Below are 56783 nucleotides of genomic sequence, written 5' to 3'. Positions count from 1 at the left end.
CAAGCGCATCGCCTTCGTTACCGCCGGCATGGGCGGATTGGGAACCGCCGTCTGCCAACGCCTGGCTCGGGATGGCTTCACCGTCATCGCCGGCTGTGGCCCGGACTCGTCGCTCAAGACCGACTGGCTCGCACAGCAACGCAAGCTGGGCTTCGACTTCATCGCCGCCGAAGGCAACGTGGCCGACTGGGAATCCACCCGGGCGGCCTTCGCCAAGATTCGCGACGAGGTCGGCTCCGTCGATGTGCTGGTCAACAACGCCGGTACTGCCTGCAACGTGGTGTTCCGCGACATGCAACCGGGCGACTGGCAGACCGTCATCGATACCAATCTCAACTCGCTGTTCAACGTCACCCGGCAGGTGATCGACGGCATGACCTCCCGCGGCTGGGGCCGGATCATCAACATCTCGTCGGTCAACGCCCAGCTCGGCCAGGTCGGCCAGGTCAACTATTCCACCGCCAAGTCGGCGATCCGCGGCTTCACCCGTGCCCTGGCCCGTGAGCTGGCAGCCCGCGGCGTCACGGTCAATACCGTCTCGCCGGGTTACATCGCCACGCCCCGGCTCAAGGCGCTCACCCGGACCGAGCAGATGGATCGCATCGTTCATGAAATCCCGATGCGCCGCCTGGGTACGCCGGAAGAGATCGCCTCCATGTGCTCCTGGCTGGCGTCGGACGAATCGGCCTTCGCCACCGGCGCGGACTTCTCCCTCAATGGCGGCCTTCACATGAGCTGATCGCTACTCCGCCACCGAACACAACGACAACCACAACAAAAGTTGTATTTTGGAAACAGGAGATACAGATGCTCTCTCTGCTCGGCTATGGAATGATCGTGACCTTCATGGCGCTGATCATGACCAAGCGGCTGCCGCCCTTGGTGGCCTTGACCATCATCCCCATCATCTTCGCCATCATCGGCGGCTTCGCGCCGGAGATGGGCCCGATGATGATCGATGGCCTGCGCAAGGTTGCGCCCACTGCCATCATGGTGATGTTCGCCATCCTCTATTTCGGCCTGATGTTCGATACCGGGCTGTTCGATCCCATCATTCGCACCTTCATCAAGCTGATCAAGGGCGATCCGGCCAAGGCGGTGCTCTTCGCCACCCTGCTGGCCGGCATGGTGTCCCTGGATGGCGACGGTTCCACCACCTACATGATCACCCTGACCGCCATGCTGCCGCTGTTCCGCCGTTTGCGGCTGAATCCGCTGATCCTGCCCTGCGTGGTCATCCTCGCTGCCAGTGTCACCAACCTGCTGCCCTGGAGCGGCCCCATGGCGCGGGTCGCCGCCGCACTGCAGGTGGAAACCAGCCAGCTGTTCATCCCGCTGATCCCGCCGATGATCGTGAGCTTCATCGGGGTACTGGCGCTGGCGTTCTGGCTGGGGCTGCAGGAGCGCCGCCGCCTAGGCCTGCTGACGGCGCCGGGCGGTAATCCCCTACGCGCCACGGGTATGGATGAAGACATGGGTGATCTGCTCACCCTGAGCGATGAAAACGCCGAATTGCGCCGGCCCAAGCTGTTCTGGTTCAACGCCCTTCTGACCCTGGCGCTGATGACCTGCCTGGTGATCGAACTGCTGCCGCTGCCGATCCTGTTCATGGTCGCGTTCTGCATCGCCCTGACCATCAACTACCGGCAGATGGACGAACAGCGGCGGCGTATTTCGGCCCACGCACCCGCAGCCCTGACGCAGATCTCGATCTTCATCGCCGCCGGCATCTTCGCCGGCATCCTTTCCGGGACCGGCATGGTCAAGGCGATGTCCGGCTCGCTGCTCTGGGCCCTGCCGGAAAGCTGGGGCAACTACCTGGCGCCCATCACCGCGCTGCTGAGCATCCCCGGTACCTTCTTCATGTCCAACGACGCCTTCTACTATGGCGTACTGCCGGTGCTGGCCCACGCGGCCGAGGCCTATGGCATCGGTGCGGCAGAGATCGGCAGGGCTTCGCTGATCGGGCAGCCCGTGCACCTGCTCAGTCCGCTGGTGGCCTCTACCTATCTGCTGGTGGGCCTGGCCGGGGTGGAATTCAGCGACCACCAGAAATACACCATGAAATGGGCGTTCGCCCTGAGCTTTCTGCTCATGGCGGTCTCCATGGCCCTCGGCCTGTTCCCGCTCTACTCGGCCCGCTGACGGCCCCGGCGACGGTGTGTCCGGCGCCGTCGCCCGCTCCGGATGGCCATGGTTATGGTAACGTCAGGGCGATACGCCAGACCCGGCTGGCCAGCCTCTTCCGTACCTGCGCTCCGGTAACCGTCGTCCAGAAGACTCCCGATGAAAAAAGACCTCGCCGAACAACTCGCCCCGCGCATCATCGATCTTGCCCGTGCCCGCTCGATGAAAGCCGGTGATCCGTTGCGCGAAGAGGCCTTCGCCAAGGAACTGGGCGTTTCCCGCTCACCGGTGCGCCGCGGTTTTGCCCTTCTCGAAGAACTGGGCCTGGCGCGCAAGGAGCCCAATCGCGGCTTCTTCCTGACCCGTAATGCCAGCACCATCGAGCAGGCGGCCCTGCCCAGCGAGGACGATCCCTACGAGGAGCTCTATCTGCGGGTGGTGGACGACATGCTGCGGGGCGATATCCGCAGCAGCTTCTTCGAGGCCGAGTTGCTGCGCCGCTACCAGATTCCCCGCGGCCAGTTGCTCAAGGTGCTCAATCGCCTAGCCAGCGAGGCCATGATCGAACGCCGCCCTGGCCAGGGGTGGGAGATCAATACCTTCCTGCATGACAGCGAAGCCCATATCCAGAGCTATCGCTTCCGCATGGCCATCGAGCCCTTCGCCCTGCGCGAGCCGGGCTACCGCATCGACAAGCGCGCCTTCGCCCAGGCGCGCCAGTGGCAGCAACGATTGCTGGACGGCGAGCTCTTCACCCTGTCCCGCGCGCAGCTGTTCGAGATCGGCTCCAGCTTCCACGAATTGCTGGTGCGCTGCTCGGGCAACGTCTTCCTGCTCGAAGCCATCCGCCGGCAGAATCAGTTGCGCCGCTTCATGGCCTATCGCTCCAACGTCGAACGCTCGCGGCAGATCGGCCAGAGCCAGGAACACCTGCACATCCTCGACCTGCTCGAAGGCGGCAGTCGTGAAGAGGCGGCGCTGTTCCTGCACCAGCATCTCGACGTGGTCAGCCGGCTCAAGGCGGCTCAGGATCGCCAGCTCGAAGCCGCCGAAGAAGACGCGGCAAAGCAGCCCGCCTGATCTACCCACCTGCCTGAACCCTCCACTTCCCCTGCCCGCCCGTCCTCCGCACGGGCGCTGAGCGCCCGCGTTCGCACGCGACGAATCGCACCGCATTTTTTGTCCTGCGCCATTGCACGAATTGTTTTTAGGTGACATAAAGTACAAAGCGTTCTGGCCAGGCGTTGACCCTTGCCGACTTAGCCACCAGACCGACTTCCCCACAGAATCTACAAGGAGAAAACAATGCGTATTCTGGTCCTGCCCTGCGATGGTATCGGTCCCGAAATCATCCAGGCGTCCATGTCCGTGCTGGATGTCGCCAACGAGAAATTCGGCCTGGGACTGACCTTCGATTACGACGACGTCGGCTTCACCAGCCTGGAGAAGCACGGCATCACGCTGCGCGACGAGACCCTGGAAAAGGCCAAGACCTACGATGGCGTGATCCTCGGCACCCAGTCCCATGCCGACTACCCGGCGCCCGAAAAAGGCGGTCGCAACGTCTCCGCTGGCTTTCGTATCGGTCTCGATCTCTATGCCAACGTGCGCCCGGCGCGCACCAGACCCTTCCTCGCCTCCAACATGAAGGAAGGCAAGAGCATGGACCTGGTGATCATGCGCGAGGCCACCGAGGGCTTCTATCCGGATCGCAACATGAGCCGCGGCTGGGGCGAGGTGATGCCCTCACCGGACATGGCGCTGTCGACCCGCAAGATCACTCGCCACTGCAGCGAGCGCATCGCCCGCCAGGCCTTTGAACTGGCCATGAAACGGCGCCGCAAGGTCACCGCCATCCACAAGGCCAACAGCTTCCACATGACCGACGGCCTTTTCCTGGAATGCGTGCGCAACGTGGCCAAGGAATTCCCCGAGGTGCAGCTGGACGACCTGCTGGTGGACGCCTCCACCGCGCACCTGGTGCGCAACCCCGAGCGCTTCGACGTGCTGGTGGCCACCAATTTCTATGGCGACATCATCAGCGACCTGGCCAGCGAACTCTCCGGCAGCCTGGGCCTGGCCGGCTCGATCATGGCCAGCAACATCCACTGCTGCGCCCAGGCCCAGCACGGCTCGGCACCGGACATCGCCGGCCAGGACAAGGCCAATCCGGTGTCGATGATCCTGTCCATCGGCATGATGCTGCACTGGATGGGCGAGCACCGCGGCAACGCCAAGCTGCAGGAAGCGGCCGCGGCGATCGACCAGGCGGTGGACAAGGTGCTGGAAGATCCGGCCAAGCGGACGGCCGACCTGGGCGGCAGCCTGGGCTGCGCCGCCTTCGGCCAGGCGGTGGCCCAGGTCCTGCGCGGCTAAGGCCATACCCGCGTCTCCCGGGGCGTGCGCGCCCCGGTCATCCCGGATAACAACAAGGAGAACCACCATGGCCACGCCGCTCCTGGGCTGCATCGCCGACGACTTCACCGGCGGTACCGACCTCGCCAGCACCCTGGTGGCCCAGGGCATGCGCACCGTTCAGGTACTGGGCGTACCGGACCGTCCGCTGCCCAGCGACGCCGATGCCGTGGTGGTCGCCCTCAAGACCCGTACCCTGCCCGCTGCCGAAGCGGTCGCCCAGTCCCTGGCGGCCCTGGCCTATCTGCGCGAGCTGGGATGTCGGCAATTCTTCTTCAAGTATTGTTCCACCTTCGATTCCACCGCGGCCGGCAACATCGGACCGGTCGCCGATGCCCTGGCCGAGGCCCTCGGTGCGCGCCTGAGCATCGCCTGCCCCGCCTTCCCCGAAAACGGTCGAACCCTCTACCTCGGCCAGCTGTTCGTCGGCGACCAGCCCCTGGCCGAGTCGGGCATGCGCCACCATCCGCTGACACCCATGACCGACAGCAATCTGGTGCGGGTGCTGCAGGCGCAGACGTCCCATTCCGTGGGCCTGCTGCGCCTGCCCCAGGTGCGCCAGGGCAGCGCAGCCATTGCCACCGCCCTGGCCGACCTCCAGGCGCAGGGCGTCCGCCATGTCATCGTCGACGCCATCGACAACGCCGATCTGCATGCCATAGGCGCAGCCGTGGCGGATCATCCTCTCGTCACCGGCGGTTCCGGCGTGGCTCTGGGGCTGCCGGCCAACTTCCGTCGCCGGGGTCTGCTGGCCGCCCATGCCGAAGCGTCAGCCCTACCGGCTGCGCCCGGTCTGGCTGCCGTGCTGTCGGGCAGCTGTTCCACCGCGACCCGTGGCCAGGTGGCCCTCTGGCTAGAGCACCGGCCTGGCTTTCGCCTCGATCCGCTGGCCCTGGCCGCAGGCGAGGATCAGGTCGGCGCTGCCCTGGAGTGGGCCGCAGCGCGACTGCCTTCCGAGCCAGTACTCATCTATGGCAGCGCCGATCCCGCGGAGGTGCGCAAGGCCCAGGCCCAGCTGGGCGTGGAGCGCGCCGGCCAACTGGTGGAAGACGCCCTGGCCCGCATCGCCCAGGGCCTGCACGAAGTCGGTGTGACCCGGCTGGTAGTGGCTGGCGGCGAAACCTCGGGCGCAGTGGTCAAGGCGCTTGCCATTGACAGTCTGCGCATCGGTGCGCCCATCGCCCCGGGCGTACCCTGGACGCTGGGCAGCGGCGCCCGGGGGGCCATCGCCCTGGCGCTCAAATCCGGCAATTTCGGCACGCCGGACTTCTTCGAACGGGCCCTGGCCGTCGCCCCCTGACCCTTGCAAGGATCGCCCATGAGCGGCTCTGCGCCACGCTACGATCTGGTCAGCCTGAACGTCTTCCGGGCGGTGGCCCAGGAGCGCAACGTCACCCGCGCCGCGCGGCTCTGCCATCTGGCCGTATCCGCCGTGAGCAAGAGAATCAGCGAACTGGAAGACCAGGTCGGGGTGCCATTGTTCATCCGGCACGCCCGTGGCATGGGACTCACCCCGGCCGGCGAGACTATGCTGCACTATGTGGAGCGGGTGCATGGCGATCTGCGACTCATGCAGCTGGAGCTCAACGAGCACGGCAGCGGCGCCACCGGCCATATCCGCCTGCAAGCCATCACCTCGGCGCTGACCAACCACCTGACTCCCGATCTCGCCAGCTTCATGGGCCTCTATCCGCGGGTCGATTTCGACATCGAGGAGCGGGTGGGTGGCAGCATCGTCCAGGCGGTCGCGGAAGGCCGGGCGGACGTGGGCATCGTCGCGGCCGATACCGCCGCCCTGGACCTGGAGACCTTCGCCTATCGCCGCGAGCGACTGGTGGTGATCGCCGCTGCGGATCACCCCCTGGCCGGGCGTGACCGGGTAAGCTTCGCCGAGACCCTGGACCACGAATTCATCGGCCCCCACGTGGAAAGCTCGATGAACGCCCTGCTCTCGCGCCAGGCGGCGCTGCTCCAGCGCGGCATCCGTCAACGCGTGCGCATCAGCAGCTTCGAGGCCATGTGCCGGCTGGCGGCGATTCGCCTGGGCCTGTGCGTACTGCCCGAGTCCATCGTGCGGCCCTATCTCAAGCCGATGAAACTGGTGGCCCTGGAACTGGACGAAGCCTGGGCCAGTCGCGCCATCGTCGTAGTGGTGCGGCGCTATAGCGCGCTGTCACCGGTAGCCAAGGCCTTCGTCGGTCATCTGCGCCCCTGAACCCTGCAACCGGATCCCTGTACAACGCCATGTCGACTTCCCGCTTCGCCCCTCGCCCCTGGTGGCCCACCCCCTTCGTCGGCCTGCTCGGCGGCTGGCTCGCCAGCCTGGTGCACTGGCCGTTGCCGTGGATCACCGGCGCCCTGATCGCCGTAACCCTCTGCCGCTGCCTGGGCTGGCGCATCACTGCCATTCCCCACGGCCGCCCCGCGGGGCAATGGCTGATCGCCACGGCCATTGGGCTGCACTTCACCCCGGCGGTACTGACCGAGGTCGTCAGGCACCTGCCGCTGATGGCCTTGGCAGCGGTTGCCACGCTACTGCTGGCGCTGGTGGGTATCACCGCCGTGCAGCGCCTGGGCACGGAACGCAAGACCGCCTTCTTCGCCTTCATGCCAGCCAACTTCGCCGAGATGATCAATCTGGCCGAACGCCATGGCGCCGATGCGCCCAAGGTCGCCGCCGCCCATACCCTGCGGCTGGTGATCATCGTGCTGGTGGTGCCGCCCGCCATGCTCTGGGGCGTGCCGGGTATCGCCCAGGCCGCCCATGTCCCACCGCCGCCGGACTGGCGCTGGCTGGCACCGCTGCTGGCTGCTGGGCTGGTGGCGGCCCTGGCCTGGAAGCGCCGCGGCTGGCCCAATCCCTGGATGTTCGGCCCCCTGGCCCTGTGCTGCCTGGTCACCGCCTCCAGCGGCCTGGTCACCAGCCTGCCGCCGACGCTGAGCCACCTGGCCCAGATGCTCATCGGCGTCACCCTGGGGTGCCACTTCGACCGCGCCTTCTTTCGCCGCTCGCCGCGCTTTCTGCTGCTGGCAACCCTCTACACCCTGCTCTGCCTGGCCGCCACCTTCCTGATCGCCTGGCTGCTGGCCCAGGTATTCGCCCTGCCCTTCACCACCCTGGGCCTGGGCATGACACCGGGCAGCACCACCGAGATGTACCTGACGGCGGAGGCCCTGGGGCTGGGTGTGGGCACCGTTACCGCCATGCAGATTCTGCGTCTGGTGGTGGTGATGGCAGTGGCCGAGCCGCTGTATCGGCGCTGGTGCGCACGCTCGGTTGAGCCGGTGACCAGGGAATCGCCCTAGCGCCCGCTGCAACGTCGTAGCGCGGTCGGACGCGTGGCGAGCGGCAAGGAGAGGGGCTGCGGCCTTGCCCGCAGCCCGGCCCGGATGCTGTCAGCTGCCCAGTGCCGGTCCCACTCGTGCCTCGGACTGACCGCTGGCGGCCAGCTCGCGGGCGACGAAGCCGTTGCGGATCTGCTCGTCGAGAAAATCCCGGACGAAGGCCGCACCAGCGCTACGCCCCTTGGGCACGGCCATGGCCTGACGGATCTCGGTGAAGCTGTCGGCCAGCACCCGGTAGCCGGCGTGAGCCCGGGCATAGGCCTCCAGCGGTTGGCGCACGCCGGCGGCGGCGTCCAGGCCCTGGTCGACGAACCAGTCCACGGCGGCTGCCGAGGTCGGCGCCCGCACCAGCTCGGCCTGGGTCAGGGTACGGCTCAGGTAGAGGTCGTAGGCGGCGCCCTGCCCCACGGCGATACGGCGGCCAGCCCGGTCCAGCTCGGCGACGCCCTGAGCGGGATCGGCGTCCCGCAGCAGATAGGTGCCCTCGATGATGACGTAGGGATGGCTGAAGTCGATCTGCGCCGCCCGTACCGGCTCGATGGCCAGGAAGGCCAGGTCCCAGGCGTCGTCTTCGAGGGCGGCGAAGACCTTGCCGGCGGCGTCGTAGGTGCTGAACTGCACGGGCACGCCCAGACGCTCGGCCAGGGCGTGGGCCAGGGCCGCGGAGACCCCGGCCGGCTGGCCATCGGCGCCACGCTGCGCCAGCACCGGATTACCGTAGTTGATCGCCGTCCGTAGCGCGCCCTGGGGGGCGAGGTCCGCGAGTACCGCTGAGCTGGGGGTCATGGGAGAACTCCTTGGAGGTCAGGTGGTAGCCGCAGCGGCGCGGGTATCGTCGTCGCCACGGTCGAGACGGATCAGCAGGGTCATGATGAAGGCGATCGCCAGCAGCGCACTGAGAAACAGCAGGCCCGCCGAGGCGCTCTGGGTATTGCCCTTCACCATGCCGATCATGAAGGGTCCGACAAAGCCGCCCAGGTTGCCAATGGAATTGATCACGGCGATGGATACCGCGGCCGTGGAGCGGCTGAGAAACAGCGTCGGTAGCGCCCAGAACGGCGACTTGAAGCTGTACAGACCGGCCAGCGCCAGGCTGATCAAGCCGATCGCCAGGTAGGGATCGCGCACCAGTCCGGCCCCCACCAGCGCCACCGCCGCGACCGCCAGCGGTAAGGCCGAGTGCAGACGCCGTTCGCCGTGGCGATCCGAACGTCGCGACCAGGCGATCATCACCAGGGTGGCGACGATGTAGGGAATGGTGGCGATCAGACCGATCTGGGTATGGCTCAGCGCGGAGGAGAAGCCCTTGATGATCTGCGGCATCCAGTAACCCACACCCAGGCTGCCGCACTGGTAGACGAAGTAGATGAAGGCCAGGTAGAGCACCTTGGGATTGCTCATGGCCTTGAGCGCGCCGAAATGCCTGACGTCCTTGCGCGCCTGGCGATCTCGCTCCAGCTCGGCGAGCAGCCAGACCTTTTCTTCATCTGCCAGCCAGCGTGCCTGTTCGGGCCGATCGGTGAGGTAGAGATAGCACAGCACTCCGAGGAACACCGCCGGGATGCCTTCGAGAAACAGCATCCAGCGCCAACCGCTCCAGCCCAACCAGTGGACGTTGTCCATGATCCAGGTCGAGAGCGGCGCGCCGATGACGTAGGACACCGGGATCGCCGCGGTGAAGAGTGCCACCGTGGTGGCCAGTTCGCGTGAGCGGAACCAGTAGGTCAGGTAGACGATGATTCCGGGAAAGAAACCCGCCTCGGCCACCCCCAGCAGAAAGCGCAGGATATAGAGGTGCATGGCGGTCTGGGCGAAGGCCGTGGCCGCGGCGATCACCCCCCAGGTGAGCAGGATGCGCGCGATCCACACCCGCGCGCCAAAGCGTTCGAGCAGGAGGTTGCTCGGCACCTCGAACAGGAAGTAGCCGATGAAGAAGATACCCGAGACGAAGCCGAACACTTCGCTGGACAGCGCCAGCTCGGCGTTCATCTGCAACGCCGCGTAGCCGATGTTGGCCCGATCCAGATAGGAGACGATGTAGAGCAGGAAGACGAAGGGGATGATGCGCCAGGTCACCTTGCGGATGACGGCCTGGTCCCGGCTCACGGGGGTGGTGTTCATGATGGCCTCACAGGGCCGCAACGGGGCGGCCGATCTTGTTGTTATGGGATGCGGCGACGATCTTCAGCGGCTGAAGATCAGGCACACCGGGCTGCCGCAGCGCACCGCCGTGCCGGTGGGTTCGAGGATTCCCCGGGTCTCGTCGACCAGGAAGGTGACGATGCTGTCGCTGTCTTCGTTGAGGGCGAACAGCTGGCGGCCATCCGGCGCCAGGGCGAAGGCGCGTGGCGTGCGGCCACCGCTCGCCAGGCTGCCGAGCGGCGTGGGCAGCCCGCTCCGGGGATCCAGCGTGAAGACCATCAGGCTGTCGTGACCGCGATTGGAGGTGTAGAGCAGACGCCCGCTGCGATCCAGTTCGATGGCCGCTGCCCGGCTATTGCCGGTGAAGCTGGCCGGCAGCGTCGAGTGGATGGCCAGGGGTTCGAGGACACCGGAACGGGCAGCGAAGGCATAGGTGGTGAGGGTCGAATCCAGCTCGTTGACCACATAGGCCCGCGGCAGGTGCGGATGGCAGACCAGATGCCGCGGCCCCGCGCCTTCGCGGGTCGCCACCTCGGCCACTGGCACCAGGCGTCCGTCGTGAAAGGCGAAGCTGAAGATCCGGTCCAGTCCCTTGTCCGGCACCAGCACGAAGCGGCCACTGGGGTCGAAGGGATTGCAGTGGGGCTTGGCATGGGGCTGTTCCTGGCGGTGCGGCCCGGGTTCGCCCTGCAGCTCCAGCAGCTGGACCAGCGGCTCCAACCGGCCATCCAGGGTCACCGGCAGTACCGCGAGACTGCGACCGAGGTGATTGCTCACCACCAGATGGCGATCGTCCGGCGCCAGCGCCAGGTGCACGGGATTGCGACCGCCGCTGGCTTGCCGGTTGAGCAGGGTTAGGCAACCGCTCTGGCGGTCGACGGCGAAGGCGCTGACCGCCTGTTCGTCGCCATGCACCGTATAGAGACGGTCACCCGCCCGATTGAGGGTCAGGTAGGACGGATTGATCAGGTCGCCGACCACCTGGACGAGTTCCAGCGCGCCTGCGGGCGTGACCCGGTAAACGCTGATCCCCTCCCCGCGGGCCTGGCGGGCACGGGTGGTTCGGCTGCCGACATAGGCGTACATAGGGCTCTCCTGGCACCGGCTGGAAGGGTCCGACGTCCGCGCCAAGGCGAACGTCCGACCTGCTTGCGCCACCTTAGGCAACCCGCTGCCCAGCGAAAATTGACCTTTGGCCAACGCAGCGTTCGCGCCTGGCGAACGCTCGCCAGGTGGCTGTTTCAGCGTTCGCTGTAGGGCACGCCGCCGCGCGCCTTGTCTTCCGGCTCGGCCTCGACGATCTGCACGATGACGCGGTCGGCAGCCACCCCGAAGCTATCCACCACCGCCTCGGTGATGCGCTTCATCAGCAACTTCTTCTGTTCGGCACTACGGCCCTTGACGGCGTGAACGATGATTTCCGGCATGGATGTCTCCTAGGACTGGGTACGGTGTTCCGCGGCGATCGGGCGCGTCTCACCCGTCTCTACCAGGGTGCGGGTGGCGTCGGCCGAGCCATAGATCCAGAGAATCTTCATGGGCTCGGTCGCCGAGGCATTGCGAAAGCGATGGGGTACTCCAGCGGGGATATAGGTGACGTCCTGGGGTGCGATGGTGAATTCCTGGCCATCGATATCGAAGATCGCCCGGCCCTCCACCAGCATCACGCTCTCTTCACAGTTGTGGAAATGGAAGGGAATCTGCGCTCCACCCTGGAATTCGGTGTAGCCGTTGATGAAGGTGCGCGCGCCCAGGCCCGCGGTCACCAGCGGCGTGGTGGCGGCGCCACCGCCGCGGTCGTGCTTGGCGATGGCCTCGGGTTTGAGTAGCCAGGCAGCGGAATCGGTCTTGATCATGAAAGTCTCCTTGGGTCAGGCCTGAGCGCCCTGCCAGACGGTCTTGACGTTGGTGAATTCACGAATGCCCCACTCGCCCAGTTCGCGGCCATACCCGGACTGCTTGATACCGCCGAAGGGCACCCGTGGATCGGAAGCCACTAGCGCATTGATGAACACCGCGCCCGCTTCGAGGCGCCGGGCGAGCCGCTGGGCTTTCGCCAGATCACGGGTCCAGAGGGCAGCGCCCAGGCCGAATTCGCTGGCGTTGGCGACGCGGATCGCCTCGTCCTCGTCGGCGACCCGGATGATCGCGGCCACTGGCCCGAAGGTCTCCTCGCGGGCCACGGTCATCTCCGGGGTCACCTGGTCGAGCACGGTGGGTGGATAGAAGAAGCCCGGCCCTGGAAGGGGCGTACCGCCCAGTACCAGGCGTGCACCTTCGGCAAGACTGAGCGTCACCTGGCGCTGCAGATCCTCGCGCAGACCGGCGCGGGCCAGCGGACCGATCTGGGTGGCACGCTCAAGCGGATCGCCCAGCCGCAGGCTGGCGGCAGCGGTGGCGAAGGCCTCGGTGAAGGCATCGGCCACTGCCTCGGCGACGATGAAGCGCTTGGCGGAAATGCAGCTCTGACCGGCGTTGCCGAAGCGCGCCTTGACCGCGGTCTGCGCGGCCAGGGCCACGTCGGCATCGGCCAGTACGATGAAGGGGTCCGAGCCGCCCAGTTCCAGCACCTGCTTCTTCATCAGTGCGCCGGCCTGGCTGGCCACCTGCTGGCCGACCGCGGTGGAGCCGGTCAAGGTGACGGCGGCGATGCGCGGATCGGCCAGCACTCCGGCCACTTCCCGCGCTTCGATCAGCAGCGTTGCCACCAAGCCAGTGGGCAGGTCGGCCTCGGCGAACGCCTGCTCCAACGCCAGGGCGCAGCCCGGCACGTTGCTGGCGTGCTTGAGGATGGCGCCATTGCCGGCGGCCAGCGCCGGTGCGGCGAAGCGGACGAACTGCCAGAACGGATAGTTCCAGGGCATCACCGCGAGCACCACGCCCAGCGGATCGTAGACCACTCGGCTGTCGGCGGCAGCGCTGGCCACAGGAGTATCGGCGAGAAAGCCAGGTGCCTGCTCGGCGTAGAACTCGCAGGTGAGCGCGGATTTCTCGATCTCCGCCTCGGCTTCCACCAGCGGCTTGCCCATCTCGCTGACGATGAGTCGCGCATAGGTGTCGCGCCCGGCGCGCAGGACGGCGGCCAGGCGCACCAGGGCCGCGCAGCGCTCCGCCAGGGGACGCTCAGCCCAGCACCGCTGCGCAGCAGCGGCCTGGGCCAGGCGCGCTTCGACCTGGGCCGGCGTGTGGGTGTAGTAGGTCGCGATGGCAGCCCCGGTGGCGGGGTTGATGACTTCGATCATGAACGAACTCCATATGTTTTTTATTATAACGAAAGACAATCGTTGTGACGACTTTGAACAGTGCAGCCATTGCCTTCAGCAAATCCAACCAGAGGAGACGGCTACAAAATCATCACTCGGTACTTTGTAATTACGTTATACCAAAGGGGTAAGGTGAGCAAGAGGTAGTCGACCTTGTAGGCCCTGGCGTAATGGGCACAGCGTCGATGGAGCCTCGTCCGACGTGCGAGCGCTCAGCACCCGGCACCCGGCGTAAGGAGCCGTGGTTCAAGCAGGCATCCTCGACCGGAGCGGCCTGACTTAGCGGGGCAAGTCACAAGCCCCGGCGTTGCTCGCCCGGTCCTGCGTGAACGTCTGATCAGCCCGGCTGGTTCACGGCGACGTCGGGGCCCAGACCTCCACGGCGCTGGCGTCCACGGCAGTGGGTAGCAGCTTGGCCGCGTGGAAGGCATCGGCGATGCGCTGCTGCTCGCCGAGGGCGGCGCGGCTGACCGGCTGGACATCGTAGGTGCGGCGGCCGTTGGCCAGCTCGACGGTCGCCTCGTCCAGGCGACCCCACTGCGGACCGAGGATGCGTGCCGCCGCGGCAGGGTGTTGCTTCACCCACTGGCCGGTGCGCTGCAATTCGGCGAAGACCAGGGCCAACACCTCGGGATGGGCCTGGGCATAGGGGGTGGCGGCCAGGTAATAGCGCTGGTAGCTGGCCAGGCCTTCGCCCGAGGCGAGGATGCGGACGTGCTGCTGGCGCTGGGCGCTGGCGACGAAGGGCTCCCAGGTGACCCAGGCGTCCACCTTGCCATTCTCCAGGGCGGTGCGACCGTCGGCCGGAGTGAGATAGGCCGGCTGGATGTCGGCGAAGGTCAGCCCTGCTTTTTGCAGGGCGGCGATCAGCAGGTAGTGGCTACCGGCGGCCTTGGTCACGGCGATGCGCTTGCCCTTGAGATCGGCGAGGGTCTGCAGCGGCGAGCCCTCCGGGACCAGGATGGCCTGGGCCTGGGGCGACGGCGTTTCCCGGGCGAAATAGGTGAGTTTGGCACCCGCGGCCTGGGCGAACACCGGCACGGTGTCGGCGACGTCGGCGGAGAGATCCACGTTGCCCACGTTGAGCGCTTCCAGCAGCGGCAGGCCGCTGGAGAATTCGTGCCAGCTGAGGATGACGCCCTGGGCCGCCAGGTCGCGTTGCAAGGTGCCCTGTTCCTTGAGCAGTACCAGCAGGGTGGAGGATTTCTGGTAACCGATACGCAGGCTGGTATCGGCCTGGACCGCGCTGGCGAGGCCCAGCAGACCCAGCACGAGCAGGCCCCGGCGGAGAAGACCTGCGCGAAACGAAAAGCGGATAGCAGCCATGAATGCCTCAGCGGGCGGCGAATGGATGCCGGCCACAGTAAGGAATAAGCAAAGGTCATTTTAATACCGATTTGGAATTTGGTTAGAGGCGAGCCCCACGCCGCGAACGTCTTAACGTTATTCCGAAAAGCTATTTAGAGCCCTGTATATCTTGAAGCTAAGGTATAACCACCGGACCACCGGATCTCTCCTTTCGCCTTGAACCCGAGGATCCCATGGCCATGCTCCGGACTCTTCTCCCCTCGGGGGCGCCCAGCCCATGACCGCCCCCGCCAAGCAGGTGCTGCTCAACGCCTTCAACATGAACACCGTGGGCCACATCAACCACGGTCTCTGGACCCATCCGCGCGACACCTCCAGCCGCTACCATACCCTCGGCTACTGGACCGAGCTGGCGCAGTTGCTGGAACGCGGGCTGTTCGACGGGCTGTTCATCGCCGACATCCTGGGCGTCTACGACGTCTATGGCGGCAATGTCGACCTGACCCTGCGCGAATCCATCCAGTTGCCGGTCAACGATCCCTTCCTGCTGGTCTCGGCCATGGCCGCCAGCACCCGGCACCTGGGTTTCGGCCTCACCGCCAACCTCACCTACGAGCCGCCCTACCCCTTCGCCCGCCGCCTTTCCACCCTGGATCACCTGAGCGAAGGCCGCGTCGGCTGGAACATCGTCACCGGCTACCTGGACAGCGCCGCCCGCGCCATGGGCCTGGACCGGCAGATCGCCCACGACCGCCGCTACGACCAGGCCGACGAATACCTGGAAGTGCTCTACAAGCTGCTCGAAGGCAGCTGGGCCGACGATGCCGTGGTCCGTGACCGCGTCCAACGGATCTATGCCCGTCCCGAGCGGGTACGCAAGGTCGTGCACCACGGCGAATTCTTCGACGTCGAGGGCTATCACCTCTGCGAGCCCTCGCGGCAACGCACCCCGGTGCTGTTCCAGGCCGGCTCCTCGGATCGCGGGCTGGCCTTTGCCGGGCGCCATGCCGAGTGCGTGTTCATCTCCGGGCAGGACCAGGCCGCCACTCGCGCCCAGGTCGAGCGCGTCCGCGGCGCGGCAGTGGCCGCCGGCCGCCGCGCGGATGACGTCAAGCTGTTCATGGGCCTTACGGTAATCGTCGCCCCCACCGCCGCCGAAGCCCGCGACAAGCACGCCGAATACCTGACTTATGCCAGCGCCGAGGCCGGCGTCGCCCACCATGCCGCCTCCGTGGGCATCGACCTGGCCGCCTATGGCCTGGACGAACCCATCCGCCCGCAACGGACCGAGGCCATCGAGTCGGCGCTCAAGCGCCTGGTCGCCAAGGACGCCGGCTGGACCCGCCGCAAGCTGCTGGAGCAGCACGCCCTCGGTGGCCGCTACACCGCCCTGGTCGGCGATCCCGGGCAGGTGGCCGATGCCCTGCTCGGCTGGATCGACGAAACCGGGCTGGACGGCTTCAACCTGGCGCGCACCGTCACCCCCGAGTGCTACGGCGACTTCATCGATCTGGTGATCCCGGAGTTGCAGAGCCGGGGTCGCTACAAGACCGCCTACGCCGAAGGCAGCTTCAGACACAAGCTGTTCGGCCGTGGCGACCATCTCGACACCCGCCATTTCGGCAGCCGTTTCCGCCAGGACTGACCCTTCAAGGACGCCCCATGACCCGCCTCAAGCCCCTGCTCTTCGCCCTCGGCCTTTGCAGCACCGCAGCCCTGGCCGCGCCTCTCAAGATCGGCACTACCGCCGCCTTCGCCCCGCCACTGGAAGTGGCGGTGCAGGAAGCCAAGGCCGCCGGGGTGGACGTGGAGATCGTCGAATTCAGCGACTGGATCGCCCCCAACACCAGCCTCGCCAACCACGACATCGACGCCAACTACTACCAGCACATCCCCTTCCTGGAAAACGCCAAGCGCACCGCGGGCTATGACCTAGTGCCGGTGGCGCCGGGGATCATCAACAACGTCGGGCTCTATTCGAAGAAGTACCGCACCCTGGCGGAAGTACCCAAGGGCGCGCGGGTGGCCATCGCCAACGATGCCATCAACGGCGGCCGTGGCCTGTTGCTGCTGGAGAAGGCCGGCTTCATCACCTTGAGGCCCGGCGTCGGCTACCACGCCACCCTGGCGGACATCACCGGCAATCCGCGCGATATCCAGATCGTCGAACTGGAGGCCGTGCAGCTGGCCCGCTCGCTGGACGACGTTGACGTGGCCCAGGGCTATCCGCACTACCTGCGCCTGGCCAAGACCATAGATCCCAACCAGGCCCTGCTCTTCGATGGCCTCGACCACCCCGAATACGTCATCCAGTTCGTCGCCCGCCCGGACAACAAGGACGATCCGCGCCTGGCCAAGCTGATCGACCTCTACCAGCATTCGCCCAAGGTCCGCGCCGCCCTGGACCAGGCCCACGGCAGCCTCTACCAGCCGGGCTGGAAGGACTGATCCCCATCCCGTTTACTCAACGAGAACGGCACCTGGACAACGTCAGAGTTTTTCCACGACGAAGGCGCAGCGCCCCCTGTTTCGCCCCCCGTCGGGCAGGTCCAAGAATTCTTCGATGAGGATGCGCACGCCCTGCGACAGCAGCAGGGCGCGCAGCTCCTCGGGCGGATGGGAGTCGTAGAAGAACGGCTGGTTGAACATGGTATCGACGAAGGCATCCGCCACCGAGCCGCCCGCCGTCAGCATCAGCCGTCCCCCTTGCGGGAGCCCGGCGATCACTCGCGCCAGGAGCGTCGCGTGCCAGCGGCGCTCCAGATGGAACAGCGAATCCCACAGCAGCGCGCCCTGGTAGCGTTCGGCGCAGGCGTAGGTTTCCAGCCGCGCCTCGATCCAGCGCTGCTTGGGAAATTCCCGCCGCGCATGGGCCAGCATGGCGGCCGCCTGGTCGACCCCCAGCACGCGATGTCCCTGGGCGAGGATGGCGGCGGCCACCGGGGTGCCGGTGCCACAGCCCAGATCGAGCAGGGTGGCGCCGGGTTCGAGCTTTTCCAGGAGCACGTCCAGGTAGCGACGCTCGTCGTCCCTGAGGCTGACGCGGGCCTGGCGAAAGGTGTCGGCGATGGCGTTGTAGGAGGTCTTGTTCATGGCGTGGGCTCCCCGGTTGTCCCGGGAGCTTAGCCCACCCAGCCGCCGGCTTCCGGCCCTGCCTCTCGCTCTTGGCAGCTTTCCTGGTCTGGCCTCGATTCGGCTGGCTCAGCCGGGTCGCGCTGGACTTATGCCATCCGCGACTCCGGTGAGCCTCAGCCTAGGCCGCCGCCTGGGCCGCAGCCCGGGCTTCGAGGTCGCGCACCAGGGGCAGCACGCGCTGGCCGAAGTACTCCACCTCTTCCTGGAAGTGCAGGAAACCGGCCAGCACCAGGTCCACGCCATCGGCCTTGAGGGCCACGATGCGCTCGGCGACCTGCTCGGGCGTGCCGATCAGGTTCGGCTTGAAGCCGTCGTTGTACTGCACCAGATCCTCGAAGCTGGAGTCGGCCCAGTTGCCCTTGCCTTCCGGGCTGGCAGCACCAGCCTGGCGCGCCGCATCGCCAAAGGCCTTGACCGCCTCCGGGTTGGCCTTGGCCACGATCTCCCGCAACACCTCGCGCGCCTCGGCCTCGGTGTCGCGCGCGATGATGAAGGCATTCACCCCGACCTTGACCTCACGCTCCTCCGCCGCGGCCTTGGCGCGCAGGTCCTGCACCTGGGCGCGAATCTCCTCGCGGGTGCCGCCGTTGGTGAAGTACCAGTCGGAGACCCGCGCCGCCATGTCCCGCGCGGCCCGCGAGCTGCCACCCTGGAAGATCTCTGGATGGGGCTGCTGCAGCGGCTTGGGTTTCAGGGTGTAGTCGCGGAAGCGATAGAAGTCGCCGGCGAAGCTGAAGTTGTCCTGCGTCCAGATGCCCTTGAGGGCGCGGATGAATTCCTCGGAACGCCGATAGCGTTCGTCGTGCTCCAGCCAGGGCTCACCGATGCCGTGGAACTCCCCCTTGAACCAGCCGGAGACCAAGTTGATGGCGACCCGGCCATTGGTGAGCTGGTCGATGGTCGCCAGCTGCTTGGCGGCCAGCGCCGGATTCCAGGGGCCGGGCAGGATGGCGGCGATCACCTTGAGCCGCTCGGTGGCGGCCAGCAGCGCATGGCTGAAGGCCACCGATTCATGCTGGTATTCGGCGCCGTAGCCGGCGGTGAAACGGATCTGCGTCAGGGCGTAGTCGAAGCCGGCCCGCTCGGCGAGCTGGGCCAGCGTGCGGTTGTAGTCGATGCCCCAGTGGGTGCGCTGCTCGATGGTGCTGACCACCAGGCCGCCGCTGACGTTAGGGACCCAATAGGCGAATTTGACGGGGTTCTGCGACATGCAAAGGCTCTCCGGGTTGGGCTCGCCGCGAGGACGAGCGAAACAGTGACCCTGAGCCTTCTATCAAGAACCGAAACAATTCAAAAAATCATTTTAAATCAATAATTTGCGAACAAATGTAAGACAATTTCAGGTGTAGCGCCAAGGGCAGCTGTCCAGCTGCTGTCGCCTGGGCAACAGCGCAGCAAGGCGTCTGGCGCGCTGTTCTCGCCTAGAAGACGTCGCCTCAGGCGGCCGTGGTGCGCAGGAATTCGCTCCAGCGCCGCACCAGGTAGTTGTGCTCGTCCATCACCGAATTCCACACCCCGATATGGCTCATGCGTTCGGCATAGGAGCCGCCTTCGCGACGCTGGCCCACTTCGATCAGCGGCAGGCCGTCGCTGCCGGCGAGTTCTTCACGGGCCGGCAGGCCGCCGTACCAGAAGTCCCACTCGGCGGCGCTCAGGTGATCCCGCGCCCGCACCGGATTGGCGATATAGAACCCCTGGCGCGCCATCACCGCCCCGGGCCAGCCGGCCAGCCACCAGTTGAGGTAGGCATAGGCGGCATCGCGCACCCGTCCCTCCGCGCAGCGCGACAGCGACAGGCCGCCGAACCAGGCGCGGTAGCCCTCGCGCGGGACCGCCACCCGATAATCCACCCCCGCCCGATGCAGGGCCATGAGCATGGGCGACCAAAGACTCTGGATGTCCACCCCGGCGGCCAGGGTCAGCTCGCCGGCGCTGCGGTCGTCGGACCAGAACGCCGCGAAATGCCGATGGCGCTGGCGCTCCACCAGCAATTCGGCCAGGCGGTCGATCTCCTCCAGGCGCAGATTGCCGATGTCGTCGAAACGGGCGAGACCGGCCGCCTGGATCGCCAGGGCGGCGTCCAGGGCGCCGATGGCGGCGTCGCTCTGCAGGGCGCTGTGGCCACACCAGCCTTCGTCGATCAGCCAGGCCCAGCTCTCCTGCTGCCCCGCCAGGGCGGCAGGCAGGCTCTCCGGACGATAGGCGAAGCTGTCGGCGTTGTGGGTCAGCGGCAGCATGCTGATCCGCTCGCTGGGCTGGCCGCCCAGGCTGCCATCGTGCTGCACATAGAGGCGGTCGCACGGCCGGCAGCCGGGCGCCAGGCGATCGGTGGCATGCAGCCGGCCGCGCTTGGGCAGGTCGTTGATCTCCTCCCAGAGCGCGATGCGGCGGATGTCGATGGGCTGGATCGCCCGCGCCGGCCAGACGAAGTCGACGTTGTGGAACCACTGGTCATAGAGATCGTAGCTGCCCGGCTCCAGCACCGCGATGCGCTGGGCGGTCTGGACGTCATGGATCTGGTAGACCAGGCGGATGCCCAGCTCCGCCTCCGCCCGCTGGCGGATGGGTTCGAGCAGGGTCACCGAGGTGCCCAGCACCCTCAGGGTCAGCGGCGTGCTCATGCGGCCCGGCCCAGGCCACCCATGAAGGCGGCGAAGGAGCGCCTGAGCAGCGCGGTATCCAGGTCACGGACGATGAACACCAGGCGCGAGCGGCGTTCGCCCGCCGGCCACGCCGGCAGGTGCACCGGCGGATGCAGGCTGTGCTGCACGCCATGGATGACGATGGGTTGGCTGGCGTCGATCACGTCGAGGATGCCCTTGACTCGCAGGATGCGTTGCCCGTGGCATCTTAGCAGCATCGACAGCCACACCCCGAAGGCCATCCAGTCAAGCGGCCGGTCGAACTCCAGGCAGCAGACCTCGGCGCTGCCGTGGCGGCCTTCGGCGACCTCGGCGAACAGTCGCCAGCGGCCGACCTCGACCGCCGGATCGGCGGCGCGCAGGCCCTCGCCCAGCAGCAGGTCATCGCCGCTAGCCACAGTAGCCGCCAGGGCCCGGGTGGCGGTGGGATTGAGCTGCGCCAGCTGCCGGTCCAGCCGCTCCAGCACGGCAGGCGCGACCCGGTCGGCCTTGCTCAGCAACAGCCGGTCGGCCGCGGTGACCTGGTTGAGCCACTCCGGGTGCAGCCCTTCCTGGAGCGCGGCGTGCTCGGCGTCCACCACGGTCACCAGCAAGCCCAGGTGGAAGCGGCCGCGCAACTGGGGATCGAGATTGAGGGTGGCGAGGATCGGCCCCGGATCGGCCAGGCCGGTGGTCTCCAGCAGGACCCGGCGAAAGGCCGGAATCTCGCCGCGGCTGCGCCGACCGTGCAGGGTCAGCAGCGCCGCCTTGAGATCGCCGCGCACCGAGCAGCAGACGCAGCCGCTGGGCAGCAGCACGGTGTCCGGGGCAACTTCTTCCACCAGCAGGTGATCGATGCCGACCTCGCCGAATTCATTGATCAGCAGCGCCGTCTCGCCCAGGGCCTCCTGGGCCAGCAGGCGCCGCAGCAGGGTGGTCTTGCCGCTGCCGAGAAAACCGGTGATGACATTGACGGCAAGGCTCATGGCGCTAACTCCAGCGGCGCCAGCACCCGTGGATCCAGGGGATCGAGCGGTCGCCCCAGCACCGCCTCGGCCTGGCGCCAGAGGTCGTCCAGGCCCTCGGCCAGGGCCTGGCGCCCGGTCGGGCCCTGGATCAGGTAGGAGGCGCCCTGGACGTCGCTCACGGTCAGCCGGAACGGCGCCACTACCCGGTTGATGGCGGCGACCCGACGCAGGCGCTCGCGCCGCCGGGGCAGGTCATCGCCCAGCGGATCGCTCCAGTGGAGATCCGGGCCGAGCAGGCCGCACAGTCCGCACATGGCTACCTCCTAGGGCATGACGTCGCCGGAATTGGGACCCAGGGTCTGGCCGACGAAGAGATTGCCACCCGGATCGCTGGCCAGCAGCAGCGCCACCGGCGCCACCTCCTCCGCGCGACCGAAGCGGCCCAGCGGCAATTCGCGGGCCTTGGCCGCCTTCCAGTCGGCGCTGATGCCATCCACCAGCGGGGTCTCGATGGGCCCGGGGGCGATGGCGTTGACCAGCACGTTGTCGCGGCCCACCTCCAGCGCCAGCGACTTGGTGAAGCCGATCACCCCGGCCTTGGCCGCCGCATAGTGGCAGAGCTCGGCGCCGCCCTTGATGCCGAGCTGGGAAGCGACGTTGATGATGCGGCCCCAGCGCTGCGCCTGCATGTGCGGCAGGGCGCGCTGGCTGGCGAGAAAGACGCTGGTGAGGTCGACGCGCAGCATGTCGTTCCACTGTTCCAGGGACAGGTCGACGCAGGGTGCCTGGGTCAGCATCCCGGCATTGTTGACCAGGATGTCGATGCCGCCGTAAGCCGCCACGCAGGCGTCCACTCCGGCTCGGGCGCCATCTGGCTGGCCAACGTCGGCGACGGTCTCCGTCACCGACGCGCCCAGGGCCCGGCATTCCGCGGCCACCCGCGCCAACCGCTCGGCGTCGCGGTCGGCCAGCACCAGGCGCGCCCCCGCAGCGGCATAGCTGCGGGCGATGGCGGCGCCGATCCCGCTGGCCGCGCCGGTCACCAGGGCGCGGCGGTCTGTCAGCTCGAACATGCTCTTCTCCTCAATCGGGCCAGCGGACGGTGAGACCGCCATCGACGATCAGACTCTGGCCGGTGATGTAGCTGGCTTCGGTACTGGTCAGGAACCGCACCAGCGCCGCCACCTCGTCGGCCCTGCCGACCCGCCCCAGGGGAATGCTGCGGGCGGCCTTGGCCAGGCCCTCCGGACCCAGGGAGTTCTTGGCGTCCAGCGATTGCGGCGTCTCGATCAGACCGGGAATCACCGCGTTGCAGCGGATGCCACGCGGCGCCAGTTCGACGGCCAGCGAGCGACACAGTCCCGGCACCCCGGCCTTGGCGGCGGCGTAATGGGCATGGTCCTGCCAGCCATAGACGCCGCCGGCGATGGAGGAGATGGCCACCAGGGCACCGCCCTCCTCCAGGTGCCGCGCGGCAGCGCGAAAGGTGCGCATGACGCCGGTGAGGTCGACGTCGAGCATCTCGTGCCAGCGCGCGTCGCTCATCTCCAGCAGCGGTGCGGCGCGGAGAAGCCCGGCGTTGGCCACGGCATAGTCGAGGCGGCCGAAGTGCGCCAGGGCGGCATCGGCCAGGGCATCCACCGAGGCGCTGTCGCTGACGTTCAGGGGTTCGAGCAGGCACTCGCCACCCGCGGCGGCTACCAGCCGCCGGGTGTCTTCGGGGTCATGGGGATCGCCCGGGTAGTAGCCGCCGACCACCCGCACGCCCCGCTGGGCATAGGCCACGGCCAGGGCCTGGCCGATGCCGCTGGCGGCACCGGTGATCAGGGCGACGGGAGAGGTATGAGCTGTCATGGGAGCTCCTGTCATTTGAGGCTGGTGGGTTCGACGTGGCGCGCGGTCCACATCACCAACCCGGAGAGAAAGCACGGCAGCGCCCCGAACCACAGCGCGGCGCTGTGCCACTGGCCACCGCTGCCGAGCACGCTGGTGATGCCGAGGCCGGCGAGGATGGCGCCGATCGGTCCCATGGCGTGGACGATGGCGCCACCGGTGGCACGGATGCTGGTGGGAAAGCTTTCGCCCATGAAGAACAACATGGCCGAATAGGGGCCGGTAAGAAAGAACAGCCCCAGGCTGTAGAGCGCCACCACCGGTACCAGCTGGCTGGGCGCCTGCAGCATGGCGAAGAAGGCCACGCCGCCGCACATCCAGCCGAGGGCCACGGTGTTGCGCCGACCGATGCGATCGCCCAGCCAGCCATGGAACAGGTAGCCGATGAAGCCGACGGCGTTGGACAGCACCAGGATCCACAGCGAGTTCTCGAAGCTGAGCTTGTGCACGCTGACGATCACCGAGGTCCCCAGCACGCTGAACACCTGGATCGCCGACCAGTTGAGCAGGATGGCCAGGCTCAATACCAGGGTCGGGCGCAGGGCCTGGCCCTTGAAGGCCATGGCCACGCCGGCCTTGGCGTGCTCTTCGTAGTCCACGCCGTATTCACGGGCCAGGCTGCGGGCGTCCTGCTCCTGGCCTTCGCGGCGCAGGCGCTGGATGCGGGCGTGCACCTGGAATTGCGGGCTTTCCTTGAGCTTGCGCGCCAGCACCGCGATGACGAAGGCCGGCACGGCGGCGAACACGAAGCAGCCCTGCCAGCCGATGTGCGGCAGCAGCAAGGCGGTGAGCCCGGCGGCGATCAGCGCACCGATCGGCCAGCCACTCTGCACCAGGCTGTAGATGAAGCCCCGGCGGCGGATCAGGCGCGGATCGTCGGAGGCCGCATAGACCTCGGTCAGGTAGGTGGCGTTGACCCCCTCCTCCGCATAGCCCAGGCCGGCCACCGAACGCACCAGCACCAGCGGCACCTTGCCCATGCCGGCGCACAGCGCGGTCAGCGCCGAGCACACGGCCGTGCCGCCGATGGTGACGATGATGCCGCCGCGGCGACCGATCCGGTCCACCAGCGGGCCGATGGCGAAGGCGATGATGGCTCCACCCAGGGCTACCCAGGTGGCGAGTTCGGCCTGCTCGGCTTCGCTCCAGTTGAAGTGCCCACCCATCACCGGCAGCAGGGTGCCGAAGAGGATGAAATCGTAGACGGCGAACACCCAGGCGAAGAAGGCGATCCAGGTGGCGTAGCGGACATCGCCGGAAGACAGCGGCTGCGGTTTCCAGGCAGCCGTGGCGGTTTCCGGGTGGAGCGAAGGGGCGGCAGGGAGGGTCATGATCCTGTACCTGTGGGCTGGGCGCTTAGCGCTGGCGCGGCTGGCGCCGCAGGAAGTCGTCGGCGATCTCGTCCATGGTGGCGAAGCGCACCCCGGCGTGACCCTGGATATGCTCGATCAGGCGTTCGAGCATCAGCAGCACCTGCGGCCGCCCCGAGACATCGGGGTGGATGGTGATGGGGAAGACGGCGTAGTCCATCTCGCGATAGACCCAGTCGAACTGGTCGCGCCACATCTCTTCCAGGTGGCGCGGATTGACGAAGCCGTGGCTGTTGGGCGCCTTCTTGATGAACATCATCGGCGGCAGGTCGTCGAGGTACCAGTTGGCCGGGATCTCCACCAGATCGGTTTCCTGGCCGCGCACCAGCGGCTTCATCCAGCTCTCGGGCTGCTGGCTGTAGTCGATCTTGGTCCAGTTGTCGCCGACCCTCACGTAGTAGGGAGAGAAGTCGTTGTGCATCAGGCTGTGGTCGTACTTGATGCCCTTCTTCAGCAGCAGCTCGTTGGTCACCCGGCTGAATTCCCACCAGGGCGCGACATAACCGGTGGGGCGCTTGCCGGCCAGCGCGGTAATCAGCTCGATGGACCGGTCCAGCACCGCCTCCTCCTGCTCGGGGGTCATGGCGATGGGATTCTCGTGGCTGTACCCATGGATGCCGATCTCGTGGCCTGCCGTGGCCACCGCCTGCATCTGCTCGGGAAAGGTCTCCACCGAATGGCCCGGAATGAACCAGGTGGTCTTGAGGCCGTAGCGCTCGAACAGCTTGAGCAGCCGGGGCGACCCCACCTCGCCGGCGAACAGGCCGCGGGAGATGTCATCGGGCGAATCCTCGCCGCCGTAGGAACCGAGCCAGCCCGCCACCGCGTCGACGTCGACGCCGATGGAAACGAAGATTTCTTTGGCCATCGTTGCACTCTCCAGTCCCCGGAAGAAACCCAGGTCGATGACGGAGCCGGGCCCCCGCCACCGCCACTTGAAATCAGGCGCTGACCAGGGCTTCCACGGCCGTGGCGGCATCGAGCAGGCGCTCGTCCGCGGCGGCGGGGGCCACCAGCAACAGGCCGGTGGCCAGGCCCTGGGCATCGCGGCCGCTGGGTAGCGAGACACCCGGCGCGCCGAGCAGGCTGCCGGCCATGGTCAGGCGCAGCAGCTCCAGATTGGTGGCCGCGAAGAGGTCTGTGTCGGCTTCCAGAGGAGCCAGCAGCGGTGCCACGCGGCTCACCGTCGGCACCAGCAGCAGCGCCTCGGCGAATTCGGCGGCAAAACGCTCCCGCAGCTGATCGCGGCGTTCATGCAGAACGGCCAGGTGGCCATCGGGCAAGGCCCGTGCCCGCTCCAGGCGCTGCCGTACCCGTGGGTCCAGGCGAGCGGCCGCGGGACCGTCGAGCACCTCGCGGTGCAGGGCGAAGGCTTCCAGGGCCCCTGGCCAACCTTCTGCGGCGATAAATTCCAGAGCCTCGGCAAAGACCGTGCGGGCGCGGCGCTCCACGCGCACCCCGGCGCGGGTCAACCGCTCGGCGGCGGCCAGCAGATTGGCTCGCACCGCCGGCTCCACCCGGGCGTCGTCCAGCACGCTCAGGTCCAGCACCACGCGCAGCGCCGGCAGCGCCGGCAGCGGTCGGGCGGCAGCGCCTGTCAGCAGGCGATCCAGGCACTGCACATCGCGCAGGCTGCGCGCCAGCGGACCCGGCACGTCATAGGAGGCGGCCAACGGAAAGATGCCGGTCGCCGGATAGCGCCCCAGGCTGGGGCGATAACCCACCAGCCCATTGAGCGCGGCCGGCAGGCGCACCGAACCGGCGGTATCGGTACCGAGGGCCAGGGGCACGATGCCGGCGGCGACAGCCACCGCCGACCCCGAAGAGGAGCCGCCGGGTATGCGTACCTCACCCTGCATCCGAGGATTGGCAGGCGTGCCGAAATGGGGATTCGATCCCACCCCGGAATAGGCAAATTCGCTGAGATTGACCTTGCCCAGGCTGACCAGTCCGGCCTGGCTCAGGCGCTGCACCAGCTCGGCGTCGTTGGCGGCCGGTGGCGCCAGACGGCGCAGCTCGGCGCCGCAGGTGGTGACCTCGCCCTGCAGGTCGAACAGATCCTTCCAGGCCAGCGGCACGCCATCCAGCGGCGAGCGCGGCTGCCCGGTCTTCCAGCGCTCGCGCGCGGCCAGGGCTTCGGCGCGTCCACGCACGGCGGTAAGGCTGATGAATACGGCCGAGGATGCCTGGGCGCGAGCCAGCGCCGCCTCGAAGACCGCGACCGGATCGAGGGTACCGGCGGCATAGGCCTCGCCGAGACCGACCGCATCCAGGGACAGGGCGTGGGCAGAATCCATGGCTGCTCCTTAAACGTACATTTTATAATTTGGTACGTTTGATAGAGCAGGCTTTGTGCCAGCTTGAGAAAAAGGCTGCTACTTAATCGCAAAGCCAGCGCTTAGAGGTCGCTCGATCCTTTCTTCACCAGGGACCAATAAAATGTACTTAAATTAAATAGATCCATCTTTGTGCAGAACCGTAACGCCTGCCCCGTTACCGTGCGTGCACCTGCCCCCCGGCGGTAACGCGCGAAAGGCCGCAGGCCTGTGCCACAATTCTTATCTCGTTTCCGGAAGGCCCCCGATGTCGGCAGCAGTCCCCGCCCCCCTCGATGATAGTCGTACCGCCGCGCGCTACGCGATGATCCGCAATGCGCTGCGCGAAGCCATCCTGGGCGGTCGCGCGGTGCCGGGGCTGGTCCTGGTCGAGGCGCCGCTGGCACAGCTGTTCGGCACCAGTCGGGTACCGGTGCGCCAGGCGCTGACGCTGTTGCAGGAGGAAGGCCTGATCCGCCGCTTCGAAGGGCGTGGTTATCTGATCGATCCGGCCGGCACTGCGGGCGAGCCGCAGCGCCAGCCGCTGACCCGCCAGTTGCTCGGGCTGGACAGCGGTGACGAACTGATCGATACGCGCTCCCTGGGCGAGCGCGTAGGCGACGAGATCGCCGCCTGTGTCAGCCACGCCCTGCTCTTCGGCCATTTCCGCCTGGACGAGCAGCGGGCGGCCGACCACCTGGGCGTCAGTCGCGCCGTGGTGCGTGAAGCCCTGATGCGCCTGCGCGATCGCGGCCTGGTGGAAAAGGAACCCTATGGCCAGTGGCTGGCCGGTCCGCTCACCGCCCAGGCCATCCGCGACGACTACGAGATCCGCGCCCTGCTGGAACCCGAGGCGCTGTTGCAGACGGCGCCGGGGCTGGCGCGCGGCGAGTTGCTGGCGATGCTCGAACGACTGGAGCAGCTGGCCGCCCACCCTGCCCCCACCTCCTGGACCGCGGTGGAGCGCATCGAGGCGGATCTGCATGGGCGCTGCCTGGCCGGCCTGCGCAATCGCAAGCTGGCCCAGCTGATCGCCCACAGCCAGAGTCCGCTGAACGTCTCGCGCATCTTCCACCAGTCGCTCGGCACGCCGCTGGACGAGGCGGTGCTGGTGGAGCATCGCCTGGTGCTGGAATCCCTGCTGGTGGGCAGTCCCGACTCGGCCGCCAGCCAGTTGCGCAATCACCTCCTGCGCGGTCGCGACCGCACCCTGCAGCGCCTCAAGGTGCTCTCGGTGCTGCCCGACCCGGAATTGCCGGCCTATCTGGAGCGCCTGAGCTAGTGTGGTGTTTCAGACGTTATCTGCACAATTTTGGCGGCGCTTTTTAGGCCCCGGCGGCGTTGCCACTTCTCGCCATAGCCCTGCTATGACTCGTCGCGGCGCCTAGCCAGGACCAAAAAATCACTCGCCAACTCTTGCGCGAACGTCTGAAACACCACACTAGCGCGCCCGCAGGTGCCGCACGTAGCGGTCGCCGAGGAACTGGATGCCGCACACCAGCACCACCAGGATGGCGATCACCACGGCCATCACCTGGGTGTCGTAGCGCTGATAGCCATAGCGGATCGCCAGGTCGCCGAGCCCCCCTGCGCCTATGGCGCCGGCCATGGCCGAGGCGCCGATCATGGCCACCAGGGTCACGGTGAAGCCGCCGATGATGCCGGGCAGCGCCTCCGGCAGGAGCACATTGAAGACGATGTGCCGCCGTTCGCAGCCCAGCGCCTGTGCCGCTTCTATCACCCCACCGCCGACCTCGCGCAGGCTGACCTCGGCGATGCGGGCGAAGAACGGCGTGGCGCTGAGGGTGATGGGCACCACCGCCGCCCAGACGCCGATGGTGGTCCCGGTGATCAGCCGCGTCAGCGGGATCAGGGCCACCAGCAGGATGATGAAGGGCGTGGCGCGAAAGGCGTTGATCAGAGTACCCAGCACCCGGTTGAGGGTGGGGGCGGCGAAGATGGCGCCGCGCCCGGTGGTGACCAGCACCACCGCCAAGGCGATGCCGGCGAACCAAACGATGGCCGCCGACACGCTGACCATGGTCAGGGTATCGAGAAAGGCCTTCCACAGCGCCTTGAGCATGAAGTCAGACATAGCCCAGCACCTCCGCCCGGGCGAACAGCCCGGTCTGGGTCAGGAAGCTGGCCAGCCGTCGCTCCGGCGCCGCGGTCGCCACCAGCAGGCGACCCAGCGCATGGCCCTGGATGCGGTCGATACCGCCATGCAGCAGCTCGACCGGTGCGCCGAGGGCCTGGCCCAGCGCCTGGAAGTCAGGCTTCGCACCCTGGCCGTCGTAGCTGAGCTTCAGCACGGCCCGGGCACCCGGTTGCCGGGTGGCAGCGAGCCGCCTGGCCAGATCCGCCGGCAGCTGGGCCGCCAGGGGGGCCAGCAGCGCCCGGGTGGCTTCTGCCTGGGGCGCGCCGAACAGCTGCCACACCGGGCCCTGTTCGACGATGCGGCCATGCTCCAGGACCACCACCCGATCGCAGATCTGGCGAATCACCGCCATCTCATGAGTGATGAGCACGATAGTCAGCCCCAGGCGGCGATTGATGTCCTGCAACAAGGCCAGGATCGACTGGGTGGTCTCCGGATCCAGCGCCGAGGTGGCCTCGTCGCAGAGCAGCAATTCGGGCTTGAGCATCAGCGCGCGAGCGATGCCCACCCGCTGCTTCTGCCCACCGGACAGCCGCGAGGGATAGACCTTCTCCTTGCCCTGCAGCCCGACCAGCTCGAGCAATTCCCGAGCCCGGGCTTCGATCTCGTCGCGACGAAAACCGGCGGCCTTGAGCGGCAGTGCCAGGTTCTCCAGCACCGTCTGCGAGGCCAGCAGATTGAAGTGCTGGAAGATCATGCCGATGCGCCGCCGCAGCGCCACCAGCCGGTCGCTCTTCAGGGTACCGAGATCGACGCCGTCGACCAGTACCTGGCCGGCGCTGACGTCTTCCAGGCGATTGAGGGTGCGAATCAGGCTGGACTTGCCGGCGCCACTGCGACCGATGATGCCGAAGATCTCGCCACGGGCGATGCTGAGGTCGATGTCGGCCAGCGCGGTCACCGGCAGCGCGCCGCCGGTATAGATCTTCTGCACCCCGCTCAGGCGCAGATGCTCGCGCGCGGAGGCGGCTTGGGGTTCGAGGGGCGGCTGCGCCGCCGCGGCGGGTTTACGCAGGGCAGTGTTCATCGGGCGGCCTCCTGCCGGTTCAGCCAGGCCAGGCTGTAGAGCTGCGGATTACCATAGGCCTGGGCGATGGCCTCGCGCACCCGCGGATCGTTCTGGAACACCTGGATGAAGGTGCGGATCGCCGGGTCATCGGCCTTGTCCGGCCTGGTCACGAACCTCAGGGCATAGAGGTGGCCGCTGGCCTCGTCGTCGCTGAACAGCAGCGCACTGTTGGGGTCCGTGGTGCCGGCCGCGAGGATATGCGAGGGATAGCTCTGCGCCAGGGTCACGTCGTCCAGTACCCGCGCCAGTTGCGGACCGGGCAGTTCGATGAATTTCAGCTGGCGGGGATTGGCGACGATGTCCTGCAGGCTGGCCTTGGGCCCGGTGTCCGGCTTGAGCTGGATCAGGCCGGCGCGGGCATAGAGGTGCAGCCCGCGGCCCTGGTTGACCGGATCGTCGGCCACCGCCACGGTGGCGCCGTCCGGCACCTCGGCAAAGCTTTTCACGCGTTTGGAATAGAGGCCGACCTTGTTTTCCACGCCATAGGCGATGGGCACCAGGCCGTAGCCGTTCTGGGCGTTGGCGTTTTCCAGGAAGGGTTGATGCTGGAAGTAGTTGACGTCGATGTCACCGTGGGCGAGTGCCAGATTCGGCGTGTTCCAGTCGCTGAAGGCGACGATTTCCACCGCTACGCCCCTTTCCCGCGCCACCTCGGCGGCGCGCTCCAGGGCGCCATTCTGCGGACTGTCGTTGATGCCGAGGCGAATCTTCTGCGGCTCGGCGGCCTGGACGGACAGCACCAGGGTCGTGCTCGCCAGGAGCAGCCCGAGGCGCAGGAAAAACGGAGGAATAGCCATGGGAGACCTCGAGATGTCGAGGGCTCGTCCGGTGGTCCGGTGGAACCCGTAAGGGAAAAGGGATCAGCTGCCCTTCTGATCGGGCGCGTCGACGAAGAAATAGTCCTGCCAGCCGCTGGGCTGGTTGCGGATGGCCCCGATGCGATACATGAACTCCGCCAGCTTCAGGGTGTTCTGCGGCGCCGTGTCGAAGTTGACCTCGGGGCTTTCGATGATCCGCTGGATCAGGGCCGGATCGAGGCGGGAATTTTCGACTTTCACGTAGGTACGGGCGGCGGCGGCCTTGTCCTTCTCGATGATCTGCCCGGCTTCGACCAGGGCCTCACGGAAGGCCTTGTAGGTCTTGGGATTGTCCCGGCGGAATTTCTCGGTGACGAACACCAGATTGGGCGAGACGGCCCCACCGAGCACGTCATAGGAACTGAGCACCCTGTGCACCTTGCCGCTGGCCAGTTCCTGTTCCTGGAACGGCGGATTGGCGAAGTGGCTGTTGATCTCGGTACCGCCGGAGATCACCGCCGCGGTGGCATCCGGATGCGGCACCGCCACGGTCAGGGGATCCAGGCGATTCCAGTTCTTCTCGCCAAAGGCCTGGGCGGCGGCGTACTGCAGGAAGCGCGACTGCACCGAGACGTTGACCGCCGGCACGGCGATGCGGTCCTTGGCGGTGAAGTCGGCCAGGGTCTTCACCTGCGGATTGTTGGTGACCAGGTAATTGGGAAAGGCCCCCAGGCTGGCCACGGCCTTGACGTTCTGCCGACCATGGGTGCGGTCCCAGAGCGTGAACAGCGGCCCGAGCCCGGCGGAGCCGACGTCCACCGCACCCGACAGCACCGCCTCGTTGACGGCCGCGCCGCCGGACAGCTTTATCCAGTCGACCTTGATGTCGACGCCCTCTTGCTTGCCGTGCTTTTCGATCAGTTGCTGGTCACGCAGCACGTGCAGGATCACATAGGACACACCGAATTGTTCGGAGATGCGCAGGGTGCCCTCGGCCTGAGCCGCCTGGGGTGCGGTGACCAGTCCGGTGAGCAGGCTGGCCGCGAGCCCCAGGGCCAGGGGACGACGGGTGAAGCGGAGACGTGGGGGCATCGGGGTGCGCTCATCCATGGAATTGGCTTATAGCCTAATCAAGATGTTCAGCGTTTTTGAAATAAGGATGGGTTATATGGATAGGTCGAGTGGCGTGTGGGCTTTCCCTCACCCGAGTCCTCTCCCAGAGGGAGAGGGGGCGCCCCGCCGTACGTAGGTTGGCGCTGAGCGAAGCGAAGCCCAACACCACCCTGCATCCCGCCCTACTCCCGCGCCGCCTGCCGCAGCGCGTCCGGCTTGGCCACCCGGAACCCTTCGGCGAAGGTCCCCTGCGCATCCAGGCGCTGCGGTATCAAGCCGCTGTGGTGGTAGAAATCCGCCGCCGCCTGCTGGTCGGCCACCACCTGGCGGTCAATGGGTTCCCAGTGCAGCTGGCGGCGCTCGAATTGCAGCCGGGCCACCGCCTCGGGAAAGCCGATGATCTGCGCCAGGGTCTTGGCATAGCTGTCGAGGTGGGCGTAGCCCCAGCGCTGGGCAGCGGCCAGACGATCGAGGTAGTCCTGCAGCGCCGCGCGCCGGGCCGGATCGGCCAGGGCCGTATCGGTGGCGGCCAGGAAGCTGTTGCCCGCCCAGAGTCCGCGACCACTGACCAGCACCCGGGCGCCGTCGACCTGCTCGGCCTGGGCGGTATAGGGCTCCCAGGTCGCCCAGGCATCCACCGAGCCATTGGCCAGGGCCATCTTGGCGTCCACCGGACCAAGGAAGCGAAAGCTCACGTCCCGGGCGGTCAGGCCCACGGAATCCAGCGCCTTGAGCGCGATGTAATGGCCGATGGAGCCGCGCCCGGTGGCGATGCGCTTGCCCTTGAGATCGGCCGCGCTCCGCAGTGGCGAGTCGCGCGGCACGATCACCGCCGTGCCATAGGGATCGGACTTGTCCACGGCGATGGCCTTGACCGGCGCGCCGGCGGCCAGGGCGAACAGCAGCGGGCCATCACCGATGATGCCGGCATCCACCGCGCCCGCATTGAGCGCCTCGGCCAGCGGCGCGGCGGCGGGAAATTCCGCCCACTGGATGCGATAGCCCGGCAGCTCGCGCAGGCCGTCGGCCGCCTCCAGCTGGGCGCGCATGTTGCCCTTCTGGTCGGCGATGCGCAGGGTCAGGGTCTCGGCGGCCAGGGCCGCGCTGGCGGCGAGCAGCAGCGGTAGCGCCAGCAGGGTACGGCGGATGAAGGTCATGGTTTGGCTTCCTGGGTAAAGACACTGGCATCGGCCAGGGCGGCGACGTCGACCGGTTTGGGCAGCACCTGGAGTTCGCTGAAGAGATCGGCCACCTGCTGCACCGCGGCGACGTCTGCTGCCTGCACCGGACGCAGGCCACGGGAGGTGCGGGTGGAAATGGCCACCGCGGCACCTTCCGGCAGGCGCGTCAGCTCGGCGTAGACCCGGGCATAGTCCTGCGGATGAGCGACCGCCCAGGCCCGCGCCTGAGCCAGGCGCCCGGCAAAATCGGCGATGGCGGCGCGCTTGGCCGGGTCCTCCAGCGACGCTGGGGTGGCGGTGAGAAAGCCCAGGGCGGTGGTCAGCCCCTGGCCATCGCGCAGCAGCCGAGCGCCGTGCTGTTCGGCGATGCCGAGATAGGGATCGAAGGTGGCCCAGGCGTCGATCTGCCCGGCATTGAAGGCAGCGCTGGCATCGGTGGGCAGCACGAACTTGACCGTTACCTCGTCGCGCCTGACGCCAGCCTCTTCGAGTGCGGCATACAGCAGATGCTGGGAGATGCTGCCCTTTGCCGAGGACACCACCACGGTACGCCCCTTGAGGTCCTTGACCGAACGGATCGGCGAATCCTTCTGTACCAGCAGACCATTGGCCTGGGGATAGCCGACATTGGTGGCGATCAGCTTGAGCGGCACGCCGCCGGACGCGGCCATCAGCACCGGCAGGTCCCCGGCGTAGGAGGTATCCACCGCGCCGACGCGCTGGGCCTCGAACAGCGGCGCGGCGCCCTGGAAGTTGGCCCAGCGGTAGCGGTAGGGCGCGCCTTCGAGGGTACCGGCGGCTTCCATCATGGCGCGCAGACCGCGGGCCTGGTCGCCCAGCACCAGGGTCACCCCGGAGAGATCCGGCTCCGCCTGGGCCTGCCCCAGCAGCAGCGCCAGGCCCAGCGTGGCAAGCAAGCGCCTCATTGCGCGTACTCCCGGCCCTCGTGGCGCTCCAGTTGGCGTACCGCCGCCTCCCAGTGGCGGACATGGGCGCCGCGCGCCAGGTTGCCGGGGATGAGGTCGCTGACCTTCTGCGCCACGGCGTCCGCGGCGATCACCAGCTCGGCACCGCCGCTCTGGGCCGCCAGCTGCGCCGCGCAGGAACGCTCCAGGTAATAGAGGTGCCAGAAGGCCTCTTCCAGACTGGCGCCCACGGTCAGCAACCCATGGTTGCAGAGGATCATCGCCGGGTGCGCCCCGAGGTCGGCCACCAGCCGACTCTGCTCGTCCAGATCCAGGGCCACGCCCTCGTAGCCGTGATAGGCCAGGCGGCCGAAGAACCTCATGGCGTGCTGGGAAAGCATGAGTAGCCCACCGCGCTGAGCGGAGACGCCGATGCCCGCGGCCGTGTGGGTGTGCAGCACCGCATGGAGGTCCGGCTGGGCACGGTGGATGGCGCTGTGGATCACGTAGCCGGCCGGGTTGATGCCGAGCCCGGTGGGGTCGAGGACGATTTCGCCATCGAGGTCCACCTTTACCAGCGAAGAGGCGGTGATCTCGTCGAAGGTCTGGCCGAAGGGATTGATCAGGAAGTGCGCCTCCGGGCCCGGCACCCGTAGTGAGAAGTGGGTGTAGATATGGTCGGTCCAGCGTTCGCGGGCAGTCAGGCGATAGGCGGCGGCGAGCTTGACCCGCGCCTCCCATTCGGCGGCGGATACCTGGGCGCGGACGCTGGCGAGGGCGTTCTGGAAGGCGGTCATGCAGCGGCTCCGAAAGCAGAAGAGGCGCCAGGGCGACGGGCGTTGCCCTGGTCTGCTTAGAACCTAACGTTGTGAGTCACCGAGACAGAAATATCGATTGCGCATAACCTAATATGCTCATTTTGGATAACAAAAATAGATAAATATGCGAAAACTTGTTTTCAGTACAGAACCAATCGATCTAAGGCGCTGGGCCCTGACCTTGCTTTAATGGCGATCATTGTCCACCCGCCGTCTCCGTGGAGCTCGCCATGATCCCTAGGCTCGACCGCCTGCGCCTGTTCCTGCATGACCTCGCCACCCTGGTCGACGAACACCCTGCCGAAGCGCAGCTGCTGCAGCGCGGCGCCGCCCTGCTCGGCGAGCTGGTGCGCCATGACGACTGGCTGCCCGAGGACTGCGCCCTGCCCCGCCCCGAGCGCTACAGCCAGTACCTGCTGCATGCCGATGCCCGCCAGCGCTTCTCGGTGGTGAGTTTCGTCTGGGGTCCGGGCCAGGCCACGCCGGTGCATGACCACCGCACCTGGGGCCTGATCGGCATGCTGCGCGGCGCCGAGATCGCCCAGGGCTTCGCCCGCGACCCCGCCGGCCGCCTGCTGCCGGAAGGCGCGCCCGTGCGCCTGGAGCCGGGCCAGGTGGAAGCGGTCTCGCCGCGGGTGGGTGACATCCACCAGGTCAGCAACGCCTATGCCGACCGCACCTCCATAAGCATCCACGTCTATGGCGGCAACATCGGCGCCGTGCGCCGCGCCGTCTATGCCGCGGATGGCCAGGAAAAGCCCTTCATCTCCGGCTACACCAATCGCCAGCTGCCCAACCTGTGGGATCTGTCCCAGGAGACCGCCACACCATGACCGCCATCCGCACCGCCGAGGACATCCGCCAGGCCCTGCTCGCCGGCACCGAGGTCGCCCTGCTCGACGTCCGCGAGGAAGACCCCTTTGCCGCCGGCCATCCGTTGTGGGCCGCCAATCTGCCGTTGTCGCGCCTGGAGCTGGAGGCCTGGTCGCGGCTGCCGCGGCGCGACGTGGCCATTACCCTTTACGACAATGGCGAGGGTCTGGCGGAACGCGCGGCCGAACGCCTGCACGCCCTGGGCTATACCGACGTGGCCCTGCTCGAAGGTGGCCTGGCGGGCTGGCGCGCCAGCGGCGGCGAACTCTTCATCGACGTCAACGTGCCGAGCAAGGCCTTTGGCGAACTGGTGGAAGCCCGGCGCCATACCCCTTCGCTGCCCGCCGAGGAGGTCCGGACGCTGCTGGATCAGGACGCCGACCTGGTGATCCTCGACGCCCGCCGTTTCGAGGAATACCAGACCATGAGCATTCCCGGCGGGGTCAGCGTGCCAGGTGCCGAACTGGTGCTGCGGGTGGCCGAGCTGGCACCCGATCCGCGCACCCGGGTCATCGTCAACTGCGCTGGTCGCACCCGCAGCCTGATCGGCGCCCAGTCGCTGATCAACGCCGGCATTCCCAATCCGGTGGCCGCCCTGCGCAATGGCACCATCGGCTGGACCCTGGCCGGCCAGACCCTGGAACATGGCCAGCAACGCCGCTTCGGTGCGGTGAGTCCGGCGACCCGGGCGACCGCCGCGACCCGCGCCCGCCAGGTCGCCGATCGCGCCGGCGTCGCCCGCCTGCCCTTCAGCGAACTGGCGGCCTGGCGCGCCGAGGCGCAGCGGACGAACTACCTGATCGATGTGCGCACCCCCGAGGAATTCGCCGCCGGCCACCTGCCCGGCGCCCGCTCGACACCGGGTGGCCAGCTGGTCCAGGAGACCGATCACAGCGCCCCGGTGCGTGGCGCCCGCCTGGCGCTGGTGGACGACGACGGCGTGCGCGCCAACATGAGCGCCTCCTGGCTGGCGCAGATGGGCTGGACGGTGGCGGTGGTCGACGCCATCCCGCCCGGCGCCCTGAGCGCCACTGGCCCCTGGCAGGCACCGGTGCCCACGCCGGGGCCGGTGGAGCGCATCTCGGTGACGCGGCTGCAGGAATGGCTGGCCGAGCCGGGCACCCTGGTAGTGGATGTCACCGCCAGCGCCAACTATGTGCAGAGGCATATCCCGGGCGCCGCCTGGGTGCTGCGTGCCGATCTGCCGGCAGCGCTGCCACCCGCCGAGCGCTATGTCTTCACCTGTGGCAGTGGCCAACTGGCCGCCTTCGCCGCCCTCGACGTCCAGGCCACCACCGACCGGCCGGTCCTGCTGCTGGAGGGCGGCACCGCGGCCTGGCTGGCCGCCGGCCTGCCGGTGGAAGGCGGCGAGACGCGGCTGCTGTCGACCCGGCGCGATCGCTACCGACGCCCCTACGAGGGCACCGACGCCCCGCGCGAGGCCATGCAGGCCTACCTGGACTGGGAATTCGGCCTGGTCGAGCAGTTGCGGCGGGATGGCACCAGCGGCTTCCGGGTCATCTAGCCGCTGGTCCCCACGAAGGCCGCCACCCAGGCCGCCGTCTCCACCAGCGCCTGGGAATGGCTCAGGCCGCTGCGCTTGAGCGGCTTGAGATCATGATCCGCGGTGGCGATCCACTGCACCCGGATGCTTGGCGCCAGGGCATAGCCCGCCACCTCCTCCCGCGAGCCCAGGGCATCCCGCTCGCCCTGGACGATCAGCGTCGGTGTTGCCAGGGTCGCCAGGTGGTCGGTGCGCAGCCGTTCGGGCTTGCCCGCCGGATGGAAGGGATAGCCCAGGCAGATGAGGCCCGCCGCGTCCAGTTCATCGGCCAGCAGACTGGCCATCCGCCCGCCCATGGACTTGCCCGCCAGCCACAGCGGTCCGCCTTCTGCCGCGCGCCAGGTGGCGACCATGGCCCGCCAGTGCTCCAGCAGGACGGGGGCCGGATTCGGCGGGCGCCGTTTGCCCTCGGCGCGCGCGCGCGCCATGTAGGGGAAGTCGAATCTCAGGGTCCGGATCTCGCGCCGGGCCAGCTCCTCGGCCAGTTGCTGCAGGAAGGGGCTGTCCATCCCCGCCCCCGCCCCATGAGCCAGCAACAGGGTCGCCAAGGGTTCACCCGCTGGTCGGCATTCGCGAAAGCTGTCGAGGTACAACTCGTCTGCCATGGGCCACTCCTCGTCAAAACGCCAGAGCTTAACCCGGCCTTTATTGATCTGGATCAATAAAGCCAGGAGCCCGCCCCTCACACTGGGCGCCTCGAAACCACTGGAGCCCGGCATGACAGCCGCCCTCGCCTGGGACGCCGACCTCATCGCCCGCTACGATCGCGCCGGCCCCCGCTACACCTCCTACCCCACCGCCGTGCAATTCCACGACGGCATCGGCCCCTTCGACCTGCTCGGCGCCCTGCGCCTGAGCCGCCAAGCCGGACGGCCGCTGTCGCTCTACCTGCACGTGCCCTTCTGCGCCAACATCTGCTACTACTGCGCCTGCAACAAGGTCATCACCAAGGACCGCAGCCGCAGCGCCGCCTACCTCCACGCCCTGCGCCAGGAGATGATCCTCACCAGCCGGCACCTGGATGGCGGGCAGCGGGTGGAACAGCTGCACCTCGGCGGCGGCACCCCGACCTTTCTCAATCCCATGCAGCTGCGCGAGCTGATGGCCGACCTGCGCCGCCACTTCACCCTGGCCGACGACGACCGCGGCGACTACTCCATCGAGATCGATCCGCGCGAAGCCGACTGGAGCACCATGGGCCTGTTGCGCGAGCTGGGCTTCAACCGCGTCAGCTTCGGCGTCCAGGACCTTGACCTGCAGGTGCAGCTGGCGATCAATCGCCTGCAGCCCTTCGACGACACCCGCACCCTGGTGGAGGCCGCTCGCGCCCTCGACTATCGCTCCATCAACCTGGACCTCATCTACGGGCTGCCGCGGCAGACCCCGGCCAGCTTCGCCCACACCGTGGAGCGGGTGCTGGAATTGCAGCCGCATCGGCTGTCGGTGTTCAACTACGCCCATCTGCCGCAGCGCTTTCCGCCGCAGCGGCGCATCGAAGCCAGCGAGCTGCCGGACCCCGCGGCCAAGCTGGAGATGCTGCAGCGCACCGTGGAACAGCTGCTGGCCGCGGGTTATCGCTACATCGGCATGGATCACTTCGCCCTGCCCGACGATGACCTGGCCATCGCCCAGGAAGACGGCACCCTGCAGCGCAACTTCCAGGGCTACACCACCCACGGCCATTGCGACCTGCTCGGCCTGGGCGTCTCCGCCATCAGCCAGGTGGGCGAGGTGCTCTGCCAGAACACCCCGGACCTCGCCCGCTACCAGGCACGCCTGGGCCAGGGCGAACTGGCGGTGGCCCGCGGCCTGCGTCGCTCGCGGGACGATCGCATCCGCGGCGCGGTGATCGCCCAGCTGATCTGCCATTTCCAGCTGGATTTCGCCGCCATCGAGCGCAGCTGCGAACTGGATTTCCGCCAGTACTTCGCCGATGCCTGGCCGCACCTGGAAGCCATGGCCGCCGACGGCCTGATCCGTCTCGATGCCCGCGGCGTGCAGGTGCTGGCGCCGGGCCGCCTGCTGATCCGTGCCCTGTGCATGCTGTTCGACCGCTACCTGGCGGACCATGACAAGCAGCGCTTTTCCCAGGTGATATGACCCATGCCTGCCACCACTGCTAAAGTTAGACTTTTGGAACCAGACGAGAAGCGATCTTCCCCCATGACCGAGCCCCTCAAGCTGCGCAACGCCCAGGCCCATTGCAAGGATTGCAGCCTCGCCTCGCTGTGCCTGCCGCTGTCGCTCGATCTGAAAGACCTGGATGCCCTTGACCAGATCGTCAAGCGAGGCCGGCCGCTGGCCAAGGGTGACCACCTGTTCCGCCAGGGCGATACCTTCGGCTCGGTCTATGCGGTGCGCTCCGGCGCCCTGCGCACCAGCAGCCTGAGCGATGCCGGGGAGGAGCAGATCACCGGATTCCACCTGCCCAGCGAACTGGTCGGCCTGTCGGGCATGGACACCGAGCGCTATCCGGTCTCGGCCCGGGCGCTGGAGACCACCACCGTCTGCGAGATCCCCTTCGAGCGCCTGGATGAACTCTCCGAACAGCTGCCGCAACTGCGCCGCCAGCTGCTGCGGGTGATGAGCCGGGAGATCCGCGACGACCAGCAGATGATGGTGCTGCTGTCGAAGAAGAGTGCCGACGAGCGCATCGCCACCTTCCTGGTCAATCTCTCCGCGCGCTTCCATGCCCGCGGCTTTTCCGCCCAGCAATTCCGCCTGAGCATGTCGCGCAACGAGATCGGCAACTTCCTCGGCCTGGCGGTGGAAACCGTGTCGCGGGTGTTCACCCGCTTCCAGCAGAGCGGTGTGCTGGCGGCCGAGGGCAAGGAAGTACGCATCCTCGACTCCGCCCGCCTCTGCGCCCTCGCGGGCGGTCAGCTGGAAGGCTGACGGCTGGCGCCTGCCGCTCAGTCAGCGGCAGGCGCCCGGCCCGTCTAGAAGCTGTAGCTGACCGTCGCGGTCACGTTGCGCTCCTCCCCGAAATAGCAGAAGTCTAGGCTGTAGCAGGACGCCACATAGTCCTTGCCCATGAGGTTGTTGGCATTGACCCGCGCGGTCAGCCCCGGCAACCCCAGACGGGTGAAGTCATAGGCGAGCATGGCGTCCACCAGGGTGTAGGCCGGCACCTTGCGAGTGTTGGCCTTGTCCGCCCAACTGGTGCCCACGTAGCGTGCGCCGGCGCCGATGCTGAACCCTGCCAGCGGTCCAGCCAGCTCGTACTCACCCCACAGCGACGCCTGGTGCCGAGGCGCCTGGTTCGGCGTGTTGCCCTGGGTGCCATCCAGCGCCTGGGTGTACTCGATGTCGGTGAAGGTGTAGCTGCCCAGCAGCTTGAGGCGCTCGGCCAGCTGCAGATGGCCCTCCAGCTCCAGGCCACGCGAGCGAATCTCGCCCACCGAGGAATAGAAGTCCTCCTGGGGCAGCTTGGTCGCCACGTTTTCCTGGGTGATATGGAACAGCGAGGCGGTATAGAAGCTGGCGCTGCCCGGCGGCTGGTACTTAAGGCCCAACTCCCACTGCTTGCCCTCGGTGGGCTCCAGGGGATTGCCCGCGGCGTCGTTGTAGGCGTTGGGATTGAAGGAGGTGGAATAGCTCAGGTAGGGCGCCAGGCCGTTGTCGAACAGATAGAGCGCTCCGGCACGGCCGCTGGCCTGGCCACGGCGCGCACTGCTGCGGGTGCCCGCCAGGCGATCCTCGATGCCGATTTCCACCCAGTCCTGGCGTAGACCCAGGGAAAAGCGCCAGCGATCCAGCTCGATGAGATCCTGCAGGTAGACGCCGGTTTGCTGAAGTTCGCGACGGTACTCGCTGCCGGGGGAGATAGTCACCTGGCCACCGTAGTTCGGCGCGAAGGCGTCCAGGGCATCCGCCGTGCCGCTGGGCCAATCCACATGGGTCCAGCGACGCTGGTAATCCAGTCCGGCGAGCAGGGTATGGCGGCTGCCGGCCCAGTCGAAGTCCGCCTGCACCAGATTGTCCAGGGTATAGGCGTGCAGGTTCTCGCGGCCGCCGGAGTAATAGCGATTGAGCAGGTTGCTGTCGCCAACATAGCCGTAGCCATAGACCTGCTCCAGCTCGACCCGCGACTTGGCGTAGCGGAAGTTCTGCCGCGCGCTCCAGACGTCGTTGAATCTGTGCTCGAACTGATAGCCAACCATCTGCTGGGTGCGTTCGAATTTGTCGTGGTCGGGTTCGCCGTCGAAAAAGTGGTTGCTGATGTAGCGGCCATTGCGGCGATAGAGGCTGCCTTCGGCTGGTACGCCACTGTGGTAGCCGCCATCCGGGTCCTTTTGCAGATAGGCCTGAAGGGTCAGGGTGGTATCGTCGCTCAGGTCGATGGCCAGGCTGGGCGCCAGGGCGTAACGCTCTTCTTCCACATGGTCGAACTGGGTGTCGCTGTGCTGCGCCAGACCCACCAGGCGATAGGCGATGCGCCCCTCCCCGTCCAGCGGACCGCCGAAATCGAAGCCGGCGCCATGCTGGCCGAGATTGCCCAGGGTGGCCTGGACCTGATGATAGGGCTGGTACAGCGGCTTCTTGCTGGTCAGGGCCACCAGACCGCCCGGCAGGCTGCGGCCATAGAGCACCGACGCCGGCCCCTTCACCACGTCAATGCGCTCGAGGAAATAGGGATCGACCTGCAGCGAGCTGAAGGTGCCGCTGTCGCCCATGGTCTTGAGGCCGTCGAGAAAGACATTATCGACGCTGTTGTCGGCGAAGCCGCGCATCACCACGTAGTCGTAGCGATTGGAGGCGCCGATCTGGCCGGTGAAGATGCCCGGGGTGTACCTCATGGCCTGCTGCACGGTCTTGGCACCCTGGTCATCGATCTGCTCGCGGGTCACCACCGAGACCGACTGGGAGGTTTCCAGCAGGCCCTTGCTGGTCTTGGTGGCCACGTCGCTATGGGTCGCCAGGTAGCCATCGGTCTCGCCCAGGGCATTGCCCAGGGCGAAGCCGGTCACCGTGGTGTCACTCAGGGAGGTCACTCCGGTCGCGGTCGCCGACTCCAGGCGATAACTGCCATCGGTCTGCCGCACCGCCTGCAGGCCACTGCCCTGGAGAATCTGCTGGAAGCCGTCGGCCGGTGTGTAGCGGCCCTGCAGCCCCGGACTGCGCCGACCTTCCAGCCCCTGGGCGGGGGCCGACAGCAGTACGCCGCTCTGGGCGGCGAAGGTGCTCACCACCGTGGCCAGACTGCCCGCCTCGATGCGGTATTCCTGCGCCAGGGGCGCCGCCTGGGCCAGGCCCGGGGACATGGCCAGGCCGGTGATGCCCAGCGGCATGGTCAGGGCGAAGATGCGCAGGGCGCGGCGCAGCGGATGCAGGGTGAAACGGGTATCGCGATGCATGGAGGGCCTCGAAACGGAGATCGTTTCCCCCAAGCCCCACGAGCGCGAAAAAGGGGAACCACCCGCGCCATATTTTTTCAGGCGGGCACGATCTGCACCCACCAGGGCAGGCGCCGTTCCACCCGTACCGGCAGGCTGTCGGCCAGGGCCGCCAGCGCGCGATCGGTATCCGCCAGCGGATAGCTGCCGACTACCCGCAAGTGGGCGACCGTGGCGGTGCAGGTCAGCAGGCCCGGTCGATAGCGACCCAGCTCCGCCACCAGCGCCGCCAGCGACCAGTCGTCGACCACCAGCCGCCCCTGGCGCCAGAGTTGCCGCCCCGGATCGACCGGGCCTAGCGGCTGTACGGCGGTAGCCGTCATCAGCGCCCGGGTCCCTTGCGTCAGGCTCTCGGGCCGGGCCTGGCGTGGCAGCAGCTGCAGAGCCCCACGATAGGCTGCCACCTCCAATCCCTCGTCACGCGCCTGGACCGCGCAGCAGCCCGCCCCGAAGCGCACCCGGCCTGGCATCGCCTCCAGCACCATGGGAGCCGTCCCCCCGCGGCTTTCGAACAACGCCTCGCCGCGCAGCAAGCGCCAGTGATCCGCCGTGGCGCCGCGCGCGAGTTGGCTGTCGGTGTTGAGCCAGACGCGCACCCCGCCGGCCAGGTCGAAGGCACGGATCTCGCCGATCGCCGTGCTCAGGTCGGCGTCCTGCCCCAGCCGCCAGTCGTCCGGCCGCGCCCAGCCCAGCGCCAGACCACCCAGGGTCAATCCCAGCACCTTGAGCGCCCGGCGCCGTCCCAGGGACTCGCGCCGCGCCAGGGCCATTCGCCCGGACGCAGGCAGACCGGTGAAGCGCGCACTGATTTCCTCCACCCGCGCCCAGGCCACGGCGTTGCGGCTATCCGCCTGCAACCAGCGTTCCCAGGCCCGCTCGGTAACGGGGTCCACCTCGTCGGCAGCCAGTTCGGCGAACCACACCGCCGCTTCCTCCAGAGGTCCGCCACGACCGGGGATCAGCCCGTTCAAGACACCAGTTCCAGGCAGTGCAGCATGGCCTGGGCCATGTACTTCTTGATCATCCGCTCCGACACGCCCAGCCGCTCGGCGATGACGCCATAGGTGAGCCCCTCCAGTTGCGCCAGCAAGAAGGCCTGGCGCACCCGGCCGGGCAGGCGATCGAGCAGCGCATCGAGTTCGGTGAGGGTTTCCAGGATCAGGGCCTGGGCTTCCGGCGAAGGCTGCACGGCCTGCGGTTGCGCGGCGAGGGCATCGAGGTAGGCGCGCTCCAGGGCCTGGCGCCGCCAGTGGTTGGCCAGCAGGCCCTGGGCGACGGTCGCCAGGAAGGCACGGGGTTCACGCAGGCGTTCCAGCTCGGCTTCCCGGGCCAGCAGCCGCACGAAGGTATCCTGAGCCAGATCGGCCGCCTGCCCCAGGCAGCCCAACCGCCGCTGCAGCCGCTCGCGCAGCCAGCCATGGTGGTCCAGGTAGAGGGTCCGGATATGTCCGTGCCGGTCGGACTCGAGCGTCTGCATCACCATCCTCGGAAGCAGCTGACTTCCGATAATGATAATGCTTCTCGATCACAAGATACAGGCCTGTCGCCGTCTCGCAGCGACGGGACAGCGCAGTGCTAGAGCGCTATCGGCTTGCGCCCGGCAAAGGCGTGGGTCAGGGTACCGCCGTCGACCAGGTCCAGTTCGCCACCCAGGGGCACGCCATGGGCGATGCGGGAAATGGTCAGGCCCTTGGGCGCCAGCAGTTGGGCGATGTAGTAGGCGGTCGCCTCGCCTTCCACCGTGGGGTTGGTGGCGATGATCATTTCCTGGAAACCGCCCTCGCTGACACGCCGTTCGAGCTCGGGTACGCCGATGGCGTCCGGGCCCAGGCCGTCGATGGGCGACAGGTGCCCCTTGAGCACGAAGTAGCGCCCGCGATAGCCGGTCTGCTCCACGGCGAAGACATCCATGGGGCCTTCCACCACACAGAGGATGCTGTCGTCACGGCGGCTGTCGGCGCAGAAGCCGCAGATCTCGTCTTCGCTCAGGGTGCGGCAGCGCTGGCAGTACCCGACCCCTTCCATGGCGGCGCTGAGGGCACTGGCCAGGCGCTGGCCACCCTGGCGTTCGCGTTCGAGCAGTTGCAGGGCCATGCGCTGGGCGGACTTCTGGCCGACCCCGGGCAGGACCCGGAGCGCATCGATCAATTGGCGAATCAGGGGACTGAAGCTCATGGACTACCGTACTGGAAGGCGGGAGAAACGGGTGCCCGACGGACACCCGCAGCTGAAACAACCTAGAAAGGCATCTTGAAGCCGGGCGGCAGCTGCATCCCGGAGGTCATGCCGGACATCTTGTCCTGGCTGTTCTGCTCGATCTTGCGCACGGCGTCGTTCACCGCGGCGGCGATCAGGTCTTCGAGGATTTCCTTGTCTTCCTGCATCAGGCTGTCGTCCAGGCTGACGCGCTTGACGTCGTGTCGGCCGGTCATGACGACGCTGACCAGGCCGGCGCCGGATTGACCGGTCACTTCGGCGTTTGCCAGCTCTTCCTGCATCTTCTGCATCTTTTCCTGCATCTGCTGGGCCTGCTTCATCAGGCCGGCCATGCCACCTTTCATCATGTCTGCTACCTCGAACTATGAATGGAAAACCGGTCAGGCTTGGGTGTCGACCGGCTCGATGGTACCCGCGCGCACCGTGGCGGCGAACTGTTGCATCATCTGGCGGATGAGCGGGTCGTCCTGGATCGACAACTCCGCCTGCCGCTGCCGCTCCGCCCGGCGCCGCGCGGCGGCCTGGGCGGGCGTCTCCTGCTCGGGGGTCTGGATGGTGACCTCGAGCGTAATGGGGCGTCCCTGCTGCTGGTTCAGGGCATCGTTGAGCCGGCGCTGCTGGTTGGCATTGAACAGGGCGCTCTGCGCCGGATCCAGATGCAGGTGCCAGCGATCGCCGTCCATGGCTACCAGGGTGCAGTTGGCAGCGATACTGGCGGTCAGTCCGCCCAGCTTGAGATCGGGGAACAACGCCTGCCAATCGGCTGCCAGGCCCGTGGCCGGTTGCACCGCCGGCGCCGGCGCCGCGGCCACCGCTTCGGCAGTCGGCTCGCCGAGGCTGTCGAGATAGTCGTCCAGCCCCACCTCGTAGTAATCCTCGGCGGGTGGCGGCTCTTCGTCACCATCCAGATCGTCACCAGCGGTGTCCGCCGGCAGTTCGGCGATCACCGTGGCGTCCGGCGTCGTCTCGACCCGTGGCGTGGGCGCGGCGCTGGGCGCCGCCTGAGCGGCGGGCGCAGCGACCTGTATCACCGCTGCGGGGGCTGGCGCCGCTGCCGCCTTGACCTCTGCTTGCCCAGCCTCCTCCCAGGGAAGATCGACCGGCACTTCCATAGGGGTGGTATTACTTGCAGGTGACGACTCGGGAGCAGGCGCAGGGGTTGCCTGAGGCCTGGGGGCAGGCGTTGCGGCCACCGGAACCGCCGCGGCCACCGGACGGGGGTTGGAGTCAGCCGTGGCCGGGCTGGCTCCCGTCGTCTTTAGTGCCGGTCGCTCGGTAATCGCCGCGCCGGCAGGCCGGAAGGCCAACATGCGCAGCAGGACCATCTCGAAGCCATGGCGCGGCTCCGGAGCCAGCGGCAGATCGCGCCGGCCAACCAGACCCAGCTGGTAGTAGTACTGGACATCCTCCGCCGGCAGCGTCTGCGCCAGGCTCAGCACCCGCTCGCGATCGCCCTGGCCGTTGTCCACCGCATCGGGCAGCACCTGGGCGATGGCCACGCGGTGCAGCACATTGAGCAGCTCGGCCAGCACCCCGCCCCAGTCGGGGCCCTGCTCGGCCAGATGGCGAACCGCGTCCAGCACTGCGCGACCATCGCCTTCCAGCAAGGCCTGGAGTACGTCATAGACCTGGCCATGATCGAGGGTCCCGAGCATGGCGCGCACATCGGCGGCCAGCACCTTGCCCTCGCCAAAGGCGATCGCCTGATCGGTCAGGCTCATGGCATCGCGCATGGAGCCATCGGCCGCACGACCCAGCAGCCAGAGCGCATCGTCCTCGAAGGGAATGCCTTCCGCGGCGAGCACCTGCTGCAGGTGGGCAACGACCCGCTCCGGCGGCATGTTCTTCAGCGAGAACTGCAGGCAGCGCGAGAGAATGGTAACCGGCAGCTTCTGCGGATCGGTGGTGGCGAGCAGGAACTTGACGTGGGGCGGTGGCTCTTCCAGCGTCTTGAGCAGGGCGTTGAAGCTGTGGGTGGAAAGCATGTGCACCTCGTCGATGAGGTACACCTTGTAGCGACCGCGGGACGGTGCGTACTGCACGTTCTCCAGCAGCTCGCGAGTGTCTTCCACCTTGGTGCGGCTGGCGGCGTCCACCTCGATGAGGTCGACGAAGCGGCCTTCATCGATCTCGCGGCACACCGAGCAGCTGCCACAGGGCGTCGAGCTGACGCCGGTTTCGCAATTCAGGCACTTGGCCAGGATCCGCGCGATGGTGGTCTTGCCCACCCCGCGGGTGCCGGTGAACAGATAGGCATGGTGCAGCCGCTCGTTATCCAGCGCATTGATCAGCGCCTTGAGCACATGGGTCTGGCCGACCATTTCGCGGAACGACCGCGGGCGCCATTTGCGCGCAAGAACCTGGTAACTCATCGAGACCTGATCAGGAGAAGACGTGGGGGGGAGCACATGCTAACGAAGAGGGGCCGCGATTGCATCCCGCGGCGTGGCATCGGGACGCCGCCACGCGGACGGCGACTACCTCACCAGATGGAGGCAGCCAGGCGCATTTTCAAGCGATCAGGAGGGAAAACGGCACGCAAAAAGCCGTTTCAGGCACGTCGACAGTGGTCTTCGCCGTCGGCCAGGACAACGCTGGAGACATAGGCTGCCAGGGCATCCAGCTGGCTGCGCAGGCGGCTCACGATGGCGTTCATCTTGAAGGGGTTGTTCGCCTCCTCGTTGGTCAGGTCGATCCTGATCAGCAGCAGGGGCTCCAAGGGGTGGTGAATCTGCGCGACCAGCGTCGCCTCGGTGTCGCGCCGGCAGTCGACACGATAGGGATGGAGGCCATTGCTAAGGGCGCGTCCTGCGCTTTCGAGTCCGTTCTTCACGATGAATCCTTGGACATTCGTCCAGTAATGATGGTGCGGTGCGCATGATGGCACAGAGCCATGAACCAAAACAGTGCATTTCATCACGAAAGCCGTGTGGCGTACTTCGCGGAGCGCTGGAAGGCGAGACAGGAAAGGAAGGTGAAAAGCAGGAAGAGGAAAAGCGGGGGGCAGAAATGGAGGTGGCCCTGCCAGCCACACCCCGGCACACGACATCACCGCTGCGGCTGCTCCCTTCCGGGCCTGACCGGGTTCACGGTTGATCGTTGCGGGGGGACCGACAGAGCCACCATAACGCCTCACCCTGAGGTGAGGTGCATCATTCTACGCGGTTGGGGCGAAGTTGCAAGCCATACAAGGACTTAGGTTCGCCAAGGGACAACGGATAATACCTGGAACGGCAAAACTGTCCCGCTCCGGATCAAACGCCTACGACCTTTTACTAGCGATAGCCAGACAAGGGTATTGAGCAAGGCGGCCACAGGATCGGACCACCCGTACCAGATCCAGTGAACACGAGCCGCCTCGGCCGCAGGTATTGTCCACACGACCGGAGCTTGCTCCTCTCGTTAGCGAACGCCCTGGGCCTCGAGGATCTGCAGGAAGGCGTCCTCGTCCAGCACCTTCACTCCCAGCTCGTTCGCCTTGGTCAGCTTGGACCCCGCCCCCGGACCGGCGACCACCACGGCGGTCTTGGCCGAGACCGAACCCGAGACCTTGGCGCCCAATGCCTCCAGGCGCTCCTTGGCCTCGTCGCGACTCATGGCCTCCAGCGTTCCGGTGAGCACCCAGGTCTGGCCGGCGAACGGCAGGCCCTGCACGGCCTGCCGGGTGCTTTCCCAGTGCATGCCGAAGGCCTTGAGCTGGGCCTCGATGGCCAGCGCCCGGGCGACGTTGTCCGCCTCGGCGAAGTACTCACGCAGCCCCTGCTTGGCCCGCTCGTTGAGACCGGCGAGGGTCTTGAAGGTCAGCCAGTCCTGCGAGCCCTCGATCAGGGCCGCCAGGCTGGGAAAGGCAGCGGCCAGGGTCTTGGCGCCGGTCTTGCCCAGAGAGGGAATGTGCAACTCGTCGAGGAAGTCGGCGAAGGCGGCATAGCCGGAGAATTCGGCGTGCACCTCACCCTCGTCCGCCAGCGCGATGCCGTTGGCCAGCAGCGCCTCCAGAACCTCGCGGTTGTGCGCGGACTGGAAGAAGTTGTGGATCTCGAAGGCCACCTCCGGCCCGATGTCCGGCAGATAGACCAGCACCTCCGGCAGCGCCTCGCGAATGCGCTGCAGACTGCCCAGGGCGCGTGCCAGGCGCTTGGCGGTCTCTTCGCCCACCTCGGGGATGCCGAGGGCGAAGATGAAGCGGGCCAGCGTCGGCTGGCGGCTGGCTTCGATGGCCGCCAGCAGATTGCGACTGGACACCTCGGCGAAGCCTTCCAGCGCGACCACCTGCTCGTAGGTAAGGGTGTACAGATCGGCGGGGGACTTCACCAGGTCGCGGTCCACCAGTTGCTCGACGATGCGATCGCCGAGGCCGTCGATGTCCATGGCGCGCCGCGAGGCGAAGTGAATGATCGCCTGCTTGAGTTGCGCCTGGCAGGCCAGGCGACCGACACAGCGATAGACCACGCCTTCGCTGATCGACTCCTTGCCCTTGCCGCGCTTGATCAGCTGGGTACGCTCCACCGCCGAACCGCACACCGGGCACTGGGTGGGGATCGCCACCGGCCGGGCATCCGCCGGTCGCCGCTCCGGCACCACCTGCATGATCTGCGGGATGACATCGCCGGCGCGGCGCACGATCACGCTGTCGCCGATCATCACACCCAGCCGGGCGATCTCGTCCATGTTGTGCAGGGTGGCGTTGGTCACGGTGACGCCTGCCACCTGCACCGGCTTGAGCCGGGCCACGGGGGTGATGGCACCGGTACGCCCCACCTGGAATTCGACATTGAGCAATTCGGTCAGCTCTTCCCGGGCGGGAAACTTGTGCGCCAGCGCCCAGCGCGGTTCCCGCGCGCGGAAACCCAGCTCGCCCTGCCAGTCGAGTCGATTGACCTTGTAGACCACGCCATCGATCTCGTAGGCCAGGGCATCGCGGCGCTGGCCGATGTCCTGATAGTAGGCCCGACAACCTTCAGCGCCCTGCACCTTGCGCAGTTCGCGACTGATGGGAATGCCCCACTCCCGGAGCTGCTGAAGAATGTCGTACTGGGTGTCCGGCAGAGTCCCGCCCTCGACCCGCCCGAAACCGTAGCAGCAGAACTCCAGCGGCCGCTGGGCGGTGATCCGCGAATCCAGCTGGCGCAGACTGCCGGCCGCGGCGTTGCGCGGATTGGCGAAGGTCTTGCCGCCGCTTTCCATGGCCCGGACGTTGAGCGTCTCGAAACCGGCACGGGACATGAACACCTCGCCACGCACCTCCAGCACCGCCGGCCACCCTTCGCCCTGCAAGCGCAGCGGGACGTTGCGGATGGTGCGCACATTGGTGGTGATGTCTTCGCCGGTGGTACCGTCGCCGCGGGTAGCGCCGCGGGTCAACAGGCCGTTCTCGTACAGCAGACTGACCGCCAGCCCATCGAGCTTGGGCTCGCAGGTGTACTCGACACCGGAATCCGGTCCGGCGAAGTCGGTCTCGCCGAATTCCTCACGCAGGCGCTTGCCCACGCTGCGGTCGAAATCCTGCAGGTTCTCGTCGGCGAAGGCGTTGCCCAGGCTGAGCATGGGTACTTCATGGCGAATGGTGCCAAAGGCGGCCAGGGCCGAGCCGCTCACCCTCTGGGTGGGCGAGTCGGGTGTCACCAACTCGGGATGCTCGGCCTCCAGCGCCTTGAGTTCGCCGAACAGCCGGTCGTACTCGGCATCGGGCACGCTCGGCTCGTCCAGCACGTAGTAGCGGTAGTTGTGGGCGTCGATCTCGCTGCGCAGGGCGGCGATCCGGCTGACGGCATCTTGGGCGTCGGTCATGGCGGTCTCTCACTGTCGCCACCCAGGGGTGGCCCTGGCGGCACCCAGGGCGCCGCGGCAAAACTTACAAACAAAAAGAGCAGCCGAGGCTGCTCTTGGTTCGCTCCGGCGCGATCAGCGCTTGAGCATCAGGCTCTTGCGCTCGAAATCGACGATGCGCTGGCGATAGTGTTCGATGGTCTGGGCGGTCATGACGCTGCGCTGCTCGTCCTTCAGCTCGCCATTGAGCTCGGACGACAGTTTGCGCGCCGCTGCCACCATCAGGTCGAAGGCCTGCTTGGGATGGCGCGGACCGGGCAGACCCAGGAAGAAGCTCACCGCCGGGGTATGGAAGTCGTCGATGGCATCCAGGTCGAAGGTGCCCGGACGCACGGCATTGGCCATGGAGAACAGCACCTCGCCATTGCCCGACATGCTCTCGTGACGATGGAAGATATCCATGTCGCCGAAGCGCAGTCCGCTTTCCAGGATGCTCTGCAGCAGCGCTGGACCGGAAAAGCCCTTCTCGTCACGGGAGATGACGTTGATCACCAGCACCTCGTCCACCGGCGCCATGGCCGCCTGGCTGTTGCCCGTGCCGACGGGATCGCTGATCGGCTCGCGCTCGGGTGCCTTGCTGCTCAGCGGCTTGTCCTTGCGCGGCTTGTCGCGACCACGGGTGGCGACTTCATCGGAATCGACGGCCAGGCCTGCCAGGCTTTCATCGCTGGCGGACAGGTCGAAGCTGTCGGCACTGGGCTCTTCGCGGCGTTCATCACGGCGCTTGCGCTGGGTGGAGCGCGGTGGCGTCGGCTCGCCCGGATCATCCAGGGAGGGCTCCTTGGGCTCTATCACCCGTGTCGGGCCAACGATTTCCGGATCCTCGTCCTCGTGTTCCGGATGGTTGTTCAGCGACTGGTCAAGCTTGAACTTGAGCTTGCCCTTGCCGCTCATGCGACGCCAACCATCGAACAGAATACCGGCGATGACGATGACGCCGATGATGATCAGCCACTCGCGCAGACCCATATCCATGAAAAAGACATACCCCTGTGAAAATAATGGACCGACACCCGTCGGGAAACTTTGGAAAGTCGACGCTTGCGAGGTCTTTCCAAAACCTCCGAAACCTACGCCAAGTCAGTGTTCTTCCTAGCTTTTTCCACTTACCGCTAGCGCGGCCATAAGCTAGCACGACTGCTGCCAACTTTACACCGCCAAGCCGCGAGGCTGTGGGGTACTAGGCATCGACCATGGCCACCGCCTCTTCCACATCCACCGCCACCAGCCGAGAACAGCCCGGTTCGTGCATGGTCACCCCCAGCAGCTGATCGGCCATCTCCATGGCGATCTTGTTGTGCGTGATGTAAATGAACTGCACCTTCTCCGACATGCTCTTGACCAGCCGCGCATAGCGACCGACGTTGGCGTCATCCAGGGGTGCATCCACTTCATCGAGCATGCAGAACGGCGCCGGATTCAACTGGAAGATGGCAAAGACCAGCGCCAGCGCCGTCAGGGCCTTTTCGCCACCCGACAACAAATGAATGGTGCTGTTCTTCTTGCCCGGCGGCCGCGCCATGATCGCAACCCCGGTATCGAGTAAATCTTCCCCAGTAAGTTCCAGGTAGGCACTGCCACCCCCGAAAACTTTTGGGAACAGGGCCTGCAGGCCATGATTGATCTGATCGAAGGTATCCTTGAAACGATTGCGGGTCTCCCGATCGATCTTGCGAATGACGCTTTCCAGGGTCTCCAGTGCCTCCACCAGATCGGAATTCTGGGCATCGAGATAGGTCTTGCGCTCGGCCTGCTGCTGATATTCGTCGATGGCCGCGAGGTTGATCGGCCCGAGTCGGGCGATACGCGCCGCAACCGCCTCCAGCTGCTCTTCCCAGGCGGCTTCGCTGGCCTCCGCAGGCAGGGTCGCGATCACCGTCGGCAGGTCGTAGCCGTCGGCCGCCAGCTGCTCGGCGAAGCCACTGCGCCGGGTCGCCAGGCCCTGCCACTCCAGGCGATGCTGCTCCAGCTGGCCGCGCAGCAGCGTCGCCTGCTGTTCCGCCTGCAGGCGCCGCCGCTCGAAATCACGCAACTCCCGATCGGCATCCTCCAGCGCCAGCCGCGCCGTGCGCAGCTCCTCGTCCACCTGCAGGCGCCGCTCCAGCAACTCTTCCAGGCGCAGGCGTAATTCGTCGAGGGGCTCGCCGCCTTCCTCCAGATTGAGATTGAGCTGCTCGCAGCGCTCGCCGAGGCGCGCGGTCTGCAACTCCAGCCGCTCCAGCGCCTGGAGGGTCGACTGACGCTGGGCTCTCAGGGTGGTCAGCCGCACCGTCAGCTGATGCAGTTGTTCCTGAGCCTGGCGCTGGCGCTGGCGCGCCGCCTCCACCGCCTGCCGATGACGATCGCGCTGTTCCTGCAATAGCGCGCGCTGCTCGGTATCCACGGCCATGGCATCCAGGGCGTCCTGCAGGCGCAACCGGCATTCGCCCAACTCCTCCTGCTCATGCGCCAACTGCTGCTCGACATCCTTGAGCTCGGCCTCCAGCTGCCGACGACGGATGCTCAACTGTTCAGCCCTTGCCTGTTGCGCAGACAGCTGGGCGCGCGATTCGGCCAGCCGCTGCTGCTCCTGCTGCTGGCGCCGCCGCGCCTCTTCACGCTCGCCTTCCAGCCGCTGCTGGGCCGCGCGACGCTCTTCCAGCCGTTCTTCTTGGAGGGCGAGCGCTTCGCTCAACTCCAGGCGCCGTGCCTGCAACTCTTCCAGTTCGCGTCCGCGGGCCAGGACACTGCCTTCGGCCGCCTGAGCACGCCGCACACGCAGGAAATGCCGGGAGACCCAATAGCCTTCCGGCGTGATCAGACTCTGCCCTGGGGCCAGGGCCGGCCGCCGCGCCAGGGCTTCGTCGTAACTGTTCGCGATCAGCACCTGACCCAGCCAGGGTGACAGGTCGCGCGGTGCCTGCACCTGCTCCAGCAGGCTGCCCACCGCCACCGCTACCGAACCGGGCAGCGCCAGGTTCAGGGCGCCACTGGCGAAGGTGTCGAGCCGCAGAGACGCCAGATCATCCAGGCAGACCGCCTGCAGATCGCTACCCAGCACGGTTTCCACAGCCAGTTCCCAACCGGGGGTGACCTGCACCTCGTCGGCCAGCTGCGGCGCCTGGTCGAGCCCTTCGGCTGCGAGCCACTGGGCTACCCCGGTTGTGGGAGCGAGGGCCGCCTGCTGCAGGGCCTCCAGCGAGGCGATGCGACCTTCCAGCCGCTGCAACTCGCCCTGACGCTGACTCTGCTCGCCCGCCAGCCCCAGCAATTCTTCCCGCAGCCGCTGCAAACCCTCGGCGACCTGCAATTCCTGCTCGGCCAGGCCTTCCAGCAGCAACTCGTCTTCGGCAATCTGCTCTTCCAGCATGACCAGGCGCTCGGACGGACCGTCCTCGCCCAGCAGGGTGCGCTCGTCGCGCAGTCGACGCCGACGTTCCGTGCCGCGCTCCAGACTCTGTTCCAGCGAACGGATGCGTGCCTGCTGCACGTCCGCTTCCCGCTGTGGCTCGACGCTCGCCGCACTGAGTGCCTCCCAGCGCTGCTGCCAGTCCGCCAGCGCCAGCTCCGCCTCTTCCAGCGCGGCACCGCCCTCCTCGCCCAGCTCCCGGGCCGCCTCTTCCTCGGGCTCGAGCATCGCCAGCTCTTCCTCGAAGGTGGCGAGCAGCACCCGGTCGTGCTCCAGGTGGGACTCGGCTTCGCTGCGGGCCTGTTCGGCTTCGCGCAGATCGTCCTGCAACTGCCGCTGGCGCTGCTGACCATGCTGGATGGTCTGCTCCAGACGGGCGATGTCACCTCCCAGGGAGTAGAAGCGGCCCTGCACCAGGTTGAAGGCTTCGCTCAGCTCGTGATGACCGTCGCGCAGCCGCTCGATACCGGCATCCGCCTGGCGCTGCTCGGCGGTCAGGGCCTCGAGCGCGGTCTCCTGGTCGCGGATCACCTTCTCGCGCTGCTCGACGCGACCATCCAGTTCGCGCCAGCGCACCGCCTGCAACTGCGCCTTGAGTTGCCGCTCCTCCTGCCTGAACGCCTGAAAGCGCTCGGCCGACTGCGCCTGACGGTGCAACCGCTCCAGCTGACGCTCCAGCTCTTCGCGCAGATCGGTCAGCCGGGCGAGATTCTCCTGGGTGCGGCGGATGCGATTCTCGGTCTCGCGCCGCCGCTCCTTGTACTTGGAGATGCCGGCGGCTTCCTCGATGTAGTGCCGCAGATCCTCCGGACGCGCCTCGATCAGCTTGGAGATCATTCCCTGCTCGATGATCGAATAGCTGCGCGGGCCGAGGCCGGTACCGAGGAAGATGTCGGTGATGTCGCGCCGGCGGCACTTGGTGCCGTTGAGAAAATAGGTGTTCTGGCCTTCGCGGGTCACCCGCCGGCGAATGGAGATTTCCGCGTAGCTCGCGTACTCCCCCACCAGGGTGTGGTCGGAGTTGTCGAAGATCAGTTCGATGGAGGCCTGCGACACCGGCTTGCGGCTGTTGGAGCCGTTGAAGATGACGTCGGTCATCGACTCGCCGCGCAGATTCTTGGCCGAACTCTCGCCCATCACCCAGCGCACGGCGTCGATGATGTTCGACTTGCCACAACCGTTGGGGCCGACCACCGCTGCCATGTTGCTCGGGAAATTCACCGTCGTCGGATCGACGAAGGATTTGAATCCCGCCAGCTTGATCGACCTCAACCGCATATCAGGAGCCCTTGTCCACCGCGCCGTGCCAACCGCAGGCGAAAGGGTGAAAGTCTACCACTGGCGACCACGACTGCCGTCGCCGCGCATGAGCTTATTTCCAGGCGTTCTGCACGCTGTCGGGACGACAGGCTATAGTCCTGCACCCCCACTCGCAGGATGCCCCCATGCAGATCCTTCGCCTCACCCTGCTCGCCGCCGCCCTGGCGGCCAGCACCCAGATCCTGGCTGCCCCGCCGCTGCTCAACGTCTCCTACGACGTGATGCGTGACTTCTACAAGGACTACAATCCGGCCTTCCAGGCGCACTGGAAAGCCGAGCACGGCGAAACGCCGGTGATCCAGATGTCCCACGGCGGCTCCAGCAAGCAGGCGCGCGCGGTCATCGACGGTCTGCAGGCCGACGTCATCACCATGAACCAGGCGACCGACATCCAGGCCCTGGCCGATCGCGGCCTGGTGCCCAAGGACTGGGAAAGCCGCCTGCCCGATCGCAGCGCGCCCTTCACCTCGGCCACGGTACTCATCGTCCGCCAGGGCAATCCCAAGGGCATCCATGACTGGTCCGATCTGCTCAAGGATGGCGTCCAGGTGATCGTGCCCAATCCCAAGACCTCCGGGAATGGTCGCTACACCTATCTTTCCGCCTGGACCTACGCCCTGCGCCAACCTGGTGGCGATGAGCAGAAAGCCCGCAGCTTCGTCGCCGAGCTGTTCAAGCACGTACCCATCCTGGATACCGGCGGTCGCGCCGCCACCACCACCTTCATGAAGAACCAGCAGGGCGATGTCCTGGTGACCTTCGAGAACGAAGCCGAGATGATCGCGCGGGAATTCGGTCGCGGTGGCTTCGAGGTGGTCTATCCGAGCATCTCGGTGCAGGCCGAGCCGCCGGTGAGCGTGGTCGACAGTGTCGTCGACAAGAAGGGCACCCGCGCCGAGGCCGAGGACTACCTCAGGTATCTCTGGTCCGACGAAGGCCAGAAGATCGCCGCGGACAACTTCCTGCGCCCGCGCAATGCCCAGATTCTGGCGCAGTACGCCGATCGCTTTCCCAAGCTCGAACTGATCGATGCGCAGAAGGAATTCGGTGCCTGGAGCGGCATCCAGAAGACCCACTTCGCCGATGGCGGGGTCTTCGACCAGATCTATACGCCCCAGTGACCGGCTCGCGCCCGGCCTGATGCCGGGCGTCTGGCGGACCGGAAAGACGCGCACACAAAAACACCGCCCTGAGGCGGTGTTTTTGTGTGTTTGGAGCGGGAAACGAGACTCGAACTCGCGACCCCGACCTTGGCA

General features: G+C 67.1%; 50 protein-coding genes and 1 other RNA gene (1 of these 51 cut by a window edge). 15 read left to right on the top strand and 36 right to left on the bottom strand.

The annotated features are described in order from the left end of the window. The 7 genes from phbB to OMP44_RS07485 form a co-directional block, all read left to right on the top strand. On the top strand, positions 1-739 hold the 3' portion of the coding sequence (phbB, locus tag OMP44_RS07515; RefSeq protein ID WP_187979117.1) for an acetoacetyl-CoA reductase. 5 nt of this gene lie to the left of the window's left edge; the window shows 739 of its 744 coding nt (coding positions 6-744); the start codon falls outside the window, past its left edge; the stop codon is at positions 737-739. A 68-nt stretch (positions 740-807) separates the two neighbouring features. Beyond that, positions 808-2145: a CitMHS family transporter gene (locus OMP44_RS07510; RefSeq protein ID WP_187979116.1), complete on the top strand. Its 1338-nt coding sequence runs from the start codon at positions 808-810 to the stop codon at positions 2143-2145. 141 nt (positions 2146-2286) lie between these two features. Next, positions 2287-3207: a GntR family transcriptional regulator gene (locus tag OMP44_RS07505; RefSeq protein ID WP_183630291.1), complete on the top strand. Its 921-nt coding sequence runs from the start codon at positions 2287-2289 to the stop codon at positions 3205-3207. Between the two features lie 225 nt (positions 3208-3432). Then, a complete protein-coding gene (locus OMP44_RS07500) occupies positions 3433-4503 on the top strand; it encodes an isocitrate/isopropylmalate dehydrogenase family protein (protein ID WP_059232449.1) in 1071 nt (356 codons plus the stop codon). A gap of 67 nt (positions 4504-4570) precedes the next feature. Then, positions 4571-5842, top strand: coding sequence for a 3-oxo-tetronate kinase (gene otnK, locus OMP44_RS07495; protein ID WP_280307205.1), 1272 nt, complete (start codon positions 4571-4573; stop codon positions 5840-5842). 18 nt (positions 5843-5860) lie between these two features. Continuing rightward, complete coding sequence (locus tag OMP44_RS07490; RefSeq protein ID WP_187979114.1) at positions 5861-6757, top strand: LysR family transcriptional regulator; 897 nt, start codon at positions 5861-5863, stop codon at positions 6755-6757. A 29-nt stretch (positions 6758-6786) separates the two neighbouring features. Then, positions 6787-7848: an AbrB family transcriptional regulator gene (locus OMP44_RS07485; RefSeq protein ID WP_208691075.1), complete on the top strand. Its 1062-nt coding sequence runs from the start codon at positions 6787-6789 to the stop codon at positions 7846-7848. 90 nt (positions 7849-7938) lie between these two features. Here OMP44_RS07485 and OMP44_RS07480 read toward each other — a convergent pair whose 3' ends face one another. The 7 genes from OMP44_RS07480 to OMP44_RS07450 all read right to left on the bottom strand — a co-directional run bounded on the left by OMP44_RS07480 (position 7939) and on the right by OMP44_RS07450 (position 14618). Next, positions 7939-8673, bottom strand: coding sequence for an ABC transporter substrate-binding protein (locus OMP44_RS07480; protein ID WP_187979112.1), 735 nt, complete (start codon positions 8671-8673; stop codon positions 7939-7941). Positions 8674-8691: 18 nt separating this feature from the next. After that, positions 8692-10008, bottom strand: a complete 1317-nt coding sequence (locus OMP44_RS07475; RefSeq protein ID WP_280307202.1) for an MFS transporter — start codon at positions 10006-10008, stop codon at positions 8692-8694. 63 nt (positions 10009-10071) lie between these two features. Beyond that, positions 10072-11115, bottom strand: a complete 1044-nt coding sequence (locus OMP44_RS07470; RefSeq protein ID WP_280307201.1) for a lactonase family protein — start codon at positions 11113-11115, stop codon at positions 10072-10074. Between the two features lie 155 nt (positions 11116-11270). Then, positions 11271-11456, bottom strand: coding sequence for a tautomerase family protein (locus tag OMP44_RS07465; protein ID WP_064309049.1), 186 nt, complete (start codon positions 11454-11456; stop codon positions 11271-11273). Between the two features lie 9 nt (positions 11457-11465). Further along, the gene (locus tag OMP44_RS07460; protein ID WP_187979111.1) at positions 11466-11885 is read right to left on the bottom strand and encodes a cupin domain-containing protein; all 420 of its coding nucleotides are present in this window, start codon (positions 11883-11885) and stop codon (positions 11466-11468) included. A gap of 15 nt (positions 11886-11900) precedes the next feature. Further along, positions 11901-13271 carry an NAD-dependent succinate-semialdehyde dehydrogenase gene (locus OMP44_RS07455; RefSeq protein WP_280307199.1) on the bottom strand — a complete coding sequence of 457 codons (1371 nt, stop codon included), beginning with the start codon at positions 13269-13271 and terminating at the stop codon, positions 11901-11903. Positions 13272-13643: 372 nt separating this feature from the next. Then, on the bottom strand, positions 13644-14618 hold the full coding sequence (locus tag OMP44_RS07450; RefSeq protein WP_280307198.1) for an aliphatic sulfonate ABC transporter substrate-binding protein: 975 nt from the start codon (positions 14616-14618) through the stop codon (positions 13644-13646). A gap of 259 nt (positions 14619-14877) precedes the next feature. Between OMP44_RS07450 and OMP44_RS07445 the strand changes: the two genes are divergently transcribed. Together OMP44_RS07445 and OMP44_RS07440 are read left to right on the top strand one after the other, a co-directional pair. After that, positions 14878-16245 carry an LLM class flavin-dependent oxidoreductase gene (locus OMP44_RS07445; protein ID WP_280307197.1) on the top strand — a complete coding sequence of 456 codons (1368 nt, stop codon included), beginning with the start codon at positions 14878-14880 and terminating at the stop codon, positions 16243-16245. A gap of 17 nt (positions 16246-16262) precedes the next feature. After that, positions 16263-17048: a MetQ/NlpA family ABC transporter substrate-binding protein gene (locus tag OMP44_RS07440; protein ID WP_280307196.1), complete on the top strand. Its 786-nt coding sequence runs from the start codon at positions 16263-16265 to the stop codon at positions 17046-17048. Positions 17049-17090: 42 nt separating this feature from the next. Here the strand turns inward: OMP44_RS07440 and OMP44_RS07435 are convergent, their stop codons facing one another. The 10 genes from OMP44_RS07435 to OMP44_RS07390 all read right to left on the bottom strand — a co-directional run bounded on the left by OMP44_RS07435 (position 17091) and on the right by OMP44_RS07390 (position 26884). Beyond that, positions 17091-17693, bottom strand: coding sequence for a class I SAM-dependent methyltransferase (locus OMP44_RS07435; protein ID WP_187979108.1), 603 nt, complete (start codon positions 17691-17693; stop codon positions 17091-17093). A gap of 160 nt (positions 17694-17853) precedes the next feature. Beyond that, positions 17854-18945: a dimethylsulfone monooxygenase SfnG gene (gene sfnG, locus OMP44_RS07430; RefSeq protein WP_280307193.1), complete on the bottom strand. Its 1092-nt coding sequence runs from the start codon at positions 18943-18945 to the stop codon at positions 17854-17856. Between the two features lie 226 nt (positions 18946-19171). Continuing rightward, the gene (locus tag OMP44_RS07425) at positions 19172-20356 is read right to left on the bottom strand and encodes an ABC transporter substrate-binding protein (protein WP_280307192.1); all 1185 of its coding nucleotides are present in this window, start codon (positions 20354-20356) and stop codon (positions 19172-19174) included. Next, entirely contained in the window at positions 20353-21342 is a 990-nt protein-coding gene (locus tag OMP44_RS07420; protein WP_187979106.1) for a CobW family GTP-binding protein, read from the bottom strand. The genes OMP44_RS07425 and OMP44_RS07420 overlap by 4 nt, the downstream gene beginning before the upstream one ends. Further along, positions 21339-21638 (bottom strand): hypothetical protein, encoded by a 300-nt coding sequence (locus OMP44_RS07415; RefSeq protein ID WP_158897133.1) that lies wholly within the window; start codon positions 21636-21638, stop codon positions 21339-21341. Before OMP44_RS07415 ends, OMP44_RS07420 begins: the two co-directional genes overlap by 4 nt. A 9-nt stretch (positions 21639-21647) precedes the next feature. Then, positions 21648-22397 (bottom strand): SDR family NAD(P)-dependent oxidoreductase, encoded by a 750-nt coding sequence (locus OMP44_RS07410; protein WP_280307190.1) that lies wholly within the window; start codon positions 22395-22397, stop codon positions 21648-21650. 10 nt (positions 22398-22407) lie between these two features. After that, complete coding sequence (locus tag OMP44_RS07405; protein WP_280307189.1) at positions 22408-23178, bottom strand: SDR family NAD(P)-dependent oxidoreductase; 771 nt, start codon at positions 23176-23178, stop codon at positions 22408-22410. A gap of 11 nt (positions 23179-23189) precedes the next feature. Next, a complete protein-coding gene (locus OMP44_RS07400) occupies positions 23190-24548 on the bottom strand; it encodes an MFS transporter (protein WP_133859269.1) in 1359 nt (452 codons plus the stop codon). Between the two features lie 25 nt (positions 24549-24573). Continuing rightward, positions 24574-25455 (bottom strand): polysaccharide deacetylase family protein, encoded by an 882-nt coding sequence (locus OMP44_RS07395; protein WP_280307187.1) that lies wholly within the window; start codon positions 25453-25455, stop codon positions 24574-24576. Between the two features lie 73 nt (positions 25456-25528). Beyond that, positions 25529-26884, bottom strand: coding sequence for an amidase (locus tag OMP44_RS07390; RefSeq protein WP_280307186.1), 1356 nt, complete (start codon positions 26882-26884; stop codon positions 25529-25531). A gap of 286 nt (positions 26885-27170) precedes the next feature. On the opposite strand from OMP44_RS07390, the gene OMP44_RS07385 reads away from it, so the two are divergent. Further along, complete coding sequence (locus OMP44_RS07385; RefSeq protein WP_280307185.1) at positions 27171-28184, top strand: GntR family transcriptional regulator; 1014 nt, start codon at positions 27171-27173, stop codon at positions 28182-28184. Between the two features lie 159 nt (positions 28185-28343). Here the strand turns inward: OMP44_RS07385 and OMP44_RS07380 are convergent, their stop codons facing one another. From OMP44_RS07380 to OMP44_RS07350, 7 genes are all read right to left on the bottom strand, one after another. After that, positions 28344-28997: a methionine ABC transporter permease gene (locus OMP44_RS07380; protein ID WP_273861687.1), complete on the bottom strand. Its 654-nt coding sequence runs from the start codon at positions 28995-28997 to the stop codon at positions 28344-28346. Then, positions 28990-30087 (bottom strand): methionine ABC transporter ATP-binding protein, encoded by a 1098-nt coding sequence (locus tag OMP44_RS07375; protein ID WP_280307183.1) that lies wholly within the window; start codon positions 30085-30087, stop codon positions 28990-28992. The genes OMP44_RS07380 and OMP44_RS07375 overlap by 8 nt, the downstream gene beginning before the upstream one ends. Beyond that, a complete protein-coding gene (locus OMP44_RS07370) occupies positions 30084-30926 on the bottom strand; it encodes a MetQ/NlpA family ABC transporter substrate-binding protein (RefSeq protein ID WP_280307182.1) in 843 nt (280 codons plus the stop codon). Before OMP44_RS07370 ends, OMP44_RS07375 begins: the two co-directional genes overlap by 4 nt. A gap of 63 nt (positions 30927-30989) precedes the next feature. After that, positions 30990-32018: an ABC transporter substrate-binding protein gene (locus tag OMP44_RS07365; RefSeq protein WP_280307180.1), complete on the bottom strand. Its 1029-nt coding sequence runs from the start codon at positions 32016-32018 to the stop codon at positions 30990-30992. Between the two features lie 203 nt (positions 32019-32221). Next, complete coding sequence (locus OMP44_RS07360) at positions 32222-33187, bottom strand: ABC transporter substrate-binding protein (RefSeq protein ID WP_280307268.1); 966 nt, start codon at positions 33185-33187, stop codon at positions 32222-32224. 5 nt (positions 33188-33192) lie between these two features. Further along, a complete protein-coding gene (locus OMP44_RS07355; RefSeq protein WP_280307178.1) occupies positions 33193-34146 on the bottom strand; it encodes an ABC transporter substrate-binding protein in 954 nt (317 codons plus the stop codon). Continuing rightward, the gene (locus OMP44_RS07350; RefSeq protein ID WP_280307177.1) at positions 34143-34922 is read right to left on the bottom strand and encodes a class II aldolase/adducin family protein; all 780 of its coding nucleotides are present in this window, start codon (positions 34920-34922) and stop codon (positions 34143-34145) included. Before OMP44_RS07350 ends, OMP44_RS07355 begins: the two co-directional genes overlap by 4 nt. Positions 34923-35173: 251 nt before the next feature. Here OMP44_RS07350 and OMP44_RS07345 point away from each other — a divergent pair, with 251 nt between their 5' ends. Together OMP44_RS07345 and OMP44_RS07340 are read left to right on the top strand one after the other, a co-directional pair. Then, a complete protein-coding gene (locus OMP44_RS07345) occupies positions 35174-35776 on the top strand; it encodes a cysteine dioxygenase family protein (RefSeq protein WP_273861682.1) in 603 nt (200 codons plus the stop codon). Beyond that, a complete protein-coding gene (locus OMP44_RS07340; RefSeq protein WP_280307176.1) occupies positions 35773-37341 on the top strand; it encodes a rhodanese-related sulfurtransferase in 1569 nt (522 codons plus the stop codon). The genes OMP44_RS07345 and OMP44_RS07340 overlap by 4 nt, the downstream gene beginning before the upstream one ends. Here OMP44_RS07340 and OMP44_RS07335 read toward each other — a convergent pair. Beyond that, a complete protein-coding gene (locus OMP44_RS07335; RefSeq protein WP_280307175.1) occupies positions 37338-37985 on the bottom strand; it encodes an alpha/beta family hydrolase in 648 nt (215 codons plus the stop codon). The two genes, OMP44_RS07340 and OMP44_RS07335, sit on opposite strands and share 4 nt — an antisense overlap. Before the next feature lie 112 nt (positions 37986-38097). Between OMP44_RS07335 and hemN the strand changes: the two genes are divergently transcribed. Then, positions 38098-39480: an oxygen-independent coproporphyrinogen III oxidase gene (gene hemN, locus OMP44_RS07330; protein ID WP_280307174.1), complete on the top strand. Its 1383-nt coding sequence runs from the start codon at positions 38098-38100 to the stop codon at positions 39478-39480. Between the two features lie 63 nt (positions 39481-39543). Continuing rightward, on the top strand, positions 39544-40275 hold the full coding sequence (fnr, locus tag OMP44_RS07325) for a fumarate/nitrate reduction transcriptional regulator Fnr (protein ID WP_007162251.1): 732 nt from the start codon (positions 39544-39546) through the stop codon (positions 40273-40275). A gap of 44 nt (positions 40276-40319) precedes the next feature. Here fnr and OMP44_RS07320 read toward each other — a convergent pair whose 3' ends face one another. From OMP44_RS07320 to smc, 11 genes are all read right to left on the bottom strand, one after another. Further along, a complete protein-coding gene (locus tag OMP44_RS07320; RefSeq protein WP_280307171.1) occupies positions 40320-42737 on the bottom strand; it encodes a TonB-dependent siderophore receptor in 2418 nt (805 codons plus the stop codon). A gap of 77 nt (positions 42738-42814) precedes the next feature. Continuing rightward, positions 42815-43747, bottom strand: coding sequence for a DUF4880 domain-containing protein (locus OMP44_RS07315; protein ID WP_280307170.1), 933 nt, complete (start codon positions 43745-43747; stop codon positions 42815-42817). Beyond that, positions 43744-44253, bottom strand: coding sequence for a sigma-70 family RNA polymerase sigma factor (locus OMP44_RS07310; protein WP_133859284.1), 510 nt, complete (start codon positions 44251-44253; stop codon positions 43744-43746). Before OMP44_RS07310 ends, OMP44_RS07315 begins: the two co-directional genes overlap by 4 nt. 98 nt (positions 44254-44351) lie before the next feature. Continuing rightward, positions 44352-44951, bottom strand: a complete 600-nt coding sequence (gene recR, locus OMP44_RS07305) for a recombination mediator RecR (RefSeq protein WP_187979086.1) — start codon at positions 44949-44951, stop codon at positions 44352-44354. Positions 44952-45013: 62 nt separating this feature from the next. Further along, positions 45014-45340, bottom strand: coding sequence for a YbaB/EbfC family nucleoid-associated protein (locus OMP44_RS07300; protein ID WP_007162246.1), 327 nt, complete (start codon positions 45338-45340; stop codon positions 45014-45016). A 33-nt stretch (positions 45341-45373) separates the two neighbouring features. Next, a complete protein-coding gene (gene dnaX / locus OMP44_RS07295; protein WP_273861677.1) occupies positions 45374-47365 on the bottom strand; it encodes a DNA polymerase III subunit gamma/tau in 1992 nt (663 codons plus the stop codon). 179 nt (positions 47366-47544) lie between these two features. Continuing rightward, on the bottom strand, positions 47545-47826 hold the full coding sequence (locus tag OMP44_RS07290) for a hypothetical protein (protein ID WP_280307166.1): 282 nt from the start codon (positions 47824-47826) through the stop codon (positions 47545-47547). Positions 47827-48012: 186 nt separating this feature from the next. Then, an RNA gene (gene ffs / locus OMP44_RS07285) (signal recognition particle sRNA small type) lies at positions 48013-48109 on the bottom strand. Positions 48110-48395: 286 nt separating this feature from the next. Then, positions 48396-50780, bottom strand: a complete 2385-nt coding sequence (gene ligA / locus OMP44_RS07280; RefSeq protein WP_280307164.1) for an NAD-dependent DNA ligase LigA — start codon at positions 50778-50780, stop codon at positions 48396-48398. A 114-nt stretch (positions 50781-50894) separates the two neighbouring features. Further along, positions 50895-51794: a cell division protein ZipA gene (zipA, locus tag OMP44_RS07275; RefSeq protein ID WP_273861674.1), complete on the bottom strand. Its 900-nt coding sequence runs from the start codon at positions 51792-51794 to the stop codon at positions 50895-50897. A 205-nt stretch (positions 51795-51999) separates the two neighbouring features. Next, positions 52000-55485: a chromosome segregation protein SMC gene (gene smc, locus OMP44_RS07270; protein WP_280307162.1), complete on the bottom strand. Its 3486-nt coding sequence runs from the start codon at positions 55483-55485 to the stop codon at positions 52000-52002. Positions 55486-55652: 167 nt separating this feature from the next. Between smc and OMP44_RS07265 the strand changes: the two genes are divergently transcribed. Beyond that, positions 55653-56648, top strand: coding sequence for a sulfate ABC transporter substrate-binding protein (locus OMP44_RS07265; protein WP_280307161.1), 996 nt, complete (start codon positions 55653-55655; stop codon positions 56646-56648). The last annotated feature ends 135 nt before the right edge of the window (positions 56649-56783 follow it).

It is taken from the genome of Pseudomonas flavocrustae (assembly GCF_029872515.1).
In the GTDB taxonomy this organism is placed as follows: Bacteria; Pseudomonadota; Gammaproteobacteria; order Pseudomonadales; family Pseudomonadaceae; genus Chryseomonas; species Chryseomonas aestiva.
Note: the sequence above shows the minus strand (reverse complement) of the source record. Positions and strands in the feature narration are given on the sequence as shown.

Coding starts and splice junctions, on each gene's coding strand:
- OMP44_RS07510 (WP_187979116.1), top strand. CDS start 808: ATGCTCTCTCTGCTCGGCTATGGAATGATCGTGACCTTCATGGCGCTG.
- OMP44_RS07505 (WP_183630291.1), top strand. CDS start 2,287: ATGAAAAAAGACCTCGCCGAACAACTCGCCCCGCGCATCATCGATCTT.
- OMP44_RS07500 (WP_059232449.1), top strand. CDS start 3,433: ATGCGTATTCTGGTCCTGCCCTGCGATGGTATCGGTCCCGAAATCATC.
- otnK (WP_280307205.1), top strand. CDS start 4,571: ATGGCCACGCCGCTCCTGGGCTGCATCGCCGACGACTTCACCGGCGGT.
- OMP44_RS07490 (WP_187979114.1), top strand. CDS start 5,861: ATGAGCGGCTCTGCGCCACGCTACGATCTGGTCAGCCTGAACGTCTTC.
- OMP44_RS07485 (WP_208691075.1), top strand. CDS start 6,787: ATGTCGACTTCCCGCTTCGCCCCTCGCCCCTGGTGGCCCACCCCCTTC.
- OMP44_RS07480 (WP_187979112.1), bottom strand. CDS start 8,673: ATGACCCCCAGCTCAGCGGTACTCGCGGACCTCGCCCCCCAGGGCGCG.
- OMP44_RS07475 (WP_280307202.1), bottom strand. CDS start 10,008: ATGAACACCACCCCCGTGAGCCGGGACCAGGCCGTCATCCGCAAGGTG.
- OMP44_RS07470 (WP_280307201.1), bottom strand. CDS start 11,115: ATGTACGCCTATGTCGGCAGCCGAACCACCCGTGCCCGCCAGGCCCGC.
- OMP44_RS07465 (WP_064309049.1), bottom strand. CDS start 11,456: ATGCCGGAAATCATCGTTCACGCCGTCAAGGGCCGTAGTGCCGAACAG.
- OMP44_RS07460 (WP_187979111.1), bottom strand. CDS start 11,885: ATGATCAAGACCGATTCCGCTGCCTGGCTACTCAAACCCGAGGCCATC.
- OMP44_RS07455 (WP_280307199.1), bottom strand. CDS start 13,271: ATGATCGAAGTCATCAACCCCGCCACCGGGGCTGCCATCGCGACCTAC.
- OMP44_RS07450 (WP_280307198.1), bottom strand. CDS start 14,618: ATGGCTGCTATCCGCTTTTCGTTTCGCGCAGGTCTTCTCCGCCGGGGC.
- OMP44_RS07445 (WP_280307197.1), top strand. CDS start 14,878: ATGACCGCCCCCGCCAAGCAGGTGCTGCTCAACGCCTTCAACATGAAC.
- OMP44_RS07440 (WP_280307196.1), top strand. CDS start 16,263: ATGACCCGCCTCAAGCCCCTGCTCTTCGCCCTCGGCCTTTGCAGCACC.
- OMP44_RS07435 (WP_187979108.1), bottom strand. CDS start 17,693: ATGAACAAGACCTCCTACAACGCCATCGCCGACACCTTTCGCCAGGCC.
- sfnG (WP_280307193.1), bottom strand. CDS start 18,945: ATGTCGCAGAACCCCGTCAAATTCGCCTATTGGGTCCCTAACGTCAGC.
- OMP44_RS07425 (WP_280307192.1), bottom strand. CDS start 20,356: ATGAGCACGCCGCTGACCCTGAGGGTGCTGGGCACCTCGGTGACCCTG.
- OMP44_RS07420 (WP_187979106.1), bottom strand. CDS start 21,342: ATGAGCCTTGCCGTCAATGTCATCACCGGTTTTCTCGGCAGCGGCAAG.
- OMP44_RS07415 (WP_158897133.1), bottom strand. CDS start 21,638: ATGTGCGGACTGTGCGGCCTGCTCGGCCCGGATCTCCACTGGAGCGAT.
- OMP44_RS07410 (WP_280307190.1), bottom strand. CDS start 22,397: ATGTTCGAGCTGACAGACCGCCGCGCCCTGGTGACCGGCGCGGCCAGC.
- OMP44_RS07405 (WP_280307189.1), bottom strand. CDS start 23,178: ATGACAGCTCATACCTCTCCCGTCGCCCTGATCACCGGTGCCGCCAGC.
- OMP44_RS07400 (WP_133859269.1), bottom strand. CDS start 24,548: ATGACCCTCCCTGCCGCCCCTTCGCTCCACCCGGAAACCGCCACGGCT.
- OMP44_RS07395 (WP_280307187.1), bottom strand. CDS start 25,455: ATGGCCAAAGAAATCTTCGTTTCCATCGGCGTCGACGTCGACGCGGTG.
- OMP44_RS07390 (WP_280307186.1), bottom strand. CDS start 26,884: ATGGATTCTGCCCACGCCCTGTCCCTGGATGCGGTCGGTCTCGGCGAG.
- OMP44_RS07385 (WP_280307185.1), top strand. CDS start 27,171: ATGTCGGCAGCAGTCCCCGCCCCCCTCGATGATAGTCGTACCGCCGCG.
- OMP44_RS07380 (WP_273861687.1), bottom strand. CDS start 28,997: ATGTCTGACTTCATGCTCAAGGCGCTGTGGAAGGCCTTTCTCGATACC.
- OMP44_RS07375 (WP_280307183.1), bottom strand. CDS start 30,087: ATGAACACTGCCCTGCGTAAACCCGCCGCGGCGGCGCAGCCGCCCCTC.
- OMP44_RS07370 (WP_280307182.1), bottom strand. CDS start 30,926: ATGGCTATTCCTCCGTTTTTCCTGCGCCTCGGGCTGCTCCTGGCGAGC.
- OMP44_RS07365 (WP_280307180.1), bottom strand. CDS start 32,018: ATGCCCCCACGTCTCCGCTTCACCCGTCGTCCCCTGGCCCTGGGGCTC.
- OMP44_RS07355 (WP_280307178.1), bottom strand. CDS start 34,146: ATGAGGCGCTTGCTTGCCACGCTGGGCCTGGCGCTGCTGCTGGGGCAG.
- OMP44_RS07350 (WP_280307177.1), bottom strand. CDS start 34,922: ATGACCGCCTTCCAGAACGCCCTCGCCAGCGTCCGCGCCCAGGTATCC.
- OMP44_RS07345 (WP_273861682.1), top strand. CDS start 35,174: ATGATCCCTAGGCTCGACCGCCTGCGCCTGTTCCTGCATGACCTCGCC.
- OMP44_RS07340 (WP_280307176.1), top strand. CDS start 35,773: ATGACCGCCATCCGCACCGCCGAGGACATCCGCCAGGCCCTGCTCGCC.
- OMP44_RS07335 (WP_280307175.1), bottom strand. CDS start 37,985: ATGGCAGACGAGTTGTACCTCGACAGCTTTCGCGAATGCCGACCAGCG.
- hemN (WP_280307174.1), top strand. CDS start 38,098: ATGACAGCCGCCCTCGCCTGGGACGCCGACCTCATCGCCCGCTACGAT.
- fnr (WP_007162251.1), top strand. CDS start 39,544: ATGACCGAGCCCCTCAAGCTGCGCAACGCCCAGGCCCATTGCAAGGAT.
- OMP44_RS07320 (WP_280307171.1), bottom strand. CDS start 42,737: ATGCATCGCGATACCCGTTTCACCCTGCATCCGCTGCGCCGCGCCCTG.
- OMP44_RS07310 (WP_133859284.1), bottom strand. CDS start 44,253: ATGCAGACGCTCGAGTCCGACCGGCACGGACATATCCGGACCCTCTAC.
- recR (WP_187979086.1), bottom strand. CDS start 44,951: ATGAGCTTCAGTCCCCTGATTCGCCAATTGATCGATGCGCTCCGGGTC.
- OMP44_RS07300 (WP_007162246.1), bottom strand. CDS start 45,340: ATGATGAAAGGTGGCATGGCCGGCCTGATGAAGCAGGCCCAGCAGATG.
- dnaX (WP_273861677.1), bottom strand. CDS start 47,365: ATGAGTTACCAGGTTCTTGCGCGCAAATGGCGCCCGCGGTCGTTCCGC.
- ligA (WP_280307164.1), bottom strand. CDS start 50,780: ATGACCGACGCCCAAGATGCCGTCAGCCGGATCGCCGCCCTGCGCAGC.
- zipA (WP_273861674.1), bottom strand. CDS start 51,794: ATGGATATGGGTCTGCGCGAGTGGCTGATCATCATCGGCGTCATCGTC.
- smc (WP_280307162.1), bottom strand. CDS start 55,485: ATGCGGTTGAGGTCGATCAAGCTGGCGGGATTCAAATCCTTCGTCGAT.
- OMP44_RS07265 (WP_280307161.1), top strand. CDS start 55,653: ATGCAGATCCTTCGCCTCACCCTGCTCGCCGCCGCCCTGGCGGCCAGC.